Annotated in this window: 52 protein-coding genes, 2 tRNA genes and 1 pseudogene (2 of these 55 cut by a window edge); 36 read left to right on the top strand and 19 right to left on the bottom strand. The window is 45.6% G+C overall.

The annotated features are described in order from the left end of the window. Both cbiB and cobD read left to right on the top strand, forming a co-directional pair. Window positions 1–452, top strand: the final stretch of a protein-coding gene (cbiB, locus tag ACFQS8_RS02255; protein WP_382165305.1) for an adenosylcobinamide-phosphate synthase CbiB. It extends 499 nt beyond the left edge of the window; only the last 452 of its 951 coding nucleotides appear in the window; its start codon lies off the left edge, out of view; its stop codon occupies window positions 450–452. Further along, on the top strand, window positions 449–1,441 hold the full coding sequence (cobD, locus tag ACFQS8_RS02250) for a threonine-phosphate decarboxylase CobD (RefSeq protein ID WP_382165303.1): 993 nt from the start codon (window positions 449–451) through the stop codon (window positions 1,439–1,441). Before cbiB ends, cobD begins: the two co-directional genes overlap by 4 nt. On the opposite strand, the gene cobU is transcribed toward cobD, so the two are convergent. After that, complete coding sequence (cobU, locus tag ACFQS8_RS02245; protein WP_382165301.1) at window positions 1,431–1,940, bottom strand: bifunctional adenosylcobinamide kinase/adenosylcobinamide-phosphate guanylyltransferase; 510 nt, start codon at window positions 1,938–1,940, stop codon at window positions 1,431–1,433. The two genes, cobD and cobU, sit on opposite strands and share 11 nt — an antisense overlap. Before the next feature lie 333 nt (window positions 1,941–2,273). Between cobU and ACFQS8_RS02240 the strand changes: the two genes are divergently transcribed. From ACFQS8_RS02240 to ACFQS8_RS02160, 17 genes and pseudogenes are all read left to right on the top strand, one after another. Continuing rightward, window positions 2,274–4,205 carry a potassium/proton antiporter gene (locus ACFQS8_RS02240; RefSeq protein WP_382165299.1) on the top strand — a complete coding sequence of 644 codons (1,932 nt, stop codon included), beginning with the start codon at window positions 2,274–2,276 and terminating at the stop codon, window positions 4,203–4,205. 133 nt (window positions 4,206–4,338) lie between these two features. After that, window positions 4,339–5,976 carry a DUF389 domain-containing protein gene (locus ACFQS8_RS02235; RefSeq protein ID WP_382165297.1) on the top strand — a complete coding sequence of 546 codons (1,638 nt, stop codon included), beginning with the start codon at window positions 4,339–4,341 and terminating at the stop codon, window positions 5,974–5,976. Between the two features lie 3 nt (window positions 5,977–5,979). Next, window positions 5,980–6,399, top strand: coding sequence for a hypothetical protein (locus ACFQS8_RS02230; protein ID WP_382165295.1), 420 nt, complete (start codon window positions 5,980–5,982; stop codon window positions 6,397–6,399). A 68-nt stretch (window positions 6,400–6,467) separates the two neighbouring features. Further along, complete coding sequence (locus ACFQS8_RS02225; RefSeq protein WP_382165293.1) at window positions 6,468–8,474, top strand: TonB-dependent receptor family protein; 2,007 nt, start codon at window positions 6,468–6,470, stop codon at window positions 8,472–8,474. A 195-nt stretch (window positions 8,475–8,669) separates the two neighbouring features. Continuing rightward, window positions 8,670–10,136 (top strand): efflux RND transporter periplasmic adaptor subunit, encoded by a 1,467-nt coding sequence (locus ACFQS8_RS02220; RefSeq protein ID WP_382165291.1) that lies wholly within the window; start codon window positions 8,670–8,672, stop codon window positions 10,134–10,136. 3 nt (window positions 10,137–10,139) lie between these two features. Continuing rightward, complete coding sequence (locus ACFQS8_RS02215) at window positions 10,140–10,838, top strand: ABC transporter ATP-binding protein (RefSeq protein WP_382165289.1); 699 nt, start codon at window positions 10,140–10,142, stop codon at window positions 10,836–10,838. Continuing rightward, window positions 10,835–12,064, top strand: a complete 1,230-nt coding sequence (locus ACFQS8_RS02210) for an ABC transporter permease (protein WP_382165287.1) — start codon at window positions 10,835–10,837, stop codon at window positions 12,062–12,064. The genes ACFQS8_RS02215 and ACFQS8_RS02210 overlap by 4 nt, the downstream gene beginning before the upstream one ends. Continuing rightward, complete coding sequence (locus tag ACFQS8_RS02205; protein ID WP_382165285.1) at window positions 12,057–13,448, top strand: TolC family protein; 1,392 nt, start codon at window positions 12,057–12,059, stop codon at window positions 13,446–13,448. Before ACFQS8_RS02210 ends, ACFQS8_RS02205 begins: the two co-directional genes overlap by 8 nt. A gap of 1,064 nt (window positions 13,449–14,512) precedes the next feature. Further along, on the top strand, window positions 14,513–16,060 hold the full coding sequence (locus tag ACFQS8_RS02200) for a restriction endonuclease (protein WP_382165283.1): 1,548 nt from the start codon (window positions 14,513–14,515) through the stop codon (window positions 16,058–16,060). Then, window positions 16,021–16,209, top strand: a pseudogene (locus tag ACFQS8_RS02195) (hypothetical protein); the annotation flags it as partial. The gene ACFQS8_RS02200 and the pseudogene ACFQS8_RS02195, both read left to right, overlap by 40 nt. 201 nt (window positions 16,210–16,410) lie before the next feature. Continuing rightward, window positions 16,411–19,410 (top strand): type ISP restriction/modification enzyme, encoded by a 3,000-nt coding sequence (locus ACFQS8_RS02190; protein ID WP_382166571.1) that lies wholly within the window; start codon window positions 16,411–16,413, stop codon window positions 19,408–19,410. A 115-nt stretch (window positions 19,411–19,525) separates the two neighbouring features. Beyond that, the gene (locus ACFQS8_RS02185) at window positions 19,526–20,662 is read left to right on the top strand and encodes a hypothetical protein (protein WP_382165281.1); all 1,137 of its coding nucleotides are present in this window, start codon (window positions 19,526–19,528) and stop codon (window positions 20,660–20,662) included. Window positions 20,663–20,670: 8 nt separating this feature from the next. After that, window positions 20,671–21,540, top strand: a complete 870-nt coding sequence (locus tag ACFQS8_RS02180; protein WP_382165280.1) for a hypothetical protein — start codon at window positions 20,671–20,673, stop codon at window positions 21,538–21,540. Window positions 21,541–21,613: 73 nt separating this feature from the next. Next, window positions 21,614–21,820 (top strand): helix-turn-helix domain-containing protein, encoded by a 207-nt coding sequence (locus ACFQS8_RS02175; protein WP_382165278.1) that lies wholly within the window; start codon window positions 21,614–21,616, stop codon window positions 21,818–21,820. 390 nt (window positions 21,821–22,210) lie between these two features. Next, the gene (locus tag ACFQS8_RS02170) at window positions 22,211–22,753 is read left to right on the top strand and encodes a hypothetical protein (RefSeq protein ID WP_382165276.1); all 543 of its coding nucleotides are present in this window, start codon (window positions 22,211–22,213) and stop codon (window positions 22,751–22,753) included. Then, window positions 22,750–24,327 (top strand): YfjI family protein, encoded by a 1,578-nt coding sequence (locus ACFQS8_RS02165; protein ID WP_382165274.1) that lies wholly within the window; start codon window positions 22,750–22,752, stop codon window positions 24,325–24,327. The genes ACFQS8_RS02170 and ACFQS8_RS02165 overlap by 4 nt, the downstream gene beginning before the upstream one ends. Before the next feature lie 368 nt (window positions 24,328–24,695). After that, window positions 24,696–27,182, top strand: coding sequence for a TonB-dependent siderophore receptor (locus ACFQS8_RS02160; protein ID WP_382165272.1), 2,487 nt, complete (start codon window positions 24,696–24,698; stop codon window positions 27,180–27,182). Between the two features lie 125 nt (window positions 27,183–27,307). Here ACFQS8_RS02160 and ACFQS8_RS02155 read toward each other — a convergent pair whose 3' ends face one another. Continuing rightward, on the bottom strand, window positions 27,308–28,831 hold the full coding sequence (locus tag ACFQS8_RS02155; RefSeq protein WP_382165270.1) for a tryptophan halogenase family protein: 1,524 nt from the start codon (window positions 28,829–28,831) through the stop codon (window positions 27,308–27,310). Between the two features lie 179 nt (window positions 28,832–29,010). On the opposite strand from ACFQS8_RS02155, the gene ACFQS8_RS02150 reads away from it, so the two are divergent. Further along, window positions 29,011–30,036, top strand: coding sequence for a LacI family DNA-binding transcriptional regulator (locus ACFQS8_RS02150; RefSeq protein WP_382165268.1), 1,026 nt, complete (start codon window positions 29,011–29,013; stop codon window positions 30,034–30,036). 13 nt (window positions 30,037–30,049) lie between these two features. Here the strand turns inward: ACFQS8_RS02150 and ACFQS8_RS02145 are convergent, their stop codons facing one another. Next, window positions 30,050–31,126, bottom strand: coding sequence for a glycoside hydrolase family protein (locus ACFQS8_RS02145; RefSeq protein WP_382165266.1), 1,077 nt, complete (start codon window positions 31,124–31,126; stop codon window positions 30,050–30,052). Then, window positions 31,123–32,385, bottom strand: a complete 1,263-nt coding sequence (locus tag ACFQS8_RS02140; RefSeq protein WP_382165264.1) for an MFS transporter — start codon at window positions 32,383–32,385, stop codon at window positions 31,123–31,125. The genes ACFQS8_RS02145 and ACFQS8_RS02140 overlap by 4 nt, the downstream gene beginning before the upstream one ends. Before the next feature lie 117 nt (window positions 32,386–32,502). Here ACFQS8_RS02140 and ACFQS8_RS02135 point away from each other — a divergent pair, with 117 nt between their 5' ends. The 3 genes from ACFQS8_RS02135 (at window position 32,503) to ACFQS8_RS02125 (ending at window position 35,031) form a co-directional block, all read left to right on the top strand. Then, window positions 32,503–33,396: an ROK family protein gene (locus ACFQS8_RS02135; RefSeq protein ID WP_382165262.1), complete on the top strand. Its 894-nt coding sequence runs from the start codon at window positions 32,503–32,505 to the stop codon at window positions 33,394–33,396. Between the two features lie 244 nt (window positions 33,397–33,640). Continuing rightward, window positions 33,641–34,279, top strand: coding sequence for a hypothetical protein (locus ACFQS8_RS02130; protein ID WP_382165260.1), 639 nt, complete (start codon window positions 33,641–33,643; stop codon window positions 34,277–34,279). Further along, entirely contained in the window at window positions 34,276–35,031 is a 756-nt protein-coding gene (locus ACFQS8_RS02125) for a hypothetical protein (protein ID WP_382165258.1), read from the top strand. Before ACFQS8_RS02130 ends, ACFQS8_RS02125 begins: the two co-directional genes overlap by 4 nt. A gap of 306 nt (window positions 35,032–35,337) precedes the next feature. Here ACFQS8_RS02125 and ACFQS8_RS02120 read toward each other — a convergent pair whose 3' ends face one another. The 14 genes from ACFQS8_RS02120 to ACFQS8_RS02055 form a co-directional block, all read right to left on the bottom strand. Continuing rightward, window positions 35,338–36,528: an MFS transporter gene (locus ACFQS8_RS02120; protein WP_382165256.1), complete on the bottom strand. Its 1,191-nt coding sequence runs from the start codon at window positions 36,526–36,528 to the stop codon at window positions 35,338–35,340. Between the two features lie 74 nt (window positions 36,529–36,602). Next, window positions 36,603–36,926: an ArsR/SmtB family transcription factor gene (locus ACFQS8_RS02115; protein ID WP_382165254.1), complete on the bottom strand. Its 324-nt coding sequence runs from the start codon at window positions 36,924–36,926 to the stop codon at window positions 36,603–36,605. A 328-nt stretch (window positions 36,927–37,254) separates the two neighbouring features. Further along, window positions 37,255–38,442: a tyrosine-type recombinase/integrase gene (locus ACFQS8_RS02110; protein WP_382165252.1), complete on the bottom strand. Its 1,188-nt coding sequence runs from the start codon at window positions 38,440–38,442 to the stop codon at window positions 37,255–37,257. Between the two features lie 182 nt (window positions 38,443–38,624). After that, window positions 38,625–38,699 (bottom strand) — tRNA-Phe (locus ACFQS8_RS02105). A gap of 72 nt (window positions 38,700–38,771) precedes the next feature. After that, window positions 38,772–38,963, bottom strand: coding sequence for a DNA gyrase inhibitor YacG (locus ACFQS8_RS02100; RefSeq protein ID WP_382165250.1), 192 nt, complete (start codon window positions 38,961–38,963; stop codon window positions 38,772–38,774). After that, complete coding sequence (locus ACFQS8_RS02095; RefSeq protein ID WP_382165249.1) at window positions 38,963–40,042, bottom strand: ribonuclease E/G; 1,080 nt, start codon at window positions 40,040–40,042, stop codon at window positions 38,963–38,965. The genes ACFQS8_RS02100 and ACFQS8_RS02095 overlap by 1 nt, the downstream gene beginning before the upstream one ends. Before the next feature lie 13 nt (window positions 40,043–40,055). Beyond that, window positions 40,056–40,679: a Maf family nucleotide pyrophosphatase gene (locus tag ACFQS8_RS02090; protein WP_382165247.1), complete on the bottom strand. Its 624-nt coding sequence runs from the start codon at window positions 40,677–40,679 to the stop codon at window positions 40,056–40,058. 6 nt (window positions 40,680–40,685) lie between these two features. After that, complete coding sequence (gene infA / locus ACFQS8_RS02085; protein ID WP_015827604.1) at window positions 40,686–40,904, bottom strand: translation initiation factor IF-1; 219 nt, start codon at window positions 40,902–40,904, stop codon at window positions 40,686–40,688. Between the two features lie 60 nt (window positions 40,905–40,964). Next, window positions 40,965–41,411: an arsenate-mycothiol transferase ArsC gene (locus tag ACFQS8_RS02080; protein WP_382165245.1), complete on the bottom strand. Its 447-nt coding sequence runs from the start codon at window positions 41,409–41,411 to the stop codon at window positions 40,965–40,967. Continuing rightward, the gene (locus tag ACFQS8_RS02075; protein ID WP_382165243.1) at window positions 41,411–41,893 is read right to left on the bottom strand and encodes a UPF0262 family protein; all 483 of its coding nucleotides are present in this window, start codon (window positions 41,891–41,893) and stop codon (window positions 41,411–41,413) included. The genes ACFQS8_RS02080 and ACFQS8_RS02075 overlap by 1 nt, the downstream gene beginning before the upstream one ends. An 11-nt stretch (window positions 41,894–41,904) precedes the next feature. Beyond that, window positions 41,905–43,197 carry a histidinol dehydrogenase gene (gene hisD / locus ACFQS8_RS02070; RefSeq protein WP_382165241.1) on the bottom strand — a complete coding sequence of 431 codons (1,293 nt, stop codon included), beginning with the start codon at window positions 43,195–43,197 and terminating at the stop codon, window positions 41,905–41,907. Next, window positions 43,197–43,658, bottom strand: a complete 462-nt coding sequence (locus tag ACFQS8_RS02065) for a DUF2948 family protein (protein ID WP_382165239.1) — start codon at window positions 43,656–43,658, stop codon at window positions 43,197–43,199. The genes hisD and ACFQS8_RS02065 overlap by 1 nt, the downstream gene beginning before the upstream one ends. A gap of 74 nt (window positions 43,659–43,732) precedes the next feature. Then, window positions 43,733–44,998 carry a UDP-N-acetylglucosamine 1-carboxyvinyltransferase gene (murA, locus tag ACFQS8_RS02060; protein WP_382165237.1) on the bottom strand — a complete coding sequence of 422 codons (1,266 nt, stop codon included), beginning with the start codon at window positions 44,996–44,998 and terminating at the stop codon, window positions 43,733–43,735. 54 nt (window positions 44,999–45,052) lie between these two features. After that, window positions 45,053–45,220 (bottom strand): hypothetical protein, encoded by a 168-nt coding sequence (locus ACFQS8_RS02055; protein ID WP_382165235.1) that lies wholly within the window; start codon window positions 45,218–45,220, stop codon window positions 45,053–45,055. 98 nt (window positions 45,221–45,318) lie between these two features. On the opposite strand from ACFQS8_RS02055, the gene ACFQS8_RS02050 reads away from it, so the two are divergent. Further along, a tRNA-Thr gene (locus ACFQS8_RS02050) sits at window positions 45,319–45,393 on the top strand. A gap of 9 nt (window positions 45,394–45,402) precedes the next feature. On the opposite strand, the gene ACFQS8_RS02045 is transcribed toward ACFQS8_RS02050, so the two are convergent. Then, on the bottom strand, window positions 45,403–45,867 hold the full coding sequence (locus tag ACFQS8_RS02045; protein WP_382165233.1) for an Lrp/AsnC family transcriptional regulator: 465 nt from the start codon (window positions 45,865–45,867) through the stop codon (window positions 45,403–45,405). A 130-nt stretch (window positions 45,868–45,997) separates the two neighbouring features. Between ACFQS8_RS02045 and phhA the strand changes: the two genes are divergently transcribed. The 12 genes from phhA to ACFQS8_RS01985 all read left to right on the top strand — a co-directional run. Continuing rightward, window positions 45,998–46,897 (top strand): phenylalanine 4-monooxygenase, encoded by a 900-nt coding sequence (phhA, locus tag ACFQS8_RS02040; RefSeq protein WP_382165231.1) that lies wholly within the window; start codon window positions 45,998–46,000, stop codon window positions 46,895–46,897. Window positions 46,898–46,931: 34 nt separating this feature from the next. Further along, window positions 46,932–48,017: a 4-hydroxyphenylpyruvate dioxygenase gene (gene hppD, locus ACFQS8_RS02035; protein ID WP_382165229.1), complete on the top strand. Its 1,086-nt coding sequence runs from the start codon at window positions 46,932–46,934 to the stop codon at window positions 48,015–48,017. After that, the gene (locus tag ACFQS8_RS02030) at window positions 48,017–48,571 is read left to right on the top strand and encodes a VOC family protein (RefSeq protein ID WP_382165227.1); all 555 of its coding nucleotides are present in this window, start codon (window positions 48,017–48,019) and stop codon (window positions 48,569–48,571) included. Before hppD ends, ACFQS8_RS02030 begins: the two co-directional genes overlap by 1 nt. Then, on the top strand, window positions 48,571–49,209 hold the full coding sequence (maiA, locus tag ACFQS8_RS02025) for a maleylacetoacetate isomerase (protein ID WP_382165225.1): 639 nt from the start codon (window positions 48,571–48,573) through the stop codon (window positions 49,207–49,209). Before ACFQS8_RS02030 ends, maiA begins: the two co-directional genes overlap by 1 nt. Before the next feature lie 24 nt (window positions 49,210–49,233). Further along, complete coding sequence (locus ACFQS8_RS02020; RefSeq protein ID WP_382165223.1) at window positions 49,234–50,247, top strand: fumarylacetoacetate hydrolase family protein; 1,014 nt, start codon at window positions 49,234–49,236, stop codon at window positions 50,245–50,247. Window positions 50,248–50,262: 15 nt separating this feature from the next. Next, window positions 50,263–50,562 (top strand): 4a-hydroxytetrahydrobiopterin dehydratase, encoded by a 300-nt coding sequence (locus tag ACFQS8_RS02015; RefSeq protein WP_382165221.1) that lies wholly within the window; start codon window positions 50,263–50,265, stop codon window positions 50,560–50,562. 296 nt (window positions 50,563–50,858) lie between these two features. Next, entirely contained in the window at window positions 50,859–52,340 is a 1,482-nt protein-coding gene (zwf, locus tag ACFQS8_RS02010) for a glucose-6-phosphate dehydrogenase (protein ID WP_382165219.1), read from the top strand. 44 nt (window positions 52,341–52,384) lie between these two features. Beyond that, on the top strand, window positions 52,385–54,226 hold the full coding sequence (edd, locus tag ACFQS8_RS02005) for a phosphogluconate dehydratase (RefSeq protein WP_382165217.1): 1,842 nt from the start codon (window positions 52,385–52,387) through the stop codon (window positions 54,224–54,226). Next, window positions 54,226–55,206 (top strand): glucokinase, encoded by a 981-nt coding sequence (locus ACFQS8_RS02000; protein ID WP_382165215.1) that lies wholly within the window; start codon window positions 54,226–54,228, stop codon window positions 55,204–55,206. Before edd ends, ACFQS8_RS02000 begins: the two co-directional genes overlap by 1 nt. A gap of 19 nt (window positions 55,207–55,225) precedes the next feature. Beyond that, window positions 55,226–55,867, top strand: coding sequence for a bifunctional 4-hydroxy-2-oxoglutarate aldolase/2-dehydro-3-deoxy-phosphogluconate aldolase (gene eda, locus ACFQS8_RS01995; protein WP_382165213.1), 642 nt, complete (start codon window positions 55,226–55,228; stop codon window positions 55,865–55,867). Window positions 55,868–55,887: 20 nt separating this feature from the next. After that, window positions 55,888–57,306, top strand: a complete 1,419-nt coding sequence (pyk, locus tag ACFQS8_RS01990) for a pyruvate kinase (protein WP_382165211.1) — start codon at window positions 55,888–55,890, stop codon at window positions 57,304–57,306. Window positions 57,307–57,398: 92 nt separating this feature from the next. Beyond that, window positions 57,399–57,671, top strand: partial view of an FAD-dependent oxidoreductase gene (locus tag ACFQS8_RS01985; RefSeq protein WP_382165209.1) — the 5' end (the start) only. The gene runs 915 nt beyond the window's last position; the window shows 273 of its 1,188 coding nt (coding positions 1–273); its start codon is at window positions 57,399–57,401; the stop codon falls past the right edge of the window.

Genomic DNA, 57,671 nt, shown 5'->3' with positions numbered 1-57,671 from the left:
TGCTTCTAGGTCTACCAGGTATTGCCGCATACAAGGCTATCAACACCTTAGATTCAATGATTGGCCACCGCTCCGACACCTATAGTGCTTTTGGTGGATTCGCAGCGCGCCTTGATGATGTCGTAAATCTAATACCTGCTAGAATTACCGGATGCTTGTTTGTCATAGCGAGCCTTAAACCAATCAGTTTCAAAACCATGATAAGAGATGCTCCCAAGCATCGCTCACCAAATGCTGGATGGCCAGAAGCTTCCATGGCTGGCGCTCTAAATATTCGACTTTCTGGTCCACGTGTTTACGGGACAGAAACGCACAATGACCCTTGGTTAAACTTTGGAGCTAAAGATCCAACCCCGCACACATTGCAGGAAGCTTTAAAATTGTATTTGAAAGCAATGCTTGTTGGTGCCGCACTCCTCATGTTTCTAACTTTCGCGAGGATAATTTTTTGAGCATAGATCTCGTTCATGGCGGATCACTAGATTATATGGTTCAGCAATTCCCTTCAGCTCCAAAGCCATGGCTAGACCTATCCACAGGGATTAATCCACGGCCTTACCCTATAGCTAGTATTCAAGTCAGCGCCTTAAATCATCTTCCAACAACAACAGCTTACGATAATTGCCGCAAAGCGATGGCAACGGCATTTCTCTGTCCAAAAGAAACAATAATGCCAGCACCCGGTAGCGAAGTTCTCATCAGGTTACTTCCTACAATTATAAAACCTAAAAAAATCGCGGTATTATCACCCACTTATGGCGATCATTTAAAGGTGTGGCGCATGGAAGGTCTGGACGTAGTTGAATCTCCCGACCTACTCCTTGAGAACAAAAATGCTGATTGCGTTGTTCTCTGCAATCCCAACAATCCAGATGGTCAAACTTTCAACTATGAAACCCTCACCGCTCTCCACACATTGATGCGTGAGCGGAACGGGTGGCTTATACTTGATGAAGCTTATATCGACCTATATCCTCACTTGAGTTTTTGTTCTCAGGCTGGCGCTGATAACTTAATCATTCTCAAATCTATAGGTAAGTTTTACGGCCTTGCCGGCTTACGCTTAGGCGCACTTATCGCCCCCCCACCTATTCTAAATGCAATGGCGCAACGGTTAGGCGTGTGGAGCATATCTGACTTTGCCCTAGATATAGGTGCCAAAGTCTACAAAGACGCGGCTTGGAAAACGCAAACACGTACACACCTGCAAGGCGCATCGCAAAGGCTTAGAGCCATACTCCTGCAAGCAGGTTTAACTATCACTGGAAGTACTGATTTGTTTAGCTTCGTAGAAACGCAAAACGCGCATTCTCTTTGGGAACAACTTGCTAAATTAGGTATTTATACACGGCGCTTTTCATGGTCAGAAACACATTTGAGAATTGGTATGCCAGCTGACGAGGCTGGAGAAAGGCACCTAAAGCAGGCTCTTAACCTTTAAGACTGAGAGGCAAACCTGCCGCAATGAATTCAACTTTATCAGCCATAGCCGCAATTTTTTGATTCAATCGCCCCTGCTCATCTCTAAACGCCCGCCCAAGTGGAGTCTCTGGTACCAATCCAAGCCCTACTTCGTTTGAAACTAGAATAATATTGCCAGACGCCAGCGATAAAGCTTCTATCAGGTTCGCCGTTTCTAGAACGATATCTCGTTCACGATGCATCAAATTTGAAAGCCACAAGGTTAAACAGTCAATGAGGACGACATTGTCAGGCTCTGCATGTGTTTCAACTGCTTTCACAAGATCTAAAGGTGCCTCAACGGTGGTCCAACTCTCATCTCGGTCCTGTTGATGGCGCTTGATACGGTCTTCCATCTCGACATCAAAAGCTTGCCCAGTCGCGATATAAATGCGCTTTAGAGAAAGAGCTTCACACAGCGCTTGCGCACGTCTGCTTTTACCTGAACGCGCCCCGCCGAGAATAAAAATTACCGTCATAATTTATCCAGCTTCTTTCATGATTACTTGATAGCGCTATAGGTCAGAGTAAGGATTTCGGTCTGCATAACATAAGAACAGTCTACTGTTTCTCATTTCAGGTCAGCTAACACGGAAAAGTATTCACTCCAACAATACCTCCCAACGCGTTTCTGAGCTTTTTCTCTCCCGGATCGCCTATCAACACTCCCTCAAACTATTCAATACTCTCATATTTAATCCGCATATTGCTTGGAACATTAACTTTAAAAAATCTACACCTAGCTATCGCCAAATCGATCCTTAAGATAACAATTCGTGAATCATTTTATTTGCGAATATTGGGAATAGGTTATGGATGTAGGGATCGTCATTCTTGCTGTTTCTGCGTTATGTGCGGGTGCAATACTTGCCGGCGCAGCGGGACAGAAAATTGATGCTCCCCTTCTTCTCGTCTTCCTACTTGCAGGCATGTTGGCGGGACGTGAAGGTCCGGGCGGAATAGCCATTGATGCTGACCAAACAGTCCTAATCTGGACGTCAGCTGCACTTGCGGCCATCTTGTTTGAAGGTGGCTTACGCACCAAACCGAACATATTTAAAGATGGTCTCAAACCCGGCATCTCACTTGCCGTAGTTGGAACACTAACAACAGCTTTTCTAGTGGCCCCCTTTGCACATTGGGCTTTTGGGTTAGATTGGCGCGCCTCTTTATTGGTTGGTGCTATAGTAAGTTCTACAGATGCAGCCGCAGTATTTGCCCTTGCTGCTACGGGACTTAAGCTTCCAAAGAAGGTTGCCGCCGCTCTGGAAGTTGAATCAGGGTTTAATGATCCACTCGCTATTTTCTTGGTCTTAGGCTTATCACAATCTATCGCATTGGAGCCTCTCAGCACCAGCGATTGGGTTTTTAGTCTAATTACCAAGGTCGGTATTGGAACGCTTGTCGGTGCAGGGTTTGGCTATTTTGCCCCAATGCTTCTTTCAAAACTACACCTCCCTAGTGGGTTGATGTCAATTCTCATGGCCGCGCTTGGTTTCATGTCTTTTGGAATGTCCGAAACCTTTGGCGGAAGCGGTTTTCTGGCTATCTACTTGGCCGGTGTTACCATCGCAATGCGGGCTCCTATTCGTGCGCAACAGGCTGGTGCCGTTCTGGACGGTATCGCTTGGCTTTCACAAACAAGCCTCTTCCTTGTGCTAGGTCTTCTCATAACGCCTTCACATCTTAGCTCTGTAGCTCTGCCAGCGTTGGGAGTTTCTCTCGCCTTGATCTTCCTTGCGCGTCCTCTCGCAACCCTTCTGTCGCTTTCTTGGTTCAAATACCGCATACGCGATATGACCTTCGTCGCATGGACAGGGTTACGTGGTGCAACACCTGTTTTTCTAGGGTTGTTGCCAGCTGCTTTAGGGGTTCCCAATGGAAACCTCTACCTTTCTGCCGCCGCTGTTATTGTATTGCTATCATTGGTCATTCAAGGATGGACAGCACCAGTTGTCGGACGTGCACTCAAGTTGAACGAAGGGGACGACACCCCAATGGATCGCGGGGAAACTCTCGCACGCTTAGGTGCTGTCGGGGCCTCAATAGCAGTTGGGGCATGGTTTTCTTTCTCCCTTGCGCCAACTTCAACACTGCAATCTCCAGCGACCAATACCATTGCCTCGCTTCAGCAGGCACTAGAGAATGCTGAAACCATACCAACATCTTTTCCAGATGAGTTTTCAAACCTTCAACCAGCTGAAAAGAAGTCGCTCTTCACTCATACATTAAGAGATGTTCTAAACCGTATGAATACGGAAATAGAATTAGACCGCGCTCAACTTCAAACCTTAGAGGCGCGTTTAAAGGCACGCGGACGTTTAACTCTCTCTGAGGAAAGTAGCGTCAGCACCATTGCTAAGAAATATAATCTGGATTTTGGACTGCCCAACAAATTGCTTGATCAAATAGATATTGTTCCTGCTGACATTGCCGTTGCACAAGCCGCTCTAGCGACAGGTTGGGGTAATTCCGATAGCGCGGTATCTCGAAATGCTGTATTTGGTAGAGACACACAGTCTGGCTATGAATCACTTTTAGATGCCGCCTATGGCTTAGCTGCGCTTTATGCAAGCCACCCAGAGTTTGACGCTTTGCGTAAAGAACGTGCCAATCTTAGGAAGCAAGACAGTGTACCCAATGCCTCATCGCTGATTCCGTTGCTTGGCCCATTCGCATCTGATGGCCCAACATACATCGAGCAAGTTTCCGCTGTAGTGCAAAGCTTAGAGACGACGCCATAGTCTATAGAAACATGCTGACAAATCGTTTCTATTTTTGTATGACACGCGACTATTAGCCATTTCAACGCCACCTAGAATTGTTTTCAACGACTATAAAGCTTGAAATGTACGGCCCTTGCCGCAGGAAACCTCAATGTCTCAAACACAAACAGAATCTCCCAAACGCTCCAAATCTCCGTTCAGAAGTTTTAATATAGCGCTGAAATTGCTCTCTCGCGGCATTAATCATGAGAACGTCGTCGCAAGTGTACGTGATGGTGGTCAGCTATCAGGACGATATCTGTTTATGATCGTTATGTCGTGTGCAATTGCAACACTTGGCCTCCTTCTCTCATCACCTGCAGTCATAATCGGTGCCATGCTCATCTCACCCCTGATGGGACCAATAATGCTAATGGGTTTTTCCCTGAGCACATTGGACCTCATCGCTCTAAGGCGTTCCGTATTTTCCATGGCCTGCGGTGTTCTTAGTGCGCTTACAATTTCAATTATTATTGTCAAACTATCGCCGCTAACCGAGGCAACTCCTGAAATACTTGCCCGTACTCGCCCGAACTTTTTTGACCTACTTGTCGCAATTTTTTCGGGTCTAGCCGGTGGTTATGCAGTCATTCACAAAAAGGGAGAAACAATAGTTGGTGTTGCAATCGCAACCGCCCTAATGCCCCCCCTTGCGGTCGCTGGGTATGGGATTGCCGTTGGCGCAACGCAAGTAGCCGGTGGTGCATTCTTCCTCTTTATGACCAACCTACTCGCAATAGCACTTTCAGTTACCCTGTTGTCTCGATTGCATGGTTTTGGCCGTGAGCACGGACGTACAATGACAGTTTGGCAGACAGGACTTATCCTACTTGTTTTTGGTGCCCTTTCCGTTCCGCTTGTCGTTGCACTAAGAGATATTGCCTACGAAACAAACGTCACTCACACTGTCAAAGAATCTCTTACAGAGCCATTTCAGACCGGCCAAGCACGTGTTTCAGATATGTCGATTGGTTTCCCGAGGTCTGGGCCGATAGCAGTTGAGGCTACCGTTTTAACGCGCAACCGCGACCAGAGTGCAGAAAAGAAATTGGAGGACACCCTCTCTACTCGCCTAGGCCGCGCAGTTTCCATAGATCTAGACCAAATTCTAGTAAATGAAGATCAGGATGTGCAGCAGTTCAAATTCTTAAAATTAGCAGAATCGTCATTGGCAGCGCCTTTACGGGCAGAACTCAACAGTTTTAAAAATCTAGCTGAAGAAAGACGCACAGAAAACGAAATCCGTAACGCCGCATCTTTCCCAGTTAAAGCAGCTGACATCCAAGCAACAACACAAAGCGCTACTTTTTATGGTGCAGCATCTTCGGACTTTCCGATCTCTGCATGGCGCGCTTCGGAAACCGCCATGGCAACCAATTTTCCAGACTGGGGTGTGACAATAAATCCCCCCATAACAGAACTACCACTTATTGCTTTTAACGAAGGAAAGTCGGAGTTAACAGAAGCTGCGCTGAAAGTGATTGGCGATTGTGTCTGGGCTCTAAACAAGTGGGAAGTGGGAACCGTGGAAGTTGTAGGGTATGCATCTACGTCAGGCGATGTTCAGCGTTTCGATAATAATGCTCTAGCCTATCAACGTGCTGAAGCAGCTGCAGCCATACTTCGCGAAGCAGGTATCAATGCACGTCCTGTTGGCGAATATCGTGCATTCAACCAAAATTCCGACGAACGCGCTTTTGGTCGATTACGCTTCCAGTCTGTGTTGATACGCCCGGCAAGAGAAGACTAATTGATGGCTTTCTCTGCACTTCAGCGCATTTTTGTAAGCATAGCTTTTATAGCTATAATGCTGCGCGCTGTAGTGCCGGTAGGTTGGATGCTGACACCCGATGCTGCAACGGGCGATATTACAATTCAGCTTTGTTCTGGTCGAATGGTTTATTGGGATCCTGATAGTGGGAAACTACCAAGCTTAGATCATTCCGAATTGGAAGAAGTTCCGCTTCATGTGCCATCTGATGAAGATAGTGCCATTGCAAATTGTCCATTTGCCATGGCGACGCCTCTTTTTGTTGCAGCTAGCCCACTCGCATACAATCAAATAGTTTCCTACTCAAAGATTACACACATACGCCCACCTGTTCGTGGGCCTCCTAATCACAAAGTTGTTTCAGCGCCACTTCCGGCACGCGGCCCCCCTCTCTTTTCCTGATCCTCACTCATTTTAAAATCAGGTTGCACCGCATTTATTTCGGTGCATTAGAGAGAATATTATACAACATGTTGAATTTAAAAAACGGCTCAACCGTGAGCTTGTTCGCCCTTACCTGCGCCCTAACGTCTATGTCCGCAGCTTATGCCGACGAGGACAAACGCGTAGAAGATACTATTATTGTAACTTCACTAGCATCAACTCAAGCTGCAGAAGCGCTGGTCGCTAAAACACCTGGTGGAGCAGATATTGTATCCCACGAAGAATATGCAAACCGTTTTCTCGTTTCGCTTAGAGATACACTTGCTTTTTCACCCGGTGTTTATACTCAGCCGCGTTATGGCCAAGAAGTTCGAATTTCAATTCGTGGATCAGGAATTAGTCGAGGGTTTCACATGCGTGGTCTCACCCTCCTTCAGGACGGTGCTCCTATAAACCTTGCTGATGACAATGGTGATTTCCAAGAACTAGAACCCATTTTCTTTGATCACTTAGAAGTTTACCGTGGCTCGAATGCTTTGCGTTTTGGATCGGGGACTTTAGGTGGTGCGATCAATGGTGTCACCCCGACAGGAAAGACTGCTCAAGGCGTTTATCTGCGCGCTGATGTAGGAAGTTTTAACACCGCTCGAGGACTCATATCAGGAGGCACAAGCAGAGACAAACTAGACGCATGGGGAGCACTAAGCGCAGACACATCTGACGGAGACCGTGAGCATGCCAGCAGACAATCAGTCCGGTTCCACGGTAATATCGGATACGCAATATCGAACAATATCACATCGCGTTTCTATGCAAGTATAAATCAGATAGACCAAGAACTTCCCGGCGCTCTGACCGAGGAAATAGCACTTACCGAGCCTAAAACTGGTAATTTTTTCAATGACCAAGCTCGCGATATAGATTCGGTACGCATTCAAAACCAAACACTTTTTAACCTTGGGGAAAGTGAACTAAAAGTTGGTCTTTTCTACAATGACAAATCCTTATTTCATCCAATTTTTCAAGTAGTTAACTATGACTCGATAGACCAAGGCATCTTCACGCGTTGGAACTGGATAGGTAAAAAATGGGAAGTATCACTTGGAGGAGAAGCCCGTTTTGGTGACATCGAATCCAAACGCTTTGTAAACAATAACGGCACAAGTGGAGACCTTACATTTGATGCAGATCAAAATGCTTATACCGCCAACATCTATGGTGAAGTCCGATTCAAACCAACAAATCAACTAACCCTTATCGGTGGCGGGATATACGCTAATGGAGAGCGTGAACAGCATACTAAATTCAACAGCTTTATGGGCGGCCCAGTAGATGCTACCGGAAAAGCTGATTTTGATGCCTTTTCACCAAAACTCGGTGTCTTATACACTGTCGACAATACCATTCAGCTATATGCTAATTACAGTAAATCCGCTGAATTTCCAGGTTTTATAGAACTTGCTCAAATAGCTTCATTCGTCCCTATTGAAGAGCAAACCGCATGGACTTTGGAAACCGGCTCAAGAGGTAGTTTAGGTATTGCAGAATGGGACATTTCCCTCTACCGCTCTGAAATTGATAATGAAATTCTCCAATTCAATATTGATCCAGATACTCCGGCCTCAACTTTCAATGCTAATGATACCATTCACCAAGGCTTAGAGGCAGGCCTCTCTTTGCAATTGAGTGAATGGCTAAAATTACGCCAAATCTATCAATATTCTGATTTTAAATTTGAAGATGATAGCCAATATGGCGATAATACATTGCCAGTCATACCTGAGCACGTGTATCGGGCGGAACTACAGGTTGGGTCAAACAGATTCAATGTTGCGCCAAGTCTAGAATGGATCCCTGAAGGTCCATATGCGGACTACACAAACACCAAACAACTCGATGGATATGTACTCCTAGGCTTAACAGCGAGCATACGAGTGTCCGACAGTATTGATTTTGTAATCGACGCTCGAAATTTGACGGATGAAAGAGCTGTTGGAGATGTAAGCGCCACTATAAGCGCGGATGCCTCCTCTAGAATTTACACGCCAATAGAGCGACGCGCCGTATTTGGAAGCATACGCGCTCGTTTCTAATATTATTAATATGCCGGACTGTAATCTAATTTTCGACTTAGAGCACAGTTCGGCATTTTTGATTTTCTTAGAAAAGAATCATTAAAAGCGACGGATCTTCTTTGTCCTGACCGTATAACTCAAGATCGCACCTTACATGGCGACAATATTTACAGTTTGATCTTATTAGTCGAACTAAATTCTTGAGGTTTTTTGATGCAAAAACGCGTTCTGTATATTGGTGTTGGTATTAGTGCCATCATTGCAGCGTCGATCTTATTTTCACGTGGAACCGCGTCTATAGACCAATCTAAATATCAAATTGAAACTGCTAAGGTTGAAAGTGGTGATGTCGCACGATTGGTGGCCGCTTCCGGTGCTGTACGTGCCCTCACTACCGTGGAAGTTGGGTCTCAGGTTTCCGGGCTAATCATCGAACTTCTTGTAGATTTCAATAGTGAAGTAACTGAGAACCAAATCATTGCGAAGATAGATCCGCAAACGTTTGAATCCCGTGTCGCATCTGCACAAGCTGACGTAGATAGTGCACGAGCAAATTTACAAGTGCAACAAGCATCCATAGATCGGGCAGTCGCAAATTTACAAAAATATGAAAAAGACTTCGACCGACAGACAGAACTTTATAAAGAAAATGCAATCGCACTTTCGACGCTCGAAGATACTGAACGCCAACTAAATGTGGCAAAGGCTGACCTCGCCGTCGCAAAGGCACAGCTTACCTCTTCACGTGCAGCTTTATCACAACGTCTTGCAAGCTTACAGTCTGCAGAACTGGACCTTGAGCGCTGTATAATCAGATCTCCAATAAATGGTGTTGTTATCGAGAGAAGCGTAGATGTTGGACAAACGGTTGCTGCCTCTTTTTCCGCACCTGTCCTTTTCCAAATAGCAAATGATCTAAGTGACATACGAATAGATGCCGCCGTCGTTGAGGGTGATATCGGTGGAATTGATGCTGGTGACCCTGTAACCTTTAAGGTCGACGCCTATCCAGACCGCACTTTTGAAGGGGTTGTGGAACAAGTAAGGCTTGCGTCTGAAACGCTGCAAAACGTGGTCACTTATACTGTTGTGATTGCCGCTAAGAATCCAAAGAACATTCTTTTACCTGGAATGACTGCCAATGTTGAGATTACAGCGGAAAAACGCGAAAATGTTCTCCGCCTAGCAGAAACGACAACCCGTTTCCGTCCACCTACAAATGGCCCTGAGGTTCTTGATGCATCTGACTCCCGGCCTAGAAAAGAAGGCAATAACCCAGCAACGCAATTGATCAATAGCTTGGAGATTAGCTCTTCACGAAAGGACAAAATAGCCCAATTAATTGGTGCTGAGTTTGAACAGGCAAGACAATCTGCATCAAATCGAGGACCAGGGCCTGGCAATGACCGCAATGCTATGCGCCAGCAAATGCAAGCAAAGATAGATAATATATTAAAATCTGAACTCAGTGATGAAGAATATAAAAGCTTTAAAGATAACCAGAACGCACGGTCTGACCAGAAAATGGTCGAGCTATATCAGCTTGCAGATAATACCAGTCTTCAAAAGTCCAAAATCTTAATTGGGTTATCTGACGGCAAATATGTAGAAGTTCTACGCGGGGCCGATATTGGGGACGAATTTATCTCTAGATTAACCGTCCGCACGTCAGAAAAATAATTCATGACCAAAATTGAACCACTCATCCAGTGCAAGAAACTGACTAAAACCTATGTTATGGGCACACAAGAAGTTCATGCACTAAGGGGCGTGGATGTTGAATTCCGTGCTGGTGAAATGACCGCGATTATGGGCCCTTCTGGTTCTGGAAAATCCACTTTAATGAACTTAATCGGTGCACTCGATGTCCCAACATCAGGTAGTTTATTTATAAACGGTAGAGAGTTAGCTGCTTTAAAAGCTGACCAATTAGCCGATATACGTAATGAAACGATAGGCTTTGTATTCCAGCAATTTAATCTGTTAGGTCGCGCATCCGCCCTGACAAACGTTAAATTACCACTTCGGTATGCACGTACCCCCGTTGCAGATATTGATGCTCGCGCCAAAGAATGTCTTGAAATGGTTGGGTTGGATGATCGTTTAGATCACAGACCAATGCAACTTTCCGGTGGCCAGCAACAACGTGTTGCAATCGCACGGGCATTGGCTGGGTCGCCTAAGATTATTCTCGCCGATGAACCTACAGGCGCACTTGATACCAAAACCTCAGTTGAGATCATGCAATTGCTCGTAGGACTACGTACGCAAGGTATCACTGTCGTTCTTGTAACGCACGAACAAGACGTCGCGGACTATGCTGATCGACAGATTGATTTTCGGGACGGAGAAATCGAACGTGATACACGGAGGCAGGCATGAAACTTGGCGTCGCACTACAATCTGCTCTTGAAGCGTTAGCTGCAAACCCATTGCGTAGTTTCCTCACAATGTTTGGTATCATGATAGGAGTCGCATCTGTAATGGCCATGATGGCTATTAGTGAAGGCGCTGCAAACCAAGTTGATGCTCAAATCTCTTCACTAGGTGCAAATAACTTAACTATTAGACCAGGCTCTTCAATGCGCGGTGGTCGCTCTTCAGGTGCAGCCAGCCGTACTCCCCTTAGTGAAAACGAAATAGAAGAGCTTAAGAATGAACCCTATGCACTCGCGGTGTCTGCACGCAATAACGGTAGTGTAACTGTTGTCGCTGGTGAAATGAACTGGGTTACAAGCCTCGAAGGTGTAAATACTGATTACTTCGTTTCACAATCCCTTAAAGCTGTTGAAGGTCGCCTTTTCGATGAACGCGAGCAGACTGCTGGTGCAGCTTATGCTGTCATCGGAAAAACTATTGTAGAAAACCTATTTAATGGAACAAACCCGATCGGCCAACGAATACGAGTGAATAATGTGCCAATCGAAATTATAGGTGTTTTGGAAAGCAAGGGAACATCAAATTTTGGTAGAGACCGCGACGATGTCGTCATCATCCCTATTACAACTGCACGCAATAGAATTTTAGGTTCTCACCCCACCGTTGCTAAAGATGTCAGCTCTATCGAAGTTTCTGTCAGAGAAGGTTACGACATGACAGAAGTTCAAGAATTAATAGAAGAAAAATTAAGAGACTTAAGACATATCCGTCCCGGGGCGGAAGATGATTTCAGAGTATTTAATATTGCAGATTTTATACGGGCAAGATCTAGCACTCAAGCAACTTTTGGAGTCCTTCTCGCATTCACCGCCGCTGTGTCTCTTATAGTTGGCGGTGTTGGCGTTATGAATATCATGCTCGTCTCGGTGACCGAACGCACCAGAGAAATCGGACTAAGAATGGCGATTGGCGCACGAAAAGTTGATATACTTGGACAGTTCCTTATTGAAGCAATTGCGCTATGCCTAATCGGCGGATTAATCGGCTCTGCTCTTGGTGTGGGTGCGGCAGAGTTAGCTGCTAAATTGGGGGACTTTCCAGTGAATATCTCCGTTCCTATTGCAATAATAGCTATCGGAGCATCTGTTTTTATTGGATTGTTCTTTGGCTTTTTTCCTGCCCGACGCGCTGCACAACTAAACCCTATTGAGGCTCTACGGCATGACTAAATTTTCAACCAAAGCACTTCTCAGCGTCTCTATACTGGCCATCTCTGGATGCGCTACCAGCGCAAATACAGCAATTTCGACACAGCAAATTCAGAGCGAATTAAATTTATTAAACGCACCCGCAAACTGGGCTTTTGGACCGCAAATTAACGCGGAAATTGCAGACAACTGGGCGTCAATTATTGATGACTTAGAACTAAAAGAGCTTATTCAAGAAGCACTTGAAAACAATCACTCATTGAAAGTCAGCGCAGAGAATATAGCCCGGTCACAAGCTTTGCTAAAACAGTCTGGCGCATCAAGACTACCAACTCTTTCATCAACCCTTTCCTCGACCGGTCGTACGGCGTTGGATGATATTAATTTGGGAGAGACGTATTCTGCAGGTTTAAACGCAAGTTGGGAAATAGATTTATGGGGTCAAATTCGCGATAATATTACGAGTGCAGAATACGACCTTGAAGGTGTGAAGTCGGTATATAACAGCGCAAAGCAATCTCTTACAGCCAGCGTTATCCGCGCTTACACCAATTTAGTCGAAGCAAAAAACAGAAGAGATTTATCAAAAGCCACATTGGATGCACAGTTGGAAACGCTGAGGATTGTCAATGTACGTTTTGAATTTGGAAATGCTAATCATAGAGAACAAGTGTTAGCTCAGTCAGATGTTGCCAATGCCCAAGATAATCTTGCTGTAGCAGAAGCAGATGTACGTACAGCTGTTCGCGCACTGGAAGTATTGTTAGGTCGCTACCCCGATGCAACACTTCAAATCTCTGACAATTTCCCTAAAGTTTCAACCTCTATTGCTGCTGGGCAGCCAGCGGACCTCCTCCGTCGACGTCCAGATGTTTTGAGCGCCGAATATAATGTCCGAGCAGCATTCGCCAATGAATCTAGTACCGTTTCAAGTAAATGGCCTACACTCCGCATAAATAGTGATTTGGCGTCCTCCGTCGATAACTTAGGAGATATCCTCAATCCCGCAGATTTAGCATTATCAATTGGGGCACGCCTAGCCGATACATTATTTGATGGTGGCCTAACCAATGCGAGGATAGAAGCGGCACAAGCAACTAGTCGCCAGGCTGTCCGCTCATATGGACAAGTTGTTTTAGATGCATTTGCAGATGTGGAAAATGCACTAGATACAATCAAGCTCTTGGATGAACGCTATGAATACGTACTTAAAGCCTCTGAAGCGTCTCGCGAAACACTCCGCCTTGCTGAAATACAGTACAAAGCCGGAGATTTTGAACTTTTAGATGTTCTAACTTTCCGTCAGCGTAGTTTTCAATCGGACCAAGCTCTTTTGTCCGTAAAGCGTCAATTAATCGATGCTCGGATAGCGCTATATCTAGCATTGGGTGGAGGCAGCACATAGCTGCCCTTATTTTGAGACAGCTCTGTTAATTTTCTGAAAAAATTTCCGCTCAAATAATAACGGATAATTTCAAACAACGTGATGGTGCCGAGGGCGGACCAGTTTTGAGATTTTTCTTTCAAATAAAATCAGTGACTTAGGAAATAATTGGCTTCGATCACCAACAATAATGCCAACAATTCCCACCTAACACGTTGGTTCGATGACACTTTTTCGGAAAAAAATTTCAAATTCACTATAATTTATCACCGCATAGAAAGCAATTTGTCTAACTCCTAAGTTTTAAATCAGCTATCCCAATGGTTCAAATTTCGACCGTTTCTCAGTCTTCTAAAGTTTAATGCTGGACATGCAAACAATGTTTATTTCTATAGCCTAGATGCTAAGCTCACCCCGATTTATTTAACATATCTCCATACTAATTGCGGACGTCGATAGCATTTTCCTCCAAGAACATTACTGACCTCAACAGTGCATTCTTTAATGATTAAAGGGGGATCAGTTCATAGCCCGTAGGAATGTACTTAGGCATACTGACGAGACAAAAAGTGATAGACATCTGTTTGCTAGATAAGCGTGAAGAGGCTAAAGCTAACCTAAGTCATTTAGGCAATATTTTTATAGTTGTAAGGTGTAACTGTCTCTCTGTCCCAACTACGCTTAGAAGGCATGGCAAATATTCTATCAAGGTGTAAATAATGCCAATTACCCGCTGGTATTAGGGATAAAGGTCGTCGTGTTTTTTGTAGGAGCGCATTCTATACCATTATAGATAAAGTCTGTCCTTCAGGGACTAAACGACCGTAAGCTTTACTCTTATTAAGTTTAAATTGACCTAAACCGTAATTTCGCGACGTTACACAAAAAAGTCCCCTCGCCGGTCCCTGTGCAATTTCTCCAACGAATCTGCCTCGCCCTCCCTTTTGAGTTGAGAGAATGACGATAAACCTCAGTTCATGGAGGCGTTGTTACAGCTTTCCTAAATGTTGAGATTTACAGCCTGCCCCATGATCATCTACTGATTGGATTGCAGTAAAAAACGATTCTAAGTGGGGGCGCGTCTAATGCAAAGTTTTAGTCAAATCTTGAACGCTTATCGTGAAGCTTCTCCAGATGAACGTTCAAAAGGCACCCAGTTTGAGCAGCTCGTTCTTGTCTATTTCAAGCATGATGCAATGCAAAAATCTCTTTACGATGACGTGTGGACGTTTTCTGATTGGGCTGAATCGCAAGGTTTAAACAAGAAAGACCTTGGCATTGATCTTGTCGCTAAAATTTCAGGAAGCGATAAATTTTGTGCAATACAGTGTAAATTTTATAGTGAAGACCGCCGCATTGAACGTAAAGACCTAGATTCATTTTTCGCTGCATCCGGTACGTCGCATTTCGGGCGTCGAATTGTCGTTGATACAACAGGTGGGAATTGGGGGCAAAACGCAGAATCCCTTCTTAATGGACAAGCAATTGAAACACTAAGAATAGGCCTTACCGATCTAGAGGAAAGCAACATCAACTGGTCAAGCTTTGTGCGTGACCAACGTGTACAGCTTTTAGACAAGAAAACGCTCCGCCCTCACCAAGAACAAGCGCTTGAGGCTGTGCGCGCTGGATTAGAAGAAGCTGATCGCGGCAAACTGATTATGGCGTGTGGAACGGGTAAAACCTTTACGGGGCTGAAAATAGCTGAAGATCTTGCTGGAATAGGCAAGAAGGTACTCTTCATGGTACCTTCTCTATCTCTCATGTCTCAAACTGTTCGCGAATGGACAAATGATGCGGGCATTCCTCTAAAATCCTTTGCAGTCTGTTCAGATAGCCAAGTTGGAAAGCGCCAAGGCAGTGATGACGGGGCAGATATAGGCGCTTTTGACCTCGCCTATCCTTCGACGACAAATCCTGAAAAACTCGCTCATGGCGTGAGAGAATACGCCAACAAAGATTGCATGACGGTTGTATTTGCAACCTACCATTCGATTGATGTAATTACACGCGCTCAATCTCTTCACGATATGGATGATTTTGACCTCATCATTTGCGATGAGGCACATAGAACAACTGGTGCACTTTTCCCAGATCAAGATGAATCTAACTTTATTAAAGTACACTCTCAATCCAATGTTCGTGGACATAAGCGCCTATATATGACAGCGACACCGCGCGTTTATGGTGAAGGTGTAAAAGAAAAAGCTAGCGACGCATCCGTTGAACTTTGTGACATGGATGACGAAAACCTCTATGGCAAAACGCTCTTCACGCGCGGTTTCTCATGGGCAGTCGAAAATGACCTTCTGACAGACTACAAAGTCATCGTACTCGCAGTTGATGAAGGCACTATTTCTGAAGGCCTCCAAAAGTCATGGCAAGAAGGTAGTGAACTGAATCTAGACGATGCAACCAAAGTTATTGGCTGTTATAAAGCTTTAAACAAAACTGGCTTATCTGAAGACCTAATGACAGATACTGGCCCTATGCGACGCGCGATTGCCTTTTGTAAAGATATCAAAACATCCAAGCTTGTAAGAAGCAATTTGCCTCTGTCGCCAACGACTACCTTGATAGTCAAATCGGCACGATGGATGACAAGGAAGAACCCCGCTTACGTTGCGAATTAGAGCACGTAGACGGTACCTACAACGCAAAATCACGTGAAAAGCTTCTAAGCTGGCTTAAGGAAGATACTGAAGACTCATGTCGCATTCTATCAAATGCTAAATGTCTATCCGAAGGTGTAGACGTCCCAGCACTTGATGCAATTTTATTTCTACACCCTCGCAAATCTCAAATTGATGTTGTTCAGTCAGTTGGACGCGTTATGCGGAGGGCTGAAGGTAAAAAAATGGGTTATGTTATCCTCCCCATAGCCATACCTCCAAACACGTCCCCTGAAGACGCCTTAAAGGACAATCAACGCTATCAAGTCGTCTGGCAAATACTCAATGCGCTTCGTTCTCACGATGAACGCATGGATTCTACAATCAACCGTATTGGGCTTGGAGAAACTGTAAACGATAAGATCGAAGTTATTGCCGTATCCAATCATTTACCCAATCAAACCAAACCTAAAGCGGAAAAGACCGGAATAGGTGGTGGTAGTGAGAATGATGGCGAAGGTGAACCTACGCTCACAACAGAAACGGAAGAACCCGAACAATACAATTTATGGGTCGACGAATTTGCCGCAGGTATTATGGCAAAGATCGTCAAAAAATGCGGTCGTAGAGACTATTGGGAAGATTGGGCAAAAGACATTGCTGACATTGCCCGCAAACACATTTTACGTATCAATACCATAATCAAATCAGGCGAAACCAGCATAAAAATGGCATTTGATGCATTTGTCGCTGAATTGCGTGATGATCTAAATCCAGAAATTTCAAATGATGACGCGATTGAAATGCTTGCCCAGCATATCATCACAAAACCTGTTTTTGATGCCCTATTTGAAGGCAATGAGTTCACAGCTAAAAACCCAGTTTCACGAGCGATGACGCAAGTGGTCGATGTTCTTAATGAACATAGCTTGGAAAACGAAAGTGAATCCCTTCAAAAATTCTATGAAAGCGTCCGCCGCCGCTCACAAGGGCTAAAAACCGCAGAAGCGCGCCAAAAACTGGTTGTCGAGCTATACGACAAATTCTTCCGTACAGCCTTCCCCGCGATGACGCAAAAGCTGGGAATTGTTTATACCCCCGTTGAGGTAGTGGATTTCATCATCCATTCCGTCAACGACGTGCTGCAATCCGAGTTCGGGCAAACGCTGGGCAGCAAGGGCGTGCATATCCTTGACCCCTTCACCGGTACCGGCACGTTCATCACCCGCCTGCTGCAATCGGGGCTGATCAAACCTGAAGAGCTGGAGCATAAATACAAACACGAAATCCATGCGAACGAGATTGTTTTGCTGGCCTACTACATCGCCGCGATCAATATCGAAGCAGTCTATCACGACCAAATAAAGCAAAATGCAAATGGTGAAGACGTCCCCTATTCCCCATTTGAAGGCATATGTCTAACAGACACTTTCCAGCTTTATGAGCAGGAAAAAGACATGATAGCAGACCTCATGCCGGACAACTCAGAGCGTCGCACGGTCCAGAAAGAGCGCGATATTCGGGTGATTATGGGAAACCCGCCATATTCGGCAGGGCAACGATCCGCTAACGATGATGCTGCAAATATTGAGTACAAAAATTTAGATGCGGCCATTCGTGAAAGTTACGCGGCCTACTCTACAGCAACCAACAAGAACGCCTTATACGACAGCTATATTCGATCGATCCGTTGGGCGACTGATCGTATCAAGGACACAGGAACTGCCGCGGGCGTCGTTGCATATGTTTCGAATGCAGGATGGGTGGATGGCAGTGCAACAGATGGTTTGCGGAAGTGTTTAGCCGAAGAATTTTCGAGTTTGTATGTTTTTTATTTGCGGGGCAATCAACGTACGTCTGGTGAGCTTTCCAGAAAAGAAGGCGGTAAGATATTTGGTTCCGGGAGCCGCTCACCAATTGCAATCACGGTCTTGGTTCGGAGTCCAGAAGCGGCTGAATTTGGAAAAATTCATTATTATGACATCGGAGATTATCTCGATCAGAAAGAAAAATTGGGAATTGTTCGAACTTTGAAATCTATTGATGGTCTTGCCTCAACGAAAGGCTGGACGATGATTGAACCTGATGAAAATTTTGATTGGGTCGGACAAGGTGAGAAGGCTTTTGGTGGTTTCCTTGAGATTGGCAACAAGAAAGACAAGTCTGCGAAAGTAGTTTTCGAGACCTACTCAAGAGGCGTTGCAACAGGGCGAGATTCTTGGTGTTACAATGCCTCAAGTCAAATTCTGGCAACAAATTTGAAAGGCCTGCTTAACGAATATCATTCCCAAATGGACCGAATTGAACCGACAAGCGATGCGGATTTCGAAGAAAAGATTGCCTATGATCAGAAGAAAATAAGTTGGAATCGCAGCCTCAAGCAGCAATTTGGAAAAGGTAAGCGGTTAAGGTTTGAAGGTAGTAGCCTTACAATCGCTTCGTATCGCCCATTTGAGAAGTCACCGATGTACTTCAGCCGCTCACTGAACGATATGATTTACCTAATGCCGCGTTTCTTTCCAATTGGTATGGATTTCCGGAACAGACTGCTTTGCGTCACGGGTATTGGATCAACTGCTGGTGCGTCTGTCTTAATGGTGGATCAGGTTCCTGATCTAAATATGCTCGCAGCGGGCGCTCAGTGCTTTCCACTCAAAATATATGAACCAGCTAACACCGATGATGACCTCTTTACTACTGGAGAAACGGGCTACATCGAACGCGACGGGATCTCTGACGCGGGGCTAAAGCACTTCCAAACCGCATATGCGGGCGAGCAGATCAGCAAGGAAGACCTGTTCTATTACATCTATGGCCTGCTGCATTCCCCTGACTATCGCGAACGGTTCAAGAACAATTTGTCCAAAGAACTCCCCCGAATCCCCGCCGTCAAAACCGCCGCAGATTTTTGGGCCTTTTCAAAAGCGGGCCGTTTATTGGGTGATTTACACGTCAATTATGAAAGCGTTGAACCCTACCCCATTCAAATCGCTCAAGGTGATTTACGCCTCGCAAACATTGACGATCCGAAAACCTTCTTCCGCGTCGAAAAGATGAAGTTCGGCGGCAAGGGCAAAGCTAAAGACAAAACCACCGTCATCTATAACGCTCGCATCACCATGACGTGCATCCCCCTTGAAGCCTACGACTACGTCGTCAACGGCAAACCCGCTCTAGATTGGGTGATGGAACGCCAATGCGTGAAGAAAGACAAAGCCAGCGGCATCATCAACGACGCCAACGACTATGCAAATGAAACAGTCGGAAACCCAGCCTACCCGTTGGAGCTATTCCAACGCGTCATCACAGTTTCTTTGGAAACGATGAAAATCGTGAACGCATTACCTAAACTGGAATTACCCGATAGCTAGTTATAAAAAATAGCTCCAGTCAATATATAGTATTTTTCTGCCATTTTTTTGACCATATGTTGTAGCATCCATATACATTCATGTTTGTTCATACTGCATATTATGAGACAATGTTATGTCAAAAGAAATTGGCACATTCTTGCGTAATGCGAACCAGGATCTGGTAGCTAACTTTATTAAAAAGATCGGCGCGCCCCCATTAGTGTTGCCATCCTCCCAAAAAGCCAAGACGGGCGCGGTTGCTAGCTATCTGGGTAAACTGTTGCAAACAAATGATGGCAAGGTCGCAAGTCTCAAATATGAAATTTCACGTGTGAATGCATTAAAGAATGCTGCTAATGATCGGTATTTTGCACTAAAGAATCGCAATCATCCGGAACTAGACTCCCGAGATCGAGCTATATGGTTTTACGTCAATCATATCGAAGATTTCGAAAATATTGAGCGGCGCGTCTCCTACGATATTTTGATGGGCTCCAAGAACCAAGCAACCCTTTTCGTAACAGAGAAACAGAAAATACCCGACTATTCATCGCAAAAAATCGCTGTTCTAGAAAAAATTATCCAACAGATTTACCTCATTCATGACGGTTCAGGAAAATTTGTGATCTCTCATATTCCATTGGAAAACTTCAACGAAGAAACTTTATCAGTACAGATCTCGCAAAGTCCGGTCGTGTTACCAAATTTCAACGAGACTGGAGAAGCTCAAGAAGACGCATTTCGAAAAATCGGAGACATACATTTTAGATATAATGCAGAAAATGGTGGCCTCCAGATCTCTTCGACCCGTGGCGGATACAAGGTAAGGCAGGAATTAGCAAATGAGTTTGCAAAGCTGATTCTTGATGTAAAAACTTCACCTTCAGTTGATGAAACCGAACGCTTGAACCTTAAAAAGGTTCTCGCGCTTGAGGAAACACCTTTTCTATCTGATCATCCAGATGCTGCAATTCGACTTGTTTCAGCTACGATTGAAATAGATGACTTCCCTGGACATTTATTTCTTATTCAAAACAATGCCGGTCTACAACAAGACGCCTTGAATCGTTTGGCTGGCAAGAAAAAATCACAACTAAAAGTTAGGTGTGCCGGATTTTATATTACAGACTACCTACCGCAGGGGGCTTCAAAAAAATGTAATTTACGAGTGGAATTATTTCAAGACGGCAGCGTAAAATGTAAAAGTCTGAAATCAGAACAAGAACGCCTTCTGAAAGCTCTAATCACATCATACAGTTTGAATGGGTGAATTTGACTATGCGAAATGGGTTTTGGGGAAGAATGCTAAACGCAAAGTCATTCAAGCTCACAAACAACACTTTATCAGAAGAAGAAATCCAGGCGCTTCAGACTTTAGGTATTCTTATTGAGCTAAAACCATTGGTATTCGCGAATTGCCCACATTGCATACAGGAAATACCTATCGAATACACTTCTGATCGGAAACCATATATTTCATGCCAAGATGGACTTATTGAATTAGATGCAAGCACCATACAAAGATGGCGAATAGATAAGCAACGGCTATTCACATTTTTACGCTTAGAATTAGAACTAACCGAACAATCTAACAAGCTAGAAGATTATATCCAATACCTAGGACGAATGCCTTCTTCAAACGGAGGCACCCCTATCTGGGGGCTTGTTACAAATGATAGCTATGAATCTCTTCTTTATGCGAAACATCACTTGGAAACTCGGTCTCCAAATGATCAGGGTCTAATCTTAGTTGATTATCCTTTAGGACTAGCCACAATCTGGCCAAGGGGGCACTCGTCTCTTCTTCTTGATGATATTCTAAATTTCAAGAATGGAAACCTTACAATCAACATTAACTTATTAAAGCAATCGTTTCCAGAAACCAAGAAGTCAAAAGGTAAATCCGGTGCGCCCCAAAAGAATGACAGTTGTCCTGTTGCAGTGTTTCAAAAGCGAATTCAAAGCGGAAAAGCTTTAAACACCAGCTGTAAAGATGAGGCCATGGACATCGCAAATATTGAAACCGTAAAATTCGGTTCGAACAATGCCCGAAGCTGGAGTTCAGTACGAAACGCCATCAGCAAACCGTATAAGCAATGGAAAGAACTAGGCTTCCCAACAGACTATCAAATCTCACATATCACCTAGTTATGTGATAATTTTATGTGACTTCCTAATATGACAATCTTCATCCGTGTTCAATGAAATACGGAAGATACACATGCAGTTTCTAGAGAAATACCACAAACCTATTGCTGTTGCCCCAGCTGATGCCGCAAAAATAGCTGGAATTGGGCGCACAAAACTATATGCTGCCCTTTCATCTGGTGAACTGCCAAGCTTCAAAATCGGTACGCGCCGCTTGATCCGCGTGTCAGCCATTGAAGCCTGGCTCGCCTCACACGAAACAGCCTCTGCATCAAAATAAAAACCGCCGCCTGCGAGCGTCGCAAGGCAGCGGCATGTTTGGCTTGGACACCCGACACATACCCCACTCTTTGTGATAGCTCAAGGCTGGCTCCAGCGGAGTTAATCCAATGAAAATTCATCAAACTTGCCGTCGCTGCACCTGCAGCGCCGTACAAGACCGGCATGCCTTTAAACAGAGTGTTCTAAGGTTTGATCGCTATTGGCGGCGGCCACATATTCTATACGCCTGGACAGATCTTCCCCTGCTAAAAGGTGTTGGTCCGATATCACGACATCAAATAGAACCACCAAGTTTGGCCGAACGTTATGTACAGCGTCATACGGGGCTACCCTCCTCAACATCTCGCTTGATAGCAGAATTAGCAGGGTTTCAAGTGGAGAGGCAGTCATGACCACACCACGACAAATGGATGCCTTTCTCATAGGCTGGGAACGCGCGTTGAGAGGTGTGCAAATGTGTCTTGCTGCGAGCTTTGATACACTTGAAATACGCTATGCCATCGAACAATCCTTAGGCTATTTATGTGATGCTTTGGAACTTGCAGAAGCGCAGTGTTTTTCGAATCTGGAGGAACACAATGTCTATGACCTTACATTGCCAGAGACCTTTACCACCCTGTCACCTTTGCTTCGCGAAGCCTTGGCAAGACGGATCGAACACGTCGCCAGTTCTGCAACACGAGACACATTAAAAGAGCGAATAAAGAATGCTGCGACTAGCTCCTGCGACTTGATAGAAGAAGGCGCAATCAGTTCACGCTTTCTTGCTCATATTCTGGCGCTTGCGGCAGGTAATTGCATTCTCGAAGGTGAACCTACAAAAATCCGCGAACGACGGAAAGTCCATCCTCTGACTGCAAAACTCATTGTGCTGAATGCGCTGGAGCACGCTCTGGAAAATGATTTTGTATCTGAGGAGTGCACATTGTGAACCAACCCCTTAAAATCAGCCCTGCTGACGAGATACTCAATCATGCTCTTCGCGTTCAAGCAGGTGACAAAGCAGCAATTCAACAAACACAATGGAGCCATGGTGAATTCCCGCCCTCTCCGCTGCTACGAGAAAAGCCACCCGCCGCCCCATTTCCATTAGATGCACTTGGGCCACTGAGTGATGCGGCACGCGCCATTCAGGATATGACACAAGCGCCCTCTGCGCTGGCTGCACAATCAGTTTTAGGCGTCGCATCCCTCGCCATTCAAGGATTTGCAGATGTGCAGCTTCATCATGGTGCCGCAGCACGAGCGCCCTTGAATCTATTTTTGCTAACCATTTGCGAAAGCGGTGAACGAAAATCTGGATGTGACAAGCTCGCGATGAGCCCCATACGTGCGTTTGAAGCCAAGCTGCAAAGTGACCGGCAATCAGAAATGCAAAGCTTCCAAAACCAGCAAGCTATCTACCAGGAAAGACGCAAGCATATTCTCAGGAATCTGAAATCACCTGAAGTCGCACTACAAGCCAAACGCGATCTGGATGCACTTGGCCCCGAACCGGAACCGCCCCTATCTCCTTCGATCGTGGCATCTGATCCGACAATTGAAGGTGTGATCAAGAACCTGCATAATATGCGACCTTCTCTGGGTTTATTCTCGGACGAAGCAGGCGCATTTATCGGCGGATATGCGATGAATAAGGACAATGCGCTTAAAACCGCTGCTAAACTCTCCAAATTCTGGGATGGTGCAGCGATCGACCGATGGAGGGCCGAAGATGGTAGTTCACTCTTTCTGGGCCGCCGCCTATGTTGTCATCTAATGGCGCAGGAAGTGGCATCCGCTAGCTTTCTTGCCGACCCAATCATGAATGGACAAGGCCTGCTGGCTAGATTCCTCATTGTTCAGCCCACCAGTACAATTGGTTACAGGTTGCGAGACGGTTTCTGCGCATCAAGTGAAACAGATTTGAGCCGCTTTCACTTAAGAATTAGCGATATTATACATGCTGACCTGCCATTGGCAGAGAATACACGTAACCAGCTCGAGCCCCGCCTTCTAGAGTTATCTGATAGTGCAAGAAATCACCTAAAGTCATTTGCTCAGGATATAGAAAAAGCGCAGCAACCTGATGGAACGTTGGAAGGATTGAGAGCTTTTGCAAGCAAAGCGGCGGAGCACGCGGCACGACTGGCGGGTGTGATGACGCTTTATAAAGATCTTAGAGCGACTTCAGTTGAAGGCCCCACAATGGATAACGCAATCACTCTGCTTCGCTACTATATCAGCGAAGCAGAACGTTTAACTGGCGGAGCAGGTCTATCCAGAGATATCATCAATGCAGAAAAACTACGGCTCTGGCTAATCAACAAGTGGCCCCACCCGCATATTTCTGCAGTGTTTGCCATTCAGAACGGCCCACTCAAACAGGGTTTCACGACGCAGGCCATCCGTTCACTATTGGAAATACTGGAACAGCATGACTGGCTCGTGAAGGATCAAAACGGTGCTGTCATCAAAAATCAACGGTGTCGAGAAGCCTGGAAGATCAGGCGACCATTGGGGTAGCTTTATTCAAAATTCTGGGGACCGCCGTCCTATAGTTCCAAATTGTCCTATTCTTCCACGCACATGTAGGAGAAATAGGAACTCTAGGACGGAGACGCCCGTGAGAATGAAATTTCGTGGCGTTAGTTGAATGTCTGCAATACGAACGTAAGCAGTAGGTAGGAGGTATAACGATTAGTGTCCGTATTGGGCCCTATGGTGACAATTGCTCACTAGGGTTAACACTTATTGTTCCAATTTTACAACACAATAATACAAACGTTTGTATTTAGTATTGCAAACGTTTGTATTTGTGGGTATGTAAAGTCACAAGAATTAGAGAAGTAACATTTGTTGCTCGAATATAATCATGACGGGGAGTCAAAATTATGAGAACCAGACACTATTTATTTGCGTCAGTTGCAACACTAGCATTTGCTACTCCGATGGCTGCATACGCCCAAGATAGCGCAGAGGCCCCAGCTGAAGATATAGCACGCCTAGATACGGTCGTTGTAACGGGTACTTTTAGTTCAGCAGGTCAAAACAAAATCGACTCAAGTATTTCTGTTAGCTCTTTAAACCTTGATGAAGTGCAAGGCGCTGTTCCTCGCAACACAGCAGAAGTTCTAAGACAACTCCCTGGTATTCGTACTGAAAGTTCCTCAGGTGGTGGTAACTCAAACATCAATGTTCGCGGTATCCCTATTTCAACAGGTGGCGCAAAATACCTTTCTTTCCAAGAAGATGGGCTTCCTGTTCTTTTGTTTGGTGACAGCAACTTCGCACCTGCTGATGGTTTCTTCAAAGTGGATGGCACACTGGCGCGCGTTGAATCCGTACGTGGTGGTACAGCTTCCACACTCACAACCAATGGTGCGGGTGGTATTGTAAACTTCATCGGTAAAACAGGTGATATTGCAGGCGGAAGCATCGCTTTAAACTACGGCCTAGACCATGATGATTTCCGTATTGATGCAGAATATGGCGGCGACATCTCTGAAGACATGTATTACCACATTGGCGGACATTTCCAGCAAGGAGGCGACTTCCGCGATTCAGGTTATGACGCAATTTCCGGTGGTCAGCTTCGCACGTCACTGACAAAACTATTCGACAACGGTAAGGTTACTGTAACTGGTAAATGGTTGAAGAAGTCAGATGCAGCCTACTTCCCTCAACTTGTATCTCGTACAGACGATGGCAACGGCAATGGAACGGTTGGCACAAGCCTAGGCAGCTTCGATGCAGCTGATCATTCAATTTATTCAAACTACACACGCTTTGGACAAGGTGTTGATGGTCAAGGCAATTTAGACAATTATGATCTTGCCGATGGTTTGAACCACGAAGTAAAATCGATTGCAGCACACGCAAACTTTGATCTGGGCGACGGTTTCACATTCGACAACAAAGCCAGATACCAAATTATCTCTGGTGAATTCCTTGGTGGCTTCTCAAACGGCGTCACACTTGCCGAAGATATTCCAGGGTCAACATACTATAATGGACCAAACGCTGGCGAAGCTGTGACAGCGGCCAACCTGCCAAATGGTGTCGTATCAAATGTTGCAATCTTCAATGTAGACCTAGAAGACCTAAACAATTTTGCAAACGACATGCGTTTGTCAAAAACAATAGACTTCAATGGCGGCACTTTAGATGTTGTTCTTGGTCACTTCTTCATGAGCCAATCTTTCAAACAAGACTGGCATTGGAGCGAAATCCGCACGACAACAGAAAACGACGCCGTACTGATTTCAACACCAGGTTCCGTCAATGGTATCCACGGTGTGAACCAAGCATTTGGTTGGGATGGATCTAACAGAAATTACGACCTTGAAGCAGAAGTTAGCTCACCATTCATTGGTATCAATTATGCAACTGGCCCACTGACATTTGATGCAAGTGTGCGCATGGATAACATGAAACAAAATGGTATCCGTACAGAGGCAGCCGGTGGAGATTTTGACGTCAACAATGACGGTGTCATCACAGGCTCAGAAGCATCTGTTTCACTTAACAATGGCACAATAGGCGCAATTGCAAACCTTGAAGTGGATCACACAGCTTGGTCTGTGGGTGCAAACTACCTCATCACTGATAATGTATCCGTATTTGGTCGTGCTTCTAGCGGTGCATCATTCAACTTTGACCGCGCACTCGACTTTGGTGTGCGTAATGCAGGCGGCGCGCTAAACGATGGCGGCGATGATGCGTATGTCGATGTGGTTGACCAATATGAAATTGGTACCAAATGGCAAGATCTAGGCATCGCATCAGGTAGCGCAGACCTTTATGCAACTGTATTCTTCTCAGAGACTGAAGAGTCCAACCTCACAATCACACCTCCATCAGGCCGTGTGCGTGAATATGAAGCTATGGGTCTTGAACTTGAGGGTCGCTACAATGTTGGAAACTTCGACCTATTTGCAACGATGACTTACACTGATGCAGAGATTACATCAGCCTCTAACATCGCAACTGACGGCTCTCTCGTGGCCGACACAGCCCTAACAGGCAACAAGCCTCAACGTCAGGCAGATGTGATCTGGGCGATTAGTCCAAGCTACTCATTCGACCGTTTCCGCATTGGCGCAAGCTGGGTTGGAACAACAGACAGTTATGCAAATGACTCAAACTCACTCACTCAAGATGGCTACTCCGTATTCAACTTGAACGCAGCATTCAGCCTAACTGACTCTCTAGAGCTTGGTGTCAACATCAACAACCTCACTGATGAAGCAGGTATCACTGAATCAGCAAATGATGGCCGTGATGGTTGGGATACCAATGGTGATGGATTGCTTGATACAACGATCGGACGTTCAATTCAGGGCAGAACAGCATCAGCAACCCTGCGTTATACTTTCTAAGGCTTTTCCCTCCCGGGTCCGCTTCAATTGTCCCCAGGGTCCGGAATATACTCAACCCCAATCACGCTTGTGATTGGGGTGTTTTTTCGCAATATGAATTGAAAAAAGTTTGGAAGAAGAGGCTTCTAGTAGAAATCTATGTTAGCCTGCGTGTCCCTTAAAACAAATTGGCGCAAGCGCTCTCGTCGCACAGCTAGAGCATCCAGCATTTGTTGGATGTCATTATTTAATGGCTGAGCGCGATCATGCCCTGCCCAGCCCATTCCATACAAAACATATTGGTAATTGGTTTCTGAAAAACACTGAATCCGGCGGTCAAAATCATACACACTAGGTACACTGTTTTGCCATTGGTGCAGTTTCTGTTTGAGTGTCTCAGGGATTGTTTGCGGTTCCCTATTTTCTGTCCAAAAATCACCGTCATCACGCTTGGATAAGCAATAGTGAAGCTTTAAAAAATCAACGATATTTTCATAGTGAAGTCTCATGGCTTCATTATATCTTTCTTGCGGTTGCGCCCCTGAGAAGAAACGCGGCAGCATATCAAGAAGCGCCCAATTGGCCATTTCAATCAGATAAATTCCTGTGGATTCAAGTGGCTCTAAAAAACCGCTTGATAAGCCCACAGCAACACAATTTTTTCGCCATTGGTGTGCGTGATACCCAGTCTTCATATCAAGAAACCGCACGTCTAGGTCTTCAATAGGCTTCCCCGAATAGTTTGCTAAACATTGGACTGCATCATCATCATTCATATGTCGCGTGCTAAAGACGTGACCTATTCCGCGCCGAGTTTGCAAAGCGATATCCCATATCCAACCTGCTGTTTGCGCAGTGCATTTTGTATAACCAATAATGTCGCGTCTATCCTCGACCGGAATACGTGTTGTCACAGCGCGATTGACGAACAAAGTTGATGATTTATCGATAAACTCATTCTCTTGATCGGCATTTATAAGACGCGCTGCAAATCCTGTGCAATCAATAAAGAAATCACCCTCGATACTACGTTCATCATCAAGTTGTATCGACGTGAAATTGCCGTTTTCAGATGTTAAGGCACCCACAACTTTCCCAATTATTTGTGCGACGCTCACATCTCTAAATTTTGCTTTTAAAAACTCGACCAACTTTCCTGCATCAAGATGGTATGCATAAGCCAACGCCCCATCGTAAGGGCGGTCGTTGGTATGTTTGGGTGCCCTGCCTAATTTAGCAATTTCCGGCTGAACCGAAAACAGATCAGCGAAGTCCTCTCTCTGATCCTTTCCAAGTTTAGACCATTGATGAGCAGGGTTGTGGCCTTCAACGGATACAAGATCACCGAAGGGATGAAAATAGCTTTCCGCAAGCGCTATGGCCGGCGTTTCGCGCCATTGGATAAACTCAATTCCATGCTTAAAAGTAGCATCACATGCTTTTAAAAATTCGCGCTCGTCTAAGCCGCAAGCATTCAGGGTTTGCCTCAGTGAAGGAATAGTCGCCTCACCCACGCCTATTGTGGCAATATCGGAAGCTTCAACCAATGTAATATTTACATTTTTTTGAAATCGATTCTTTAACTGGCTCGATAGAAACGCAGCCGAAAGCCAACCCGCTGTGCCCCCACCCACGATGACAATATGATGAGAATTATTGTCTTTTTTCATATCTTCATCCAATCGTTTGCATTGATAAAAAGGTATGGTATTTGTCAAACCTCGGCAACAGTCATTGGGCGTTATTATGCTTTTAATAATGTGAGCCACTGGAGTTTAATCTAAAGAAATGACTGGATTTTACCTTATTTAAAATTTAGTCAAAACGGGCCGTATTGGAGTCTACAAGAATGCCAAAATCTGGAAAACGCGCCACTATGGTAGATCTTGCTAAGATGGCCGAGGTTGATATTTCAACCGTGTCTCGCGCGCTAAATGGTAGCTCGGTCGTTAAAGAAAACACAAGAGAACGTATCTTAAAAATAGCGGATGAAATTGGCTATGTTGTCAATGCATCAGCGCGCAACCTCAGAAAACAATCTAGTCGCGCGATCGGGATAGTCATCCCGCTTTCTCCTGAATCCGGGCAAACCATTTCCGATCCGTTTTTCCTTGAAATGGTTGGTGCGGTATCTCATGCCGCATCTAAGCGCGGCTTTGATCTTATCGTTAGCGTTCCCCGAGAAGAAACCAAAGTCTCTGAAAAGCGACTACTGCAAACAGGTCGAGCCGATGGATTGATCATCATTGGTCAAGCGGGACGCGATGACCGCCTTAAAGACCTTGGCAATGAAGCCAAAAATATAGTCGTCTGGGGTGGATCAACCGAAAACCAAACATACACATTGGTTGGTAGTGACAATATTGAAGGCGGCCGCACAGCAGCTGAACACCTTCTAAATCTTGGCCGCAAACGCATCCTATTTCTAGGAGACCGTAGTTTGCCAGAGGTGGAATTAAGGTATCAAGGGCTTGTCAAAGCCCATTCGCAAAAAGGTATGGAACATGCTCCTGAGTTAATCTTAGAATTGGGTTTTTCTGGGCTTACAGCATTTGAAAAACTTATTAGTTTTCATAAAGGCGGAGCCAATTTTGATGCTGTTTTTGCAGCATCAGATGTGCTGGCAATCGCCGCCATTCATGCTTTGAGAGCTTGTAATTTGTCCGTACCAGATGACGTGTCAGTCGTTGGCTATGATGATATTGGACAAGCTAAAATCTTGACACCATCTCTTACCACCATCAATCAGAACATTAGTTTAGGCGGCGAGCTGCTTGTGGATCTATTACTGAAGAAGGTCGCAGGAGAAAAAGTTGAATCCGCTGTGACGCCCACAAAACTCATTGTCAGAGAATCATGTGGTGGACTGAAATAGTCCACCATTCCGATTATTTCAGTGGTATTTCGATGATCGGTCCAAAAGAGAGCTGAATGTCATCATTGGCCATTTCCGTGTATGGCGCAATGAAGTTTACTGAATGCCTATCAGCATTGTATTGCGTAACACTACCACCAAACAAAAACTCACACCCCGTAGCCAGACTGCCATCATCAGAATATGATCTCCACGGGCCGTTTAAATCCTCTGATATATAGAAGCGTTGCACCTTTGTTATTTCATCTGCCGGCTGGCCTTCATATCGGCTGTCACATGCTGAAATAACCAAAAGATAGCTACCGGTATCACCCAATGGATACACTTTAGGCACTTCAGCCTGCGTGACCAATTCAGAATCTGGCAGGCACACAGGTGGGAATAATGTTTTAACCTGAAAACCCTTGTCGCGCTCTTCTATAGTCGCGCGCGCAATCGCTGGGCGGTCAGGGCCAACTTTTGCAGACCAATATAGATGTATAACGCCCTCACCATCTTGAATGGCGAATGGGTCGCGCCATGCCAAAATTGGTCCACCCTCTTCTCCTAGTCCATCACCCAAATTTTGCTTAGGACCTAAATAATATCCGGCAGCGATAATCTCATCATATTGAAAAAGCGATGAGGATATTGATGTGCTCTGAATCTTGATCTCATCATCAATTGAATCAGCACTTCCAACACATATAGACTGAATGAAAGGACGATTATCCTCACATTCCATTATACCCGTGAAGCCATATAAGACACGGCCATCACGCAGCAGCGTCACAGAACCACTCCAAACATTCCTTGAATCGCTTCTATCTTCAAGCTGAGTTGGTGTTTGCACCGCGCCAAAGTCTGTCCAAGTAGCGCCATTGTCTTCACTTGCAAAGCGGCGCACATGAAAACGATGATTATTGCGGTGCTCTGGCAAAATCGCTTCGCCGCGAGCATCTATTCGTGGCATAGCAAGGCAATAAAGGTTCAACCGCTTGCCAATTTGGCAAGTCCATGAGTCCCACAGCCACAAATCCGGATGTTTAATCCCATTTTCAAAAATCATCGAAACAGGTGGCGTCGTAATATCTTTCAATTGTGCATTCATGTCGCCACTCCTTCTGCGCCATACTCAGTTTCATTTGCTTCTGAGAGAGCACGTTCGGCTGGCTGATACTTCCAATTGTACAGAGCAAGCAGGAATAAAACGCCTGTAAAACCAGTCGCAAGCAGGAACCCGATTCTCATGTCTCCCCCACCGAATTGATCACTAACGAAAGCCATCAAGATTGGTCCAATGGCGGCAGAAGCAGCGGTGAAGAACAATATCAAACCGGCAACGGCACCATGGTCTGTTTTGGGAAAGCAGCTAATACCTTTGGAATTCAAAGTTGGGTAAATCATCGACATGAACAAACCCGACAATGGCAGGAGATAAACAGCCGCATTCTTACCGATTATTGCACTACCTAGAAAGCAACAGAAAATTATGGCTGAAAAACAAAGTATTACCGGCTTCCAGTCAAAATGTTGCAGAATCCACGCGCCCAAAAAACGACCCACGGCGCGAAGCACAAAGAAAATCATGACTGCATAGGCCGCAAACCACATAGCCGGCTTACTACCTTCAAACCCAACCAGGAAAGTCGGCAACCACACAAATATCGCAACTTCCGCAGCCACATACATTGCAATTCCAAAAGAGAACCCAAGCGCGTATTTGTTTTTCAATAAAGAGAGCGTGTGCCCCAAAGTAGCTTTGTTTTTATCAGCGATTTTGTAGTCTGGATATTTGGTAAACAATGCAGCAAGCATCATGACAACACACAATCCCGCAGCGATTAGATATAGCCATGTCCACGACAACCCTGCTGATGCGAGTGCCACAACCAACATAGGCCCAATAATCGCACCGATCCCAAAAAAACCCTCAACAGCGTTCATCTTTGCGGTGTGATGCTCGGTAGATGTGGAGATATCACCAATCAATGCAAGAGCAGCTGTTTTAAACAGACCGATTGCTAGACCAGACACAAATAGCAGAACAAAATAGAGATAAAATGACTCGCCCATCATAAACATAGCGCTAGCAAACGCATATGCTCCCAACCCAATTAGGATTGCGTTTTTTCTACCAATCCGATCCGCAACAAAACCGAGTCCGACGCCGCTTAGAGCGATCGCTATCATTGTCGACCAATGGAATGCACTGGCCTGAGTGTTTGTGAGTCCCATGTCGCTTTTGGCGATTTTTATGATTTCACCTACAGCGTCTGTCGTCATTGCAAACATAAAGAACATAGCATAGGTTAAAGCCGATATAAGCGTGTGGGATGCCGATTTCTCTTGTGTATTGTTATTTAACATTTTTATCTCCCGTTGGCATTACGCTACAACAAAATACAAACGATTGCAATGCATCTTTACAAACGTTTGCATTTTACGGTATAGTGACTAAAGACAAACATATAAAGGGCGCTCAATATGTCGAATTCAAACAATAAAATATACGCTGGAATTGATGCGGGCGGCACAACTTTCAAATGTGTTATTGCGACAGCTGATGCTCAAATCCTTTATTCGCAGCGCTTCCCGACAACACAGCCAGCAGAAACCATCACTTCATGTGTTACCTACTTTAAAGACATGCAGCAAAAGCACGACCTTAAATTTGAAGGTCTGGGCATAGCTGCTTTTGGCCCTCTGGATATTGATGAAGCGAGCGACACTTATGGCTCTATCCTGAACACGCCCAAACCTTATTGGAGCAATGTTAATCTAAAAAAAGAGTTTGAAGAAAAACTCGGATTGAAAACTGCCGTCAACACAGACGTAAATTCTGCAATTGCTGCTGAGCTATGGTGGGGAGCCGCGCAAAATTGTCGCCGCGCTGCCTATGTAACGATCGGCACAGGTATTGGTGTCGGATTAGTCCAAGATGGTATATTCATGGGTGCCCCCCTTCACCCCGAAATGGGACATATTCGTGTTCAACGTCACAGCGATGATCAAGATTACAAAGGTTATTGCCGTTTCCATAATGACTGCCTCGAAGGCCTTGCATGCGCGCCAGCTTTTGAAGAACGCTATGGCCCAGCAAAAGAGCTTCCAACAGATCATAAAGGTTGGGAAATAGAAGCTTATTATCTTGCTCAGATATGTCTCAATCTAACACTTACTTTCCGCCCAGAGCGCATAGTCCTTGGGGGCGGTTTAATGTTGGCTGCTCAATTCTTGCCAAAAATTCAAAAACAATATGAGGCACTACTCGGCGATTATTTACGCGGTAATGTTCCTCAAGCTTCTCACCTCATTCGCACACCACTATTGGGTGATAATGCAGGCATGCTAGGTGCTGTAGCCATTCAGTTGGAATAAATTGACTATCAATCCAATCAAGACGCGAATTATCCCCCTCGAAAATATCAAGATCGACCGCTCATAACGTCACCCCCAATGTCGCCTTTGGGCAATTTGGTGCTTCTAATAACTCACGGCCTGAACGGCGCTACACCATTCGTTTTCTGTTATTCATCTGGACAGCCCTGAACTCCAACGGAATGACACTTGATTTAATCCCCGATTTGCCAACTGATTTGGGCAAAAGCAGGAGATTTCAAACATGGGCGGTTTCGGGTCTGGTGGGCACAATCTGCGCAAGAGATATCTGGAGCAGTTCCGGAGTTTAAATGCAGCCTATTTTCAAAAGCACCGCATTTTGACCGATGGCTGGCGTGGCATGATCCATTGGAAAAACAATGATGAAGACAAGCCCAGCATATCGGTAGAAGGTGGACGAAACCAAGTGACGCTCGCCTATCGCGCAAGGAAGGACAACACTGGAGACTGGACAAACGTTCGAGACACGTTTCCCGTCGTCTGGTCACCACGACACTTAGGCGGCGCGCAGGCCTATTTTCGCTGCCTACGATGCAATGCAAGGGCGAAGCTACTCTATCTCGCCAACTTACATTTTCGCTGTCGCAAATGTCACAACCTTGTCCACGCTTCCAGCCAGGAACAGCCTGGCAATCGTGCGACCAGAAAGAATCAGAAACTGCGCGCAAAGCTGGGTGCTCCACAAGGGCTCGGTGATTATGTTCCACGACCTAAGGGCATGCACGAAACCACTTTCCAACGATACATTGAACAAATTGAAGAAGCCGAATCCGAAATCAATGATGACATGATACGCATTTTACAACGTATTCAGAAAACGGACATCCGACTAAGCCAGAAACATAGGAACTTCTGGAAATGACTAAGCAACTCATGAAGAACACGCCGTCCGGCCACTTAACCAATGCCCTTCTTCCTTGGGAAAGTGAAACTGAGTTCATTGAATTACGTGACAAGTGGCGCTCCACCTATATGCCGCAAGGCCCTGCAGAAGATAGCCTCGTTGACCAGCTTGTCTGGATTGACTGGAGACGCAGACGGCTCATCTCAGGCGAACGCGCACTCCACATCAACCAGCTTCACAGTCGCACAGGAACAGGCGAATCTTACTCATCCACCGATCCCCTCACCCGACGCGCTCTCGTTTACCACTCAGAACGCAAGCGAACGTTTAACTCACGCTCTGCGATATCAACCACTGAAGGAGATGACAAAGAACTGGATATTTTTGTAAGAGAAAACCTCTCTCGTTTAAAGGAGGCGCAGCTCATTCTAAAAGATGCAAACAAGAACGCTTACACCAACGCATTAGGTTATTTAGACGAAGGAAGTCTTGAATGGTGGGAAGAAGAGATCCAGGAAACTGAAAATGGTTTTGAAGCCAGCTCAGAAGGTTTAACAAAATTCATTGAAGAAAAACTCCTGCCCTGGTTCAAAAATGTAAAACACGAAACAGAAGAACGTCCAATTGTTCGAATGCAGGCCTATGGGGAAAGTCTAGATCCGCATCGAATGAACACATTAATGGCACTGGATGAGCGCCTTGGCAGACAATTTGAAAAAGCGATGAGCATGCTGATCCGATTACAAGAGCTACGGGGAAAGATGCCCTAATGTAATCTTCCCCCGATTATGGTTCCAACGCATTTGACTTAACCACACACAAATAAAGCCCACGCCTCCATTAAAGCGCGACGGCGTTCTATGGCTTGGCCGCGCCTGTAAGCAGCTTCGACTTTGCCAAGACTATGAGCTAGACTTTCTTCTATAAGTTCACGCGGAAAGTCTGTTTCATTGCGCGCTCAATCTGAAAAGGTTGAGCGGAAGCCATGCGCGGTGACAGCGTCCCCCTGTTCATTTGTAAGTTTTATATCACGTAATGCCTTAGTCATGGTCATGTCACGAGGGCACCATCCTAGCTCAATGAACACTCCCATGGGAATGTGACGCGGGTGCCTTGTGCAACGCCATCATAATTAGGAGTGCCATTGCGACCACAAGCGCCGAAAACCATGGCAAAGCGTTCAAACCGTAATCGGAAGTAATCATGCCACCCATGGCCGTCCCCGCCGCAATGCCGAGCTGCATAGCTGACTGGTTCAACCCGACTAGAACGCCGCTCGCGTTTGGATCAAGTGAAGCCACGCGTACTTGTTGGGACGGACCACTTGCCCAAGCCGCCACAGACCATAAGACCAAGATGACAGCCACCACGATTGTCGCGCCTTGATGGACAACGGACGCTACCAAGGCCAACATGAGAAGTAGCAAAACCTGCAACATTTTCGACGCCACTAGTGTTTTATGGTAACCAAAACGATCAGTGTTCGCACCACCGACGCGAGAACCGATCAGACTGGCAATCCCGAAGAGCAGTAAAATGATGCTAATCGCGCTGCCGGACACGCTTTGAACATCGGCTAAATAAGGCGTCAGATAACTGTATGTGACGACGTAGCCAGCCATCCAGAGCATTGTGACCAGCAACCCACCAATGATCGCAGGCCGTTTCAGCATTGCGACTTGCTGCGACAAGGGTACCGACGCCGCAGGGGGAAGTGCAGGCAGCGCAAACTGTTGCACCACAGCGGCAATGACACCGAGAACACCGATCACGAGGAACACGGCATGCCACCCCAGATAAAGCGATATTTCACGACCTGCAGGCACGGCGACGATCAAAGAAGCGGTAAAGCCCATAATGACCGTGGCAATCGCCCGCCCCTGGCTTGCCGGTCCTGCCACGGTTGCCGCCGTCGACAGCGCCGAGACAACAGCGACACCACCACTCAGCGCCTGCAAGACGCGAAATCCCCAAAAGACCCAGTAGTCATTAACGAAAAAACAGAGGCCACTCGCGATCGCGTAAATGCTCATGGCAGCAACAAGCACCTTGCGTCGTCCGATCTGACTAGTCATCGCCACCACGATTGGTACGCAAATTCCATAAACCAGTGCATAGATTGTGATCAGTTGTCCGGTTGCCTCAACCGATACATTTAACCCTTTAGAAACAAGATCAAGCGTGCCCGCGAGAACGTACTCATTCGCCCCCGCGACGAAGGTTGCCAATGTGAGGGCCAAAATTTGGCCGTGTTCAGAAATGCGCATTTATCTCTCCTATATATTGCAAATATTAGATGCATTTAAATACAAATAAAGCCGCATACCACCACAACGCGACTTCAAAGCTGGTTTGTGATGGCTGCTGCGACAGCCGAGATTGTTTTTTCGTTGCGTTTGTAGCGGGTGTACCGACCGACCCGCTCGGTCGACACGAGATCCGCGTCATACAACAACCTCATATAGGTTGAGGCCGTTGATTGATTGACTCCTAGAAACTCTGAAATCTGAGCAACACAAACGCCGTGCTCCTGAGGGTCCACCCCATCAATGGGTGGGAAATTCTTGCGCGGATCGCGCATAGCCGTCAGCACCGCACGGCGATGTGCATTGTCGAGCGCTCGGAGGGGAAGATCTAGGTTCATGACGCATGAAATAAATGACATATTGCAAATTGTCAATGTATAATGCAGGCATTTTGTGGACCACAAGAGTGCTTTCCGCGTCGCCTTTGCCGTGATCAAAAAACACAAAATGTCTTGGCTATGCAGCAATGCTTTCTTTAAAATATACACCGCCCAATACGATGTGGATTTTTTCTTCCCGCCTTACTGCTTGCCTATCAAAATTTTACACCTTCAACTATATAGTCAGCACGCATTCTTCTTCCGTCACATCATTCTACCCACGATATATAAGATGAACGGAAAGTCTCTCTACCCCGATCTAAATCCGTGCCATGGATGCTGAAGTTAAACGCTAATAAACACAAGATTAGTTCAACATACCAATCACCTCATCCGTCCAACTATTCGCCATTTTAACACGCTCATCCCAATATTGCGCACGATGGTAGGCACTCCGAACTTTATTAGTGTCGGCATGTGCTAGTTCAGCTTCAATTGCATCAGGATTCCATAATCCACTTTCGTTTAATATACTTGATGCACTCGATCTGAAGCCATGCGCCGTCATTTCATCTTTCGAATACCCCATACGCCTCAAAGCTTGGTTCATCGTGTTTTCACTAATGGGCCGCCCCCGCGCATACAGCGATTGAAGAACATGACCATCCCCGCCCGTAAATTCTTTAATTTCCTGCAATATCGATAAAACCGGCTTAGATAATGGTTTCACATGGGGGCGGCGCATTTTCATTCGATCTGCAGGAATGCTCCATATAGCCTTCTCAAAATCAAATTCTGTCCAATGAGATAAACGCAATTCGCCCGGTCTAGGATAGAGCAACACCATTAATTTAAGACCGGCTTGAACAATAGGACCACCGCCTTCATACTGCCAAACAGAATTCACTAGCCCTGCAAATTCCTGTTTATCAATTATGGCTGCTCTGTGGATCACCTTAGCCGTTATGAGCGCTCCTTTTAGGCCATAAGTAGGATCCATTTCTAAGCGTGCTGTTGCGATCGCATAACAACACACCTCTCCAACCACCATGCGTAAGCGTTTAGCTGTTTCGTAATGCTCCTTCGCCTCGCTTTTTCGAAGTGTCGTTAGAATCTGTATGGGCTTTAACTGGGTAATAGGAACATCGCCAAAATCTTTGTTCAGCATATCAATCAACCACTTCTTCTTTTTTATGGTTGCTTCTGATTTTCCTTCTTTGATGTTTTTGTTCAGTAATTCAGCTGCAATATTTCGGAATGTATGTTCGTGTAATGCCGCTTGCTCAGCTTTTTCCTGTTTTGACTTTTCTTGAGGATCAACACCGTTTGCAATTAAAGTTTTAGCTTCATCACGCTTACTTCGTGCTATTGCTAAACTCGTATAGGGATATGCTCCAAAAGAAAGTGTTCTTTGTTTTCCATGGAAGCGATAAGCCATTTTCCAAAGCTTAGAACCGCTAGGTTTTACCTCAATATATAGTCCTCCGCCGTCACTGTGACGAAAAACGCGTTGTTCAGGTTTAAAACTACGAATTTTGAAATCAGATAAAGACATTGTTGGCATCGCTCTACTGTTGGCATCGATGCTTCTATTTTGCCAACAAAAATGCCAAATTTCAAATCGGATGCCAACAAACACACCCGAACACCACCGAACAGACCCCCCCTTAAAACAGGCATAAATCGTTGTTTTTGTAACAATATTTGAACTGTAACGGATGATTTCAAACAACGTGATGGTGCCCGAGGGCGGAATCGAACCACCGACACGAGGATTTTCAATCCTCTGCTCTACCCCTGAGCTACTCGGGCACGAGCACCAACTACGTTGTTGAAGCGCGATGTATAATCAAGTGATTTCAGTATGTCTACGGTAAATTTCAATTATCTTTCATCATCCTGTGGAGATCTATAGGAAGGAGCGTCTTCAGCCTCATATAGATCCGGCCCGGGAATGACATAACTGCCTTTCATCCAGCGGTTCAAATCCACATCCGCACACCGTTTAGAGCAAAAAGGATCAAACTTATTAGATGCTAACTTATCATTGCAATTAGGGCATTTTTTCAAAGTCACTAATTTTTTCCTATCTTATATTCGGCCGTTTGGATTGAAGTCTCTTCCTCAAACTCAAACCTATGTCCGATTCTATTCGCTAAAGGAATTTTCCATTCTATGCACTTGCCTTCAAGCCATCGGTAAGCTTCAGGTGACACTGACACTTTGAATTTGGCACCCCTATCGTTAAATGCCTCTCGCTCTAACGCTTTTATAGCTATAAGGGCTGCGTATTCGGCGGTTGTCTGCATAGAATGCAAGTATGACACTGGCGAACAACGATGCGCAATACTCAACTCTAAAACACCGAAAGGAGACATTTTGGCAAACTGAGTTTTGCGTCTCAAAAGTGTGGCCAAATTTTTCTCAAGCTCTTTTGTAATACATTCATTCTGCTGCGTTGATTTCATCTTCAAAAAGTCGATGGCGACTATACCACCAAGGGACGATAGAGATAGCTGATAAGCTATTTCTTCAGCCGCCAACTTATTGGTATCTAAGGCAAACCTTGAGCGATCCCCCTTGTTTTCCCTCCCCCCTGCATCAATATCCACAGCAATTAACGCACGAGTAGGCTCAACAGATATACTTCCCCCTCCCTGCAGGGGCAAATGGCGCTCTACGGCACGCTCAAGCGCTGCTTCTGTAACGTCCCAAGCATTTATGTCATTTACTGTCTCTATAACCGTAACACCGTCGTAGAACGAAGAATCATCAGCTTTTTGCAACAGACCTATATGCTGGGCTTGATTTTCGTTAAATGTGCTATTTTCCAGAACTGCTACAGCAGATTTTTCATGCCATGCTTCACTTTTGATACGGATATCAACCTTTGATCCATCTGAAGGTATGGCTTTTTTAGTCTGTAAAAACACATGATTATTCAGGCCTATATCGACAATACAGCCACCTAATCCAGGGTCTTTAGTAATTACACGTCCACGCCAAATCTCACCCAATAGTGGACGCTTTCCACGGAGGCTCCAAGGATCATACTGCAAACGAAAGGCACGCCCTTTTGAATCCACCAAGACGCGACAACACACCCCAATGCGATCACTTACATATTCGGTTGCCAAAATAGGTGGAATAGACATTTTCTACATCTTTTCAGATTATTGGAGTGAAATATCCAAGCCCTTGCAACACATTGCGCACTTCGTAGAGCGGCAAACCAACAATTGAAGTGTATGAACCAGAGATATGCGTAACATACGCCCCAGCGAGCCCCTGAATAGCATACCCGCCAGCAATACCACGCCACTCACCACTTCGGATATAAGCATCGCATTCTAACTGCGTTAGACGTTTAAATGTCACGCGTGTTTCTATTGTACTTGTTGACTGCTTACCGTCTGGTGCTATGGCGCTTATACCCGTGTACACACGGTGCGACCTGCCTGACAGTAATCTGAGGCACTCACGCGCCTCTTCTGCTGTTTCTGTTTTAGGAAGAATGCGTCTCCCTACGCCGACAACCGTGTCTGCTGCCAAAATATATGCTTTGTTGGGAAACTTCGATGCAACAGCGAGACATTTTTGTGCCGCTAACCTTGATGCTAACGGACGCGGTAATTCTCTTGGAAAAGGGGTTTCATCTAAATCTGCCGGTTCGATAGCATCCGGCGTTATGCCAATTTGAGCTAACAAATCCAGCCGCCGCGGGCTTGCACTTGCTAGCACAAGCCTTTGCGGCAGTTTCTTCGCTTCAATATCTGACGTCTGTTTCGTCACTGTTTTTTATTTGAAGCGATAAGTAATACGACCTTTAGTCAGGTCATAAGGTGTCATTTCAACAAGCACTTTATCGCCTGTTAAAACACGAATACGGTTTTTACGCATCTTACCCGCTGTGTGGGCAATGATTTCATGGTCATTTTCTAGTTTTACGCGGAAAGTCGCATTAGGTAACAATTCCACAATCGTACCAGAAAATTCTAATAGTTCTTCTTTCGCCATTAAGTCCTCGTTTGGCTTACGAATTTCCATTCGCAATGATTTATTTAAAGGGTCTTATAATCAGATTTGAACCCATTTAGCGAATCTATCTTTGATTTTCGCATCGAGCTGGTCTCTAACTTCACGATATGCACCCATTTTAGTGTCTCGCGAACCCATAGTTGATGTAGCGTCGTATGTCGGCCAGAACTCAATGTCCACTGATTCCGTACGATATTGTTCAGTTACGTACTTAAACGCTTCATCTGTTAAAGCTACAACTAGGTCAAAACTTCCGTCGTTTAAATCCCGCAATGAGCACGGAATATGGGGCTCAAGGTCTAATCCCTTCTCCTGCATAACGGCAATTGCAAACACATCAGATTCACCACCTTCATACACACCCGCTGAACGAATGAATAGTTTCGATCGACTTTTGCTCTTCAATAAGAGCTCCGCCATTGGTGACCTTACAACATTATAACTACATACAAATAATACAGATTGAATGTCTGCATCTTCCGACATTAAACGGGCCCACCCTTTTGATGAAGCGCACATATTAATGTGAACAACCGACGAGACGTATCGAAATCCAGGGTCACTTTACCTTCCAACCTTTGAGACAACAAATCCGACCCTTCATTGTGAAGGCTACGTCGCCCCATATCTATCGCTTCAATTCTAAGAGGAGAAGATGAGCGGATAGCATCATGGTAACTTTGGCAAATCTGGAAATAATCTTTGATGATCCGCTTAAACGGCATCAATGACATTATAAACTTCATCTCTTCTGCACTTGGATTACGAATCGCAAATACCAGCTTTTGATCCATTAAAGATAACGTCACATCATAAGGGCCAGAAGGCTCAACGCCCTCAACTTTGAAATAATTATTCTCTATTAAATCAAAGATAGCCACGCGTCGCTCATGCTCTGCATCTGGGCCTGCTGCTGATAAAGTTTCATCATCTAGATGAATCGAAGCTATTTTGTTTTTCTCATCCATGATCCCGCTCGCTAATTATTATTGCGAATGGACACTGATTTTGCGTGTGCCGGCAATCCTTCAGCAATTGCTAAAGTTTCTGCAGCTTCTGCTAAAGCGTTAAAAGCATCAACACTTATCCGCTGAATAGATGTTCTTTTCATGAAATCTAATGCAGAAAGGCCTGAGGAAAAGCGAGCAGCCCCTGATGTGGGCAATACGTGATTAGATCCAGTTACATAATCACCCAATGCTTCGGGCGCATAACGGCCTACAAATATTGCGCCTGCATGTCTTACTGATTCGACTAATACTTCAGGTTCTTCTACAGCAAATTCGACATGCTCGGGTGCAATTAAATCGACTAGGCTAGCTGCTTGTTCCATTTTCGCAATAACAATGCCGCCGTGATTATTCCATGAAACTGTCGCTGTTTCTTGAGTCTCCAGTTTCATTAACTGGTCTTTCACCGCCGTTTCAACCTTAGACGCGAATCCTTCATCGTCGGTGATAAGAATAGATTGAGCGGCTGGATCGTGCTCACATTGAGATAGTAAATCTGCCGCTATCCAAGATGGATCATTCAACTTATCAGCTACGACCGTAATCTCAGACGGACCAGCAATGGTATCAATTCCTACATCACCAAATACAATACGTTTTGCTGCAGCAACAAAAGCATTTCCTGGCCCAACAATTTTATCAACGGGAAGCAGAGGTCCAGCGCCATATGCTAAAGCAGCAACCGCTTGCGCCCCACCGATCGGGTAATACTCACTAATTCCTACCGTCAACGCGGCATAGGCAACAGCGGGGTTTAATACGCCGTCAGGTGCAGGTGCCACCATTACCATTCGTTTTACACCCGCAACTTTGGCTGGAATGGCATTCATTAAAACAGAGCTAGGATAGCTTGCGCGCCCGCCAGGTACATATAGTCCAACCGCATCAATTGCCCCCCATCGCCAGGCCATATCTGCACCCGCGTCATCCACAAAACGGTGGTCTGAAGGGATTTGTTTTGCGTGATAGGTTTCGATACGTTTCGCCGCAAATTCAATTGCACGCTTCACATTCTCTGGGCACAATTTCGCAAGTTCAGATAAATCAACTTCCTGAGAGGTTAAAGTTTCTTCTTCAAGCTTTAGGCGGTCAAACTTCGCTGTATATTCTACTAGAGCTTTTGCTCCACGCATTTTCACATCGTCAACAATACCCTGCGCAACGGAAACATCCATAGCACCACCGCCGCGCGGTTCTTTCATGAAAGACTTAAAGGATTCAAAATCTTCCGGTGATTGAATTAAATTAAATCGGCGGGCCATTATCGAAATACTTTCTTCAAATCAATCTTGTGTCTTGGTTTCTTCGTTGTAGGCCAAGATGTATCCGTATCAATCATAGATAAGTCGATGCATTCAACATCTAACTCAATCTCTCCATCATTAGAAAATTGGAGCCTTACTTTTCCTTCAGGTTCAATTTCAGCAGGCTCAAACACGATGGCTAACAGCGATACAATTTCTTCTGAGGTTGTTGCAGGCAATTTACGGCCGCGTACATTCAAAACACTGTCTATCGCAAGAAGAGAATGCGTGCGAAAATAAGGTTTCTTTTTAACGCCCTTCTCCCAATTGAAACGGTTCATTTCAACAGTAAACCGACGATGCTTCTTATCAAAGATCAACTTATTCATCTTCGCCAGACCATCTTGGGTCATTGAAGATATAATCTGTAGACCTTCAGCATCCTCAGCAAACAACCGCAAAGGCGATGGTTTTTCCATTTTCATTTTCCGTTTCGAGTCAGGCATTAAAAACGCATTCGTTTTTAAGTATGGTGCTTAGACCATATAAACAACTATTCAGACGCGCGATGAATAGTTGCACCGCATGCACTTAGCTTCTCTTCAAGGCGCTCAAACCCTCTATCTAAGTGATAAACACGACTGACCGTTGTTTCTCCATCAGCTACAAGCCCTGCAATAACTAACGACACCGATGCCCGAAGATCTGTCGCCATAACTTGCGCTGCTTTTAGTTTCTCAACGCCTGTTACTGTCGCCTCATTTCCACGGATTTGGATCTTTGCACCCAATCGAGCTAATTCTGGAACATGCATGAAACGGTTCTCAAAAATATTCTCACGAATCGTTGAGACACCATCCGCTGTCGACATCAAGGCCATAAACTGTGCTTGTAGGTCTGTTGGAAAACCTGGGTGTGGCTTTGTATCCACATCGACAGGCTGCAACCGCCCTTCACCACGTTGAATACGTAGGCCACCATCTTCGATTTTCGCAGAAACTCCCGCTTTTTCCAGATGCTCAATCATTGCGGTCAGCCCCTCAACAGGCGCATCCTTTAGCAAGACATTTCCGCCTGTAGCAGCAACAGCCATGGCATATGTGCCCGCCTCAATACGATCAGCCATAACAGTGTGTTTGTGACCGTGCAGTTTTTCAACGCCTTCAATCGTTATTGTGCTTATACCAGCGCCGGAGACGTTCGCCCCCATAGCATTCAAACAATCTGCTAAATCTTGAATCTCAGGTTCACAGGCCGCATTCTTTATGCGTGTTGTACCTTTAGCCAGTGTTGCTGCCAACATAGTGTGCTCAGTGGCACCAACAGACGGGAAAGGAAACTCGATATCCGCGCCTTTAAGTCCACGAATCGCAGCTGCTTTCACATAGCCTTCTTCAATTACAATATCTGCGCCCATAGCTTCAAAAGCTTGCAAATGTAGGTCAACTGGACGCGCACCAATCGCACAGCCCCCAGGCAATGAAACCGTCGCGTGGCCTTCACGCGCAAGAAGAGGCCCTAGCACATTGAAACTTGCCCGCATCTTACGAACCTGTTCGTAAGGGGCTATTGTTGTCTTCAACGACGCCGCATTCAAATGGCAGGTGCTTTCACCTTTTGGCCAATATACTTCCACCCCCAAAGATGCCAGCAACTCAGATAAGAAGCGGGTATCAGCAAGATTTGGCATACGTGATAAAACTAATGGCTCATCTGTCAGAAGACACGCGACCATAAGCTTTAATGCTGAGTTCTTGGCACCTGAGATGACTATCTCACCTTCAAGGGGGCCGTTTCCAGTAATTACAAGTTTGTCCATAGTGGGGGACGTAAGCCTAAGTTCAAGGCGCAAACAAGGCGCAGTTATGGTTATTTATTCGACTTTATCGCCAGAAGTATCTGACGATTCTTGCTGAATACGACTCGAATTCTTTTTTGCAGCTTTGCGCCGCCTTAAATTGGCACGCAATGCAGCCGAAAGACGCGCTTCACGATCGTCTTTGGACTCTTTTTTTGGATTTTTTTCTATTTTATCTGTCATGATTGAACGTTCATAGCGATCTTAGCCCTTTTCTTCAATGACTAGATCGGCTATGCGAGGTCCTCGCTTCAGCATATTTGCTGTTTTGCACATATTTAGCCGCGGTAGCTCAGTGGTAGAGCGCGTCATTGGTAATGACGAGGTCGAGAGTTCAATTCTCTCTCGTGGCACCATGTCCCCTTTTAAATCGCCAATTCTGTCGTGTATTTCACGCAGCGAAGCGCTATTTGCGATGATGATCCAGCGACGCTTGGGTGAGCGAGGATCTTATTCATATGCAAAGCTTCAAAACCAGCAACAGAATCGGTTTGAACAGTTAGAGTGTAATCATACGACCCAGTCATGGCATAACAGGACGTTATCTCTGGAATAGAGCTGACGAATTTCTCGAAATTCTTTCTCATTTCAGCTTCATAGCTGACCATATTAACCTGAACGATCACACAGACAGGCAATCCAACAATATCTGGGTCCAATAACGCAACACGCTTCCTAATCGCGCCTAAATTTTCCAAATCATTTATACGGCGCCATAAAGACGATTGAGACATACCCAATGTTTCAGCCAATGAGCGACTACTTGCTCCACTATCTTTTTGGATCGCTCGCAACACATTTCTATCTGCTTCATTGATCTTTTCTGTCATGAATAATTTACCCCAGATAAGCTTTGATATTGGTCAAATCACAACAAGATTCATCTCAACCAAGTGGAAATAGACCAAATTATTCCTATTTATATGGTATTCTACTCATACTAAATGAGGAAATGCAAACATGAACTTGGCACAAGAATCTAAAGATCAGGTCTCGTCATCAACTACTGCGAAAAACCGGTACGAAAACGCGCCTAAAAACGATGATTACACAATAGATCAAGCATGGGAAACATATACACCTGCTGAGCATGATCGTTGGGATCGCCTCTTTCGTCGCATGCAAGCTACCCTTCCGGGGCGCGCCTGCTCTGCCTTTGTTGAGGCCATGAATACCCTAGAGCTGTCGGCCAGCGGCATCCCTGATATGGCTGCGCTTAGTGACTTGTTAGAGCCTATTACTGGTTGGCGCGTCGTACCTGTTGCTGGGCTTGTACCCGACGATGTTTTTTTTGATCACCTCGCAAACAAACGTTTTCCGGCTGGTGCCTTCATTCGACCAGAAGAAGAATTTGATTACCTTCAAGAACCAGATATTTTTCACGATATATTTGGACACGTGCCGATGTTAGCTGACCCCGTGTTTTCTGACTTTATTCAAGCTTACGGCAAGGGCGGCCAAGCGGCACTCAAGCGTAATCAATTGCACAATCTTGCACGCATCTACTGGTACACTGTGGAATTTGGCCTCATTGAAGAAAATGGTGAACTAAGAATATTTGGTGCCGGCATACTCTCCTCTCCCAATGAGAGTAAATTCAGCCTGGAAAGCGAATCTCCAAACCGCATTCGTTTCAATCGCGAACGCGTAATGCGAACCAATTATATCATTGATGATTTCCAAAAGACTTACTTTGTAATTCCTGATTTCGAAACACTATTAAAGGAATGCTACGAAGACTTTACAGGCGTTTACGAAAGCCTTCGCGCACAAAGCGATTTATCTCCAGAAGATATTTTGCCGGAAGACACAATAATTCAGCGCGGAACTTTGGAATACTTCAAAGCCAAAAACAAATAACCAAACCTAATTCAGACAAAAGTGGAATGAACTTATGAGTGATCTATTTGAAAACCCTGCTGGCCTTGATGGTTTTGAATTTATTGAATTCTGCGCCCCTAAAAGAGGCACACTTGAAAAAGTGTTTGCGGCTATGGGCTTCACGCACATCGCCACTCACCGCACCAAAGACGTTGATCTATGGCGCCAAGGCGACATTAACATGATCGCCAATTACGAGCCCAAATCTCCGGCAGCATATTTCGCACGCGAACATGGTCCCTCTGCTTGCGGCATGGGATTTCGCGTTAAAGATGCGCGCAAAGCCTACGAACATTTATTAGAACAAGGTGCCGAACCAGTTGAACTTGAAACTGGGCCTATGGAATTGCGCATTCCCGCAATTCGCGGCATTGGCGGCGCTATTGTCTACCTCATTGATCGCTACCAAGAAGGCCTAACCATCTATGATATCGATTTCGAATATCTTGATGGTGTTGACCGCCGCCCTAAAGGAGCTGGCTTCAATGTCATCGACCACCTTACACACAATGTATATGGCGGTCGGATGGCTTATTGGGCTGATTATTATGAGCGTCTCTTCAACTTTAAAGAAATCCGATATTTCGATATTAAAGGTGAATACACAGGCCTAACATCGAAGGCCTTAACTGCACCCGATGGAAAAATCCGCATTCCTCTAAATGAAGAAGCAGAAGGCGGCAAAGGGCAAATCGAAGAGTATTTGCGTGAATTTGGTGGCGAAGGCATTCAGCACATAGCCTTTAGTTGTGATGATCTGATCGGATGCTGGGATCGCCTAAAAGCTATGGGAATTCCTTTCATGACGGCACCGCCATCGACATATTACGATATGCTTGATGAGCGCTTGCCAGGACATGGCGAACCTGTTGATGAATTTCGTTCACGCGGCATTTTATTAGATGGCACGACAGAAGGTGGAAGCCCTCGCCTGTTACTTCAAATTTTCTCTGAAACGCAGCTTGGCCCTGTTTTCTTCGAGTTCATTCAACGCAAAGGTGATGATGGATTTGGAGAAGGTAATTTCAAAGCCTTGTTTGAATCAATCGAACGCGATCAAATCAATCGCGGTGTTTTAAAGGTTGGAGAGAAAGCGTAATGACAGCAACGCCAAATATTCAAGGCTTTCATCACGTCGCCTATAGATGCAAGGATGCCAAGGAAACAGTGGAGTTTTACCAAAAAGCGTTAGGCATGAAATTCCAGCTTGCTATCGCAGAAGACCACGTCCCCTCAACGGGGGCGTATGATCCTTACATGCACATTTTCTTGGAAGCCGGAAACGGCAATGTTTTGGCGTTTTTTGAACTTCCAGAACAACCTGATATGGATCGCGACCAAAACACGCCAATCTGGGTGCAGCATATAGCTATGCGCGTCGAGTCTCTTGATGCTTTAATGGAAGCAAAAGCACATCTTGAATCACTTGGTTTAGATGTAATTGGTCCAACGCATCACGGTATATTCAAATCAATCTACTTTTTTGACCCAAACGGTCATAGATTGGAGTTGGCTGCCGACATCGGTACGTCGGAACAAATGCAACAATTATATGATGTTGCCCCCGACATGCTTGAGGAATGGAGCAAAACAAAAAAAGCACCTCGCCATGCCGCATGGTTGCATGAGAAAATTGCCAAGGAACAAAGTTAGTGCGCCTTTACACCTATTTTCGCTCTTCAACATCGTTTCGCGTGCGTATAGCGCTGAACCTAAAAGGGTTCAGCTACGAATCTGTGTTTGTGAACCTAAAAAAAGGAGAGCAAAATTCAGAGGATTTTCGCGCGATTAATGGGATAGGAGGCGTTCCCGTTCTTGAACATAATGGCTCACGGATTACCCAATCTCTTGCTATTATTGAGTACTTAGACTCACTCAACTCAACTTCATCCTTCTATCTAAATGACCCCCTCAAAAACATTCAGATGAAGGAATACGCATACGCGGTCGCGACCGATATTCATGCGGTCAACAATCTTCGTGTCCTCAACTATTTGAGCGAAACGTTGAACATAGATAATGAAGCCAGAAACACATGGTATCGCCATTGGATAGACGTAAATTTTGCACCATTAGAAGCAAAACTCTCCATCGACCTAGCCGTCCCTCAATTACCCTTTGGCAAGCCAACGCTGTTTGAAATTGTATTGGTCCCTCAAGTTTACAATGCGCTTCGATTTGAAATTGATATGACGAAATACCCAAAAATCTTAGCAATTTATGAAACTTGCATGAAGCTCCCTGCTTTCCTCAATGCAGCTCCTGAAAACCAAGCAGACGCCACAGCATAATTTAAAAGAAAAGCGAGACACCCTATGAAACTTGCAACACTTAAAAACAACACACGTGATGGCGCGCTCATTGTCGTAAACAACGCACTTACATTCTATGCTGATGCATCACACATTGCTGCAACCTTACAAGCCGCTCTTGATGATTGGGCCAATATATCTCCCAAGCTCCAAAGCCTTGCAGAAGATGTAGAAGCAGGAACTGGAGCGCTAAAAGCGTTTGACCAGAAAGCGTGTGAAAGTCCCTTACCGCGCGCCTATCAATGGGCAGATGGCTCCGCTTACATAAACCATGTTGAACTTGTCAGGAAAGCACGCAATTCCGAAGTTCCCGAAAGCTTTTACCATGATCCACTTATGTATCAGGGAGGCTCAGACGCCTTTTTAGCTCCTTATGCACCAATCCCGTTGGGAGACCCCGCTTGGGGCTGCGATATGGAGGGGGAAATAGCAGTTATTACCGACGACGTCCCTATGGGCGTTAGTGCAGCAGATGCCGCCAACCACATCAAATTGATAATGCTCTGCAATGATGTCTCACTGCGCGGCTTGATACCCGCTGAGCTCGCGAAGGGGTTTGGCTTTTTTCAATCTAAACCACCTAGCGCATTTTCACCTATCGCTTTGACGCCAGATACGCTCGGCGAATACTGGAAGGACAGCTTAGTACATAGGCAGCTTGAGGTCGATTATAACGGCAAACCGTTCGGTCGCGCTTGGGCGCAAAAAGAGGCAACATTTTCTTTAGCTGATCTCGTCGCACACGCTGCAAAGACCCGCCCTTTAACCGCTGGCACCGTCATCGGCTCTGGTACAGTTTCTAACAAAGATGAAAATGGCGGGCCGGGACGTAAAATTGAAGATGGCGGCCTTGGATACTCCTGTATAGCTGAAATCCGCATGATCGAAACAATTGCGAACGGCGCACCTTCAACGGCATTTATGAAGCATGGCGATAACGTAAAAATTGATATGCGTGATGAGGCAGGAAATTCCATTTTTGGCGCTATCGAACAAAACATTGTTTCAAGCAGATAGTGATTGGAGACCGGTATGCAAAAATACGACTCAGAGCAAATAGCGGCTTTTACGTCGCGTTTCCCTCGCTGGAATTTAAGTGAAGATGGAAAATCAGTATCAACATCCTTTAAACTAAAGAATTTTGTCGATGCTTGGAGTTTCATGAGCGCAATCGCAATAACAGCCGAGACGCAGAATCATCACCCTGAATGGTTTAACGTGTATGGCAATGTTGATATTCGACTCACCACCCACGATGCTGACGGTTTAAGCGAGAGAGATGAAAAGCTCGCAGAATTTATTGAAGAGACCGCAAAAAGATTCGAAATTTAGACAATATCTCTACTTAAAGCGCAGTTGGTGACCATTCTTTTATCACTTACTGCGCTTTTTTGCCTTTTGCGGCTTTAAATATCCAATATCCTTCACATTCCGATAGTATTAACGACATAAAGAGTCGTCATGCTGAATCTATGAGCCTGTACAAACGCGATTTTTCATCTATAAGCACGAAATGATAGCGCGATCATTTTATGTTATGCTGCATAATTCGGTCTAAATAATTTTACGCGGTGCTTTTCATATCGTAATGACGACATAGGTTCCGAAGCTAGTTGGAGAGACACAAAATGGCAGAGTTTATTCCTGTAGACCCGTTTGATATTGTCATTTTTGGAGGTACAGGCGATCTTTCTAAACGAAAGCTTATACCTGCTCTCTTCCATCGCTATAAAGATGGTCAGATTTCCGAAGTATGTAACATAGTCGGAACCGCCCGTAGTGAATGGTCTCGCGAGGAATTTATTGCTTTCGCAAAAGAAGCTTGCTTAGAAGCACAAAAGGGACAATTGGACGAAACCAAGTTCGAGAATTTCGCGAAACTTCTTCAATATGTTCAAATTGACGCGACTGATCCGAAGTCAAATTGGGCTGATTTAAAGAAAAGTGTCGCTAAAGATGATCGCCCGCGCGTCTTCTATCTTGCGATGGCACCTCGTTTATATACTCCGCTTTGTAAAAACCTTGGCGACAAGGGACTCGTCACAGAGACTTCTCGCGTTGTTTTAGAAAAACCAATTGGTCGCAATTTGGAAACCGCTAAAGAAATCAATGATGGTGTTGGACTCGTCTTTAAAGAAGATCAAATCTTCCGTATTGACCACTACCTTGGGAAAGAAACCGTCCAAAACCTTCTTGTTTTGCGTTTTGCCAATATGCTGTTTGAGCCTCTCTGGAACCGCAATACAATTGACCATGTTCAAATCACAGTTGCCGAATCTGTTGGGCTAGAAACCCGCGCAGATTATTACGACAACTCAGGCGCACTCAGAGATATGGTGCAAAACCACCTACTCCAATTGCTATGTCTTACTGCAATGGAGCCACCAAACTCTCTTGACGCCGACGATGTACGCACTGAGAAAATCAAAGTTCTTCGCGCTCTAAAAAAATTCGATGCCACATCAGCAAAAGACTGGACTGTTCGTGCACAGTACCGCAGTGGTTCAGTCAATGGCGTAGCTGTAAAAGGCTATAAAGAAGAGCTGCCCGAGGAAAAGAAAACTAGCCGCACAGAAACCTATGTTGCCTTAAAAACCGAGGTGCAAAACTGGCGCTGGCAAGGTGTTCCATTCTATTTACGTACCGGGAAGCGCCTACAATCACGTCAATCGGAAATTGTCATCCGTTTCAAGCCCGCACCGCACTCTATTTTTGGAACCCAGCAAGGTGCCTCACCTAACAAGCTAATCATCCGCTTGCAACCAGATGAAGGTGTGCACCTATTCCTACAAATCAAAGAACCAGGGCCAGGTGGTTTGCGAGTAAAATCCTTACCGCTAAACCTATCTTGGGCGGACACATTCATGATACGCTACCCAGACGCTTATGAGCGTCTATTAATGGATGTTGTGCGTGGTAACCTTGCACTCTTTATGCGCCGTGAAGAAGTAGAACAAGCATGGATGTGGGCCGACTCACTTCTTGCTGCATGGGCTGACGATGATCGCCCTATGGAAACCTACCCTGCGGGAAGTGATGGCCCATCATCGGCTGATGTACTTCTGGCTAAAGATAACCGCTATTGGAAGCGCCTAGACTCCACAGAATAAGCCCATAGCCCTATAAAATTTGACCCAAATCTGGAGCTAGTCTCATGACGGTTACGCCCACTCACAAAGTTATCGAAAACGTCACCGAACGCATCATTAAACGGTCACAAGTTTCGCGCAGCGCTTATCTAAAGCTCATGGAAGGTCAGCGCCCAACTGGCTCTGCCCGCGCAAGACTAACTGACGGAAACCTCGCGCACGCATCCGCCGCATGTCCTATCCATGACAAAAACGCCATGCTTGGCGCTGAATGGCCAAATATAGGTATCGTTACAGCCTATAATGATATGCTCTCTGCTCACCAACCGTATGAAAAATACCCTGACATTATTCGTGCTGCTGCACGAAAAGTAGGTGCGACTGCGCAGGTTGCCGGTGGTGTACCAGCGATGTGTGATGGAGTGACCCAAGGCCAAGACGGCATGGAATTGTCCCTCTTCTCGCGTGATACAATCGCTCTTGCCTCAGCTGTTGCGCTCAGCCACTCAACTTTCGATGCTGCGTTATATCTTGGTATTTGTGATAAAATCGTTCCAGGCCTTCTCATTGCAGCAGTACGCTTCGGCTGGTTACCTGGTATATTTGTTCCCGCAGGCCCTATGCCATCGGGTTTACCTAACCCAGAGAAGCAACGCATTAGACAGCAATATGCAGCTGGTGAAGTTGGTCGCGATGCACTGCTAAAGGCTGAGAGCGAAAGCTATCATGCAGCAGGGACTTGTACATTCTACGGTACGGCTAACTCTAATCAAATGATGATGGAAATGATGGGCTTGCACATGCCCGGCGCTGCCTTTGTACCGCCAAGTTCTGGATTGCGTACGGCCCTTACCGAAGCAGCAACCCAGCGCGCCGCAGCTATCAGTCATATGAAGGGCGACGCCGCCTACACACCGATTTACAAGGTGATAGATGAGCGCTCAATCGTAAACTCCATTGTAGGACTTATGGCAACTGGTGGCTCCACCAATAATGCCCTACATATTCCAGCCATTGCACGCGCTGCAGGTATACTTGTTGACTGGTCTGATTTTGAAGAAATTGCAGCCATTACACCTCTAATGTGTAAGATCTACCCTAATGGCCCATCTGACGTGAACCACTTCCACGCTGCCGGCGGTATGGGGTTCCTGATCCGTGAACTATTAAGCGCGGGACTTGTGCACAATGAAGTTACGACAGTCGCTGGAGATGGTGGACTTGAACGTTACGCTGAAGAACCTACCATGCAGCAAGAAACGTTAACGTGGAAAGCTGCTCCAGAAAAAAGCCATGACGAAGACATCTTACGTCCGTACACCAACCCAATTGCTGCTGATGGTGGACTAAAACTTATAGACTCACCTATTGGTCGCGGCGTAATCAAAATTTCTGCTGTGAAAGAAGAAAACCGAAAAGTTTCTGCGCCCGCAGCAGTGTTTTCTTCTCAAGAAGCCGTCAAAGAAGCCTTCAAGGCTGGCGAGCTAAATCGCGATGTGGTTATCGTTGTGCGTTTCCAAGGACCGCGCGCAAATGGTATGCCCGAACTTCACGGACTATCTCCTATTCTTGGCCTTCTTCAAGATAAAGGGTTTAAAGTCGCCCTTGTGACGGATGGTCGAATGTCAGGTGCATCGGGTAAATTCCCCGCAGTCATCCACGTCGGACCTGAAGCGTTGGCAGGTGGACCAATTGCAAATGTAATGGATGGCGACATCCTATCACTAGATGCGAACGCAGGAACATTAGAGGTTTCTCCCGCCGATTTCTTATCAAGAACACCCGCTAAGCGTGAACATGAAGGCGGTGTTGGTTTGGGCCGTGAAATGTTTGCTGTTTTCCGTCAGTCTGCCGAAGTGGCTGAAAAAGGCGGTGGCATATTTGGCCTTATGGATGGGCAAGACTAATGCAACAAGACGCTTTTGATTATGTCGTCGTAGGTGACGTTGGGGGCACGAATGTCCGGTTTGCGATTGCTAAAGATCCACGCATCCATTCTGGCCCAGTGGTAATTGAACATTTTTGGAAATCTCCAAACAAAGAGCATAAAACTTTCCTTGATGCGCTTAGTGCTTTTATGGAAACTATTAGTATCCGTCCTAAACGCGGTGTTTTCGCACTGGCAGGCCCAATCAAAAACAACACCGTAACGCTTACCAACCATTCTAGTTGGCATGTTATTGGGCAAGACATTCAAGAGCATTTCAATATGGAGCGTGTCGATCTGCTGAACGATTTTGCAGCAATGGCGCGCTCGGTTCCAGAGTTAAGTCCAACATTGGGTGGTGAAGGTTTCACAACGATATCGAAAGGTCTGTCACTACCAGACCGCCCTATCATCGTAGCCGGTCCCGGCACAGGATTCGGATTAGCCACACTGACCCCTCAGCCCAATAAAACATGGCAAGTCTTACGTGGCGAAGGTGGACATCAAGCTTATTCACCAACAACACCTTTAGAAGCAGATGTATTCAAACTGCTTCAAAGAAAAATTGGCTATGTTTCTATTGAAAGCATGTGTGCGGGCGTTGGGTTTGATCAACTTTTGGAAACAACTTTCGAAGTTTTCGGACAAAATGCAGTTAAACATTCTCCTGCTGAAGCACACGAACTTGCAAAGAATGGAAATAAAGTCTGCGATGCCGTTTGCAGAATAAGAGCAAACACCGTAATGACCGCTTATGGAGATGCTGTTTTAGCCTCAGGTGCAAAAGGAGGTGTAGTTGCTGCGGGTGGTGTTACAACTGCTCTCATTGACTATATCGGCGCACCAGAAGCTTTGTCACGCTTCTTCGATCGCGGGCCGATGTCATCATATATGGTTGACGTCCCGATTTATCTTATAACCAGTGCTGAGGCTCCCTTATTAGGTGCAGCAGCCTACTAACGGATTATGGAAATTTGCGATGACTTGTGACATGAAACCAGTTCTAGCCGCCCTATCGTCAGCACCTGTTGTACCTGTTCTGACGGTTGCAGATGTAAACCATGCTGCACCGTTGGCGCAGGCACTATACCGCGGCGGTATAAAATTTGTCGAAGTCACTCTCAGAACAGCTGCCGCTCTGGATGTCATCAAAGAAATGAAGGCCGCACAACCTGAATTGGTCGTAGGTGCAGGAACAATTTTGACACCTGCAGATTTAGAAGCAACACTCAAAGCTGGCTCCGAATTTTCAGTATCTCCCGGCGCAACACCTAAGCTTGCCGCAGCGATGCTAGAATCAGGTGTTCCTGCCTTTCCAGGTATTGCGACTGCAAGTGAAGCGCTTGAGCGTATGGAAGAAGGCTTTGAGGTTGTTAAATTCTTCCCAGCAGAATCTATTGGCGGCGCAAGCGCTCTAAAATCTCTAGTTGCTCCGCTTCAGAACTTAAAAGTCATGCCTACAGGCGGTGTCAGCCCAAAAAACATGACGACATATCTTTCAATTCCAAATGTTGTTGCTGTTGGTGGTGGTTGGCTGGTAAGCAGCGCGGCAATGGAATCAGGTGACTGGGACAGCATCACGGCCATCGCAAAAGAAGCACTAGAAATCGCAAACAAATAGCTAGCCTTTAGGATACCTCTATGAGCCGTTTTTCTTCTCCCACAAGTCGCCGCGCTAAAATTGTTGCAACTCTAGGCCCAGGTAGCTCTGCACCAGACACTATCCACCTGCTCGCTCAAACTGGTGTTGATATATTCAGACTGAACTTCTCCCACGGAGACCATGAAGGCCATAAACGCAATTATGAATCCGTTAGACTTGCGCAAGAAAAGGTGGGACGTCCACTCGGTGTTCTCGCAGACATGCAAGGTCCAAAAATCCGTGTTGGAAGTTTCCCCGAAGGCTACATTCGTCTGAGCATGAATGAGGAAGTTAAACTTGTTCCCGGTAAAACGTCAGATGAAGAACATGTGATTCCAGTACCTCACCCCGAAATCCTGAAAGTCATGGAAGTCGGTGATCAGGTTTTGGTAGACGATGGCAAGATCATTCTGACGGTTACTAAAACAGGTGACACACCGTGGGTGCGTTCAGACCTTCCCGCCAAAATTGGTGATAAAAAAGGCTTTACCCTTTTAGGCAAGGCTCTGCCTGTGCCAGCACTTACACCGAAAGACAAAGAAGATTTGGAATTTGCGTGTAGCCTCGGTGCTGATTTTATTGCCTTATCTTTTGTGCAAACACGGGCCGACCTTGAAGAAGCACGTGCGCTGATGAAGGGACGTGGTCGCTTGGTCGCGAAGGTTGAAAAGCCAGCAGCCATCAAAAATCTTGAAGACATCGTCGATGGTTCGGATGGGATCATGGTGGCACGTGGTGATCTTGGGGTTGAATACCCCCCTGAAATGGTACCAATCCTACAACGTCGCATCGTTCGAGCATCCCGCGCTGCAGGTAAGCCGGTGATCGTTGCAACACACATGTTGGAATCAATGGTTGAATCAGCTTCACCAACGCGTGCTGAAGCCTCTGACGTTGCAACAGCTATCTACCAAGGTACTGACGCAATTATGCTATCGTCTGAAACTGCCGTCGGACGGCACCCCGCAACAGCGGTATCCATTATGGATAGAATTGTTGTGACAGTCGAAAACGACAAAGAGTATGCGACATCCTCTGGAAGCTTCGCACCTCCTAAAAGTGAGAACTCTCTTGACGCAGATTCAATTGCAGACGCGATAAGTGAACTCGCCGAACAAAATGATTGTATCGCAGTTTTTGTTTCGACAGCGCATTTTTCAGTTATTTCTCGCTTTTCTAGAGCACGCTTCAAAACGCGCTTAATTGCTCACAACCAAGATAAAACTAAACTTGGCCACATGTCGCTATTCTGGGGGGTAGAACCCCTCTCGAGCGCGGGTACCATGAGCGATACAGACCTAGTAGCGGCCGTAAAACAGCAGCTTGGCAGCGAGGTATCAGGCAAGATAGCATGTGCTTTCCAGACCAAAGGTTTAGATGATAACTTAGCTTGGCGTCTTGAAGTTATTCGCGTCTAGCATTAACTTTTGTGCGTTTCGCCACATTGATCAATTCTGAAACATTTGCCTCAATACCCTAAGAGATATCAAAGGCGTCTGGAGGTAAACTGTTGAAAGTATTGGTTGTTGGTGGCGGAATCGCCGGTCTTACAACAGCCCTCTGCTGCATCCAGCAGGGGCTTTCTGTTCAAGTTTTTGAACAAGCTTCAGAATTAACTGAAGTCGGCGCTGGTCTTCAACTCAGCCCAAACGGATCGCGAATTCTATACAAATTAGGACTTAAAGAGCAGCTGGAAAAAGTTGCATTTAAACCCAGATCTCTCGATATGCGACTAGGAAGAAGCGGCAAAAAAATCTTCTCAATCTCTATGAAAAACGCTGAG

The organism is Hirschia litorea, assembly GCF_042665075.1.
In the GTDB taxonomy this organism is placed as follows: Bacteria; Pseudomonadota; Alphaproteobacteria; order Caulobacterales; family Hyphomonadaceae; genus Hirschia; species Hirschia litorea.
Note: the sequence above shows the minus strand (reverse complement) of the source record. Positions and strands in the feature narration are given on the sequence as shown.

Bases quoted from the DNA above. Each gene is read 5' to 3' on its own strand.
- ACFQS8_RS02190 (WP_382166571.1), top strand. From the start codon at position 16,411: ATGGATTCTACAATCAACCGTATTGGGCTTGGAGAAACTGTAAACGAT.
- hppD (WP_382165229.1), top strand. From the start codon at position 46,932: ATGAGTGATCTATTTGAAAACCCTGCTGGCCTTGATGGTTTTGAATTT.
- ACFQS8_RS02125 (WP_382165258.1), top strand. From the start codon at position 34,276: ATGACTAAGCAACTCATGAAGAACACGCCGTCCGGCCACTTAACCAAT.
- ACFQS8_RS02150 (WP_382165268.1), top strand. From the start codon at position 29,011: ATGCCAAAATCTGGAAAACGCGCCACTATGGTAGATCTTGCTAAGATG.
- ACFQS8_RS02205 (WP_382165285.1), top strand. From the start codon at position 12,057: ATGACTAAATTTTCAACCAAAGCACTTCTCAGCGTCTCTATACTGGCC.
- ACFQS8_RS02200 (WP_382165283.1), top strand. From the start codon at position 14,513: ATGCAAAGTTTTAGTCAAATCTTGAACGCTTATCGTGAAGCTTCTCCA.
- ACFQS8_RS02130 (WP_382165260.1), top strand. From the start codon at position 33,641: ATGGGCGGTTTCGGGTCTGGTGGGCACAATCTGCGCAAGAGATATCTG.
- phhA (WP_382165231.1), top strand. From the start codon at position 45,998: ATGAACTTGGCACAAGAATCTAAAGATCAGGTCTCGTCATCAACTACT.
- ACFQS8_RS02020 (WP_382165223.1), top strand. From the start codon at position 49,234: ATGAAACTTGCAACACTTAAAAACAACACACGTGATGGCGCGCTCATT.
- ACFQS8_RS02120 (WP_382165256.1), bottom strand. From the start codon at position 36,528: ATGCGCATTTCTGAACACGGCCAAATTTTGGCCCTCACATTGGCAACC.
- ACFQS8_RS02000 (WP_382165215.1), top strand. From the start codon at position 54,226: ATGCAACAAGACGCTTTTGATTATGTCGTCGTAGGTGACGTTGGGGGC.
- eda (WP_382165213.1), top strand. From the start codon at position 55,226: ATGACTTGTGACATGAAACCAGTTCTAGCCGCCCTATCGTCAGCACCT.
- ACFQS8_RS02230 (WP_382165295.1), top strand. From the start codon at position 5,980: ATGGCTTTCTCTGCACTTCAGCGCATTTTTGTAAGCATAGCTTTTATA.
- pyk (WP_382165211.1), top strand. From the start codon at position 55,888: ATGAGCCGTTTTTCTTCTCCCACAAGTCGCCGCGCTAAAATTGTTGCA.
- ACFQS8_RS02015 (WP_382165221.1), top strand. From the start codon at position 50,263: ATGCAAAAATACGACTCAGAGCAAATAGCGGCTTTTACGTCGCGTTTC.
- ACFQS8_RS02075 (WP_382165243.1), bottom strand. From the start codon at position 41,893: ATGGATGAGAAAAACAAAATAGCTTCGATTCATCTAGATGATGAAACT.
- ACFQS8_RS02175 (WP_382165278.1), top strand. From the start codon at position 21,614: ATGCAGTTTCTAGAGAAATACCACAAACCTATTGCTGTTGCCCCAGCT.
- ACFQS8_RS02235 (WP_382165297.1), top strand. From the start codon at position 4,339: ATGTCTCAAACACAAACAGAATCTCCCAAACGCTCCAAATCTCCGTTC.
- ACFQS8_RS02080 (WP_382165245.1), bottom strand. From the start codon at position 41,411: ATGTCGGAAGATGCAGACATTCAATCTGTATTATTTGTATGTAGTTAT.
- ACFQS8_RS02225 (WP_382165293.1), top strand. From the start codon at position 6,468: ATGTTGAATTTAAAAAACGGCTCAACCGTGAGCTTGTTCGCCCTTACC.
- edd (WP_382165217.1), top strand. From the start codon at position 52,385: ATGACGGTTACGCCCACTCACAAAGTTATCGAAAACGTCACCGAACGC.
- ACFQS8_RS02095 (WP_382165249.1), bottom strand. From the start codon at position 40,042: ATGTCTATTCCACCTATTTTGGCAACCGAATATGTAAGTGATCGCATT.
- ACFQS8_RS02155 (WP_382165270.1), bottom strand. From the start codon at position 28,831: ATGAAAAAAGACAATAATTCTCATCATATTGTCATCGTGGGTGGGGGC.
- ACFQS8_RS02240 (WP_382165299.1), top strand. From the start codon at position 2,274: ATGGATGTAGGGATCGTCATTCTTGCTGTTTCTGCGTTATGTGCGGGT.
- ACFQS8_RS02115 (WP_382165254.1), bottom strand. From the start codon at position 36,926: ATGTCATTTATTTCATGCGTCATGAACCTAGATCTTCCCCTCCGAGCG.
- ACFQS8_RS02215 (WP_382165289.1), top strand. From the start codon at position 10,140: ATGACCAAAATTGAACCACTCATCCAGTGCAAGAAACTGACTAAAACC.
- ACFQS8_RS02140 (WP_382165264.1), bottom strand. From the start codon at position 32,385: ATGTTAAATAACAATACACAAGAGAAATCGGCATCCCACACGCTTATA.
- zwf (WP_382165219.1), top strand. From the start codon at position 50,859: ATGGCAGAGTTTATTCCTGTAGACCCGTTTGATATTGTCATTTTTGGA.
- ACFQS8_RS02030 (WP_382165227.1), top strand. From the start codon at position 48,017: ATGACAGCAACGCCAAATATTCAAGGCTTTCATCACGTCGCCTATAGA.
- infA (WP_015827604.1), bottom strand. From the start codon at position 40,904: ATGGCGAAAGAAGAACTATTAGAATTTTCTGGTACGATTGTGGAATTG.
- ACFQS8_RS02065 (WP_382165239.1), bottom strand. From the start codon at position 43,658: ATGGAAAAACCATCGCCTTTGCGGTTGTTTGCTGAGGATGCTGAAGGT.
- ACFQS8_RS02185 (WP_382165281.1), top strand. From the start codon at position 19,526: ATGTCAAAAGAAATTGGCACATTCTTGCGTAATGCGAACCAGGATCTG.
- ACFQS8_RS02180 (WP_382165280.1), top strand. From the start codon at position 20,671: ATGCGAAATGGGTTTTGGGGAAGAATGCTAAACGCAAAGTCATTCAAG.
- murA (WP_382165237.1), bottom strand. From the start codon at position 44,998: ATGGACAAACTTGTAATTACTGGAAACGGCCCCCTTGAAGGTGAGATA.
- ACFQS8_RS02145 (WP_382165266.1), bottom strand. From the start codon at position 31,126: ATGAATGCACAATTGAAAGATATTACGACGCCACCTGTTTCGATGATT.
- ACFQS8_RS02110 (WP_382165252.1), bottom strand. From the start codon at position 38,442: ATGTCTTTATCTGATTTCAAAATTCGTAGTTTTAAACCTGAACAACGC.
- ACFQS8_RS02045 (WP_382165233.1), bottom strand. From the start codon at position 45,867: ATGACAGAAAAGATCAATGAAGCAGATAGAAATGTGTTGCGAGCGATC.
- ACFQS8_RS02055 (WP_382165235.1), bottom strand. From the start codon at position 45,220: ATGACAGATAAAATAGAAAAAAATCCAAAAAAAGAGTCCAAAGACGAT.
- ACFQS8_RS02170 (WP_382165276.1), top strand. From the start codon at position 22,211: ATGACCACACCACGACAAATGGATGCCTTTCTCATAGGCTGGGAACGC.
- ACFQS8_RS02210 (WP_382165287.1), top strand. From the start codon at position 10,835: ATGAAACTTGGCGTCGCACTACAATCTGCTCTTGAAGCGTTAGCTGCA.
- ACFQS8_RS02160 (WP_382165272.1), top strand. From the start codon at position 24,696: ATGAGAACCAGACACTATTTATTTGCGTCAGTTGCAACACTAGCATTT.
- ACFQS8_RS02135 (WP_382165262.1), top strand. From the start codon at position 32,503: ATGTCGAATTCAAACAATAAAATATACGCTGGAATTGATGCGGGCGGC.
- ACFQS8_RS02220 (WP_382165291.1), top strand. From the start codon at position 8,670: ATGCAAAAACGCGTTCTGTATATTGGTGTTGGTATTAGTGCCATCATT.
- cobU (WP_382165301.1), bottom strand. From the start codon at position 1,940: ATGACGGTAATTTTTATTCTCGGCGGGGCGCGTTCAGGTAAAAGCAGA.
- hisD (WP_382165241.1), bottom strand. From the start codon at position 43,197: ATGGCCCGCCGATTTAATTTAATTCAATCACCGGAAGATTTTGAATCC.